At 31.1% G+C, this 57,671-nt stretch carries 57 protein-coding genes, 2 tRNA genes, 1 other RNA gene and 1 pseudogene (2 of these 61 running past the window's edge); 28 read left to right on the forward strand and 33 right to left on the reverse strand.

From position 1 onward, the window contains the following. Both def and ruvX read right to left on the reverse strand, forming a co-directional pair. Positions 1–186, reverse strand: partial view of a peptide deformylase gene (gene def / locus N534_RS0107510; protein ID WP_028891897.1) — the 5' end (the start) only. The gene continues 399 nt to the left of window position 1, outside the view; 186 of the gene's 585 nt are visible here — the first part of the coding sequence; its start codon is at positions 184–186; the stop codon falls past the left edge of the window. A 57-nt stretch (positions 187–243) separates the two neighbouring features. Next, a complete protein-coding gene (gene ruvX, locus N534_RS0107515) occupies positions 244–654 on the reverse strand; it encodes a Holliday junction resolvase RuvX (RefSeq protein WP_028891898.1) in 411 nt (136 codons plus the stop codon). Positions 655–774: 120 nt separating this feature from the next. Between ruvX and N534_RS0107520 the strand changes: the two genes are divergently transcribed. Genes N534_RS0107520 through N534_RS0107540 form a run of 5 tightly spaced genes read left to right on the forward strand, consistent with a single transcriptional unit; the run spans position 775 to position 5,451 of the window. Continuing rightward, on the forward strand, positions 775–1,590 hold the full coding sequence (locus tag N534_RS0107520; RefSeq protein WP_028891899.1) for a 2,3,4,5-tetrahydropyridine-2,6-dicarboxylate N-succinyltransferase: 816 nt from the start codon (positions 775–777) through the stop codon (positions 1,588–1,590). A 12-nt stretch (positions 1,591–1,602) separates the two neighbouring features. Next, positions 1,603–2,505, forward strand: coding sequence for an ATP-grasp fold amidoligase family protein (locus N534_RS0107525; protein WP_028891900.1), 903 nt, complete (start codon positions 1,603–1,605; stop codon positions 2,503–2,505). A gap of 10 nt (positions 2,506–2,515) precedes the next feature. Further along, positions 2,516–3,472 carry a Stealth CR1 domain-containing protein gene (locus N534_RS0107530; RefSeq protein WP_038005746.1) on the forward strand — a complete coding sequence of 319 codons (957 nt, stop codon included), beginning with the start codon at positions 2,516–2,518 and terminating at the stop codon, positions 3,470–3,472. Position 3,473: 1 nt separating this feature from the next. After that, positions 3,474–4,019 (forward strand): L-threonylcarbamoyladenylate synthase, encoded by a 546-nt coding sequence (locus tag N534_RS0107535; RefSeq protein WP_028891902.1) that lies wholly within the window; start codon positions 3,474–3,476, stop codon positions 4,017–4,019. Between the two features lie 4 nt (positions 4,020–4,023). Next, positions 4,024–5,451 (forward strand): CCA tRNA nucleotidyltransferase, encoded by a 1,428-nt coding sequence (locus tag N534_RS0107540; RefSeq protein WP_028891903.1) that lies wholly within the window; start codon positions 4,024–4,026, stop codon positions 5,449–5,451. 45 nt (positions 5,452–5,496) lie between these two features. Here N534_RS0107540 and N534_RS0107545 read toward each other — a convergent pair whose 3' ends face one another. The 4 genes from N534_RS0107545 to N534_RS0107560 form a co-directional block, all read right to left on the reverse strand. Beyond that, positions 5,497–7,323, reverse strand: coding sequence for an ABC transporter ATP-binding protein (locus N534_RS0107545; RefSeq protein ID WP_028891904.1), 1,827 nt, complete (start codon positions 7,321–7,323; stop codon positions 5,497–5,499). Next, positions 7,323–9,032, reverse strand: a complete 1,710-nt coding sequence (locus N534_RS0107550) for a phospho-sugar mutase (RefSeq protein ID WP_028891905.1) — start codon at positions 9,030–9,032, stop codon at positions 7,323–7,325. The genes N534_RS0107545 and N534_RS0107550 overlap by 1 nt, the downstream gene beginning before the upstream one ends. A gap of 33 nt (positions 9,033–9,065) precedes the next feature. Continuing rightward, positions 9,066–10,022, reverse strand: coding sequence for a glycosyltransferase family 2 protein (locus N534_RS0107555; protein ID WP_028891906.1), 957 nt, complete (start codon positions 10,020–10,022; stop codon positions 9,066–9,068). A 78-nt stretch (positions 10,023–10,100) separates the two neighbouring features. Beyond that, a complete protein-coding gene (locus N534_RS0107560; protein WP_028891907.1) occupies positions 10,101–10,628 on the reverse strand; it encodes a DUF4199 domain-containing protein in 528 nt (175 codons plus the stop codon). A gap of 175 nt (positions 10,629–10,803) precedes the next feature. Here N534_RS0107560 and ffs point away from each other — a divergent pair. Further along, positions 10,804–10,902, forward strand: an RNA gene (ffs, locus tag N534_RS15205) — signal recognition particle sRNA small type. 20 nt (positions 10,903–10,922) lie between these two features. On the opposite strand, the gene xerA is transcribed toward ffs, so the two are convergent. Further along, positions 10,923–11,846 (reverse strand): site-specific tyrosine recombinase/integron integrase, encoded by a 924-nt coding sequence (xerA, locus tag N534_RS0107565; protein ID WP_028891908.1) that lies wholly within the window; start codon positions 11,844–11,846, stop codon positions 10,923–10,925. 99 nt (positions 11,847–11,945) lie between these two features. On the opposite strand from xerA, the gene N534_RS0107570 reads away from it, so the two are divergent. The 3 genes from N534_RS0107570 to aroQ all read left to right on the forward strand — a co-directional run bounded on the left by N534_RS0107570 (position 11,946) and on the right by aroQ (position 13,717). Continuing rightward, positions 11,946–12,476, forward strand: a complete 531-nt coding sequence (locus N534_RS0107570) for a DUF3575 domain-containing protein (RefSeq protein ID WP_028891909.1) — start codon at positions 11,946–11,948, stop codon at positions 12,474–12,476. A 132-nt stretch (positions 12,477–12,608) separates the two neighbouring features. Then, complete coding sequence (locus tag N534_RS0107575; protein ID WP_028891910.1) at positions 12,609–13,205, forward strand: porin family protein; 597 nt, start codon at positions 12,609–12,611, stop codon at positions 13,203–13,205. A gap of 95 nt (positions 13,206–13,300) precedes the next feature. Beyond that, on the forward strand, positions 13,301–13,717 hold the full coding sequence (gene aroQ, locus N534_RS0107580) for a type II 3-dehydroquinate dehydratase (RefSeq protein WP_028891911.1): 417 nt from the start codon (positions 13,301–13,303) through the stop codon (positions 13,715–13,717). Here aroQ and N534_RS0107585 read toward each other — a convergent pair. After that, positions 13,694–14,881, reverse strand: a complete 1,188-nt coding sequence (locus tag N534_RS0107585) for a DUF4105 domain-containing protein (RefSeq protein ID WP_028891912.1) — start codon at positions 14,879–14,881, stop codon at positions 13,694–13,696. The two genes, aroQ and N534_RS0107585, sit on opposite strands and share 24 nt — an antisense overlap. A 69-nt stretch (positions 14,882–14,950) precedes the next feature. Next, a complete protein-coding gene (locus N534_RS0107590; protein WP_028891913.1) occupies positions 14,951–15,928 on the reverse strand; it encodes a YheT family hydrolase in 978 nt (325 codons plus the stop codon). 99 nt (positions 15,929–16,027) lie between these two features. Here N534_RS0107590 and N534_RS0107595 point away from each other — a divergent pair, with 99 nt between their 5' ends. Next, entirely contained in the window at positions 16,028–16,780 is a 753-nt protein-coding gene (locus N534_RS0107595; protein WP_197017704.1) for a phosphatidylcholine/phosphatidylserine synthase, read from the forward strand. A gap of 537 nt (positions 16,781–17,317) precedes the next feature. On the opposite strand, the pseudogene lptB reads toward N534_RS0107595, so the two are convergent. From lptB to N534_RS15320, 4 genes and pseudogenes are all read right to left on the reverse strand, one after another. After that, positions 17,318–18,052 (reverse strand): annotated as a pseudogene (gene lptB / locus N534_RS14575) (LPS export ABC transporter ATP-binding protein); the annotation flags it as partial. 71 nt (positions 18,053–18,123) lie between these two features. Continuing rightward, the gene (locus tag N534_RS0107605) at positions 18,124–18,471 is read right to left on the reverse strand and encodes a carboxymuconolactone decarboxylase family protein (protein WP_028891915.1); all 348 of its coding nucleotides are present in this window, start codon (positions 18,469–18,471) and stop codon (positions 18,124–18,126) included. Further along, positions 18,446–19,267 (reverse strand): twin-arginine translocase subunit TatC, encoded by an 822-nt coding sequence (gene tatC / locus N534_RS0107610; protein ID WP_028891916.1) that lies wholly within the window; start codon positions 19,265–19,267, stop codon positions 18,446–18,448. Before tatC ends, N534_RS0107605 begins: the two co-directional genes overlap by 26 nt. 17 nt (positions 19,268–19,284) lie before the next feature. After that, positions 19,285–19,461, reverse strand: coding sequence for a hypothetical protein (locus tag N534_RS15320; RefSeq protein ID WP_156025577.1), 177 nt, complete (start codon positions 19,459–19,461; stop codon positions 19,285–19,287). Positions 19,462–19,605: 144 nt separating this feature from the next. On the opposite strand from N534_RS15320, the gene N534_RS0107620 reads away from it, so the two are divergent. Genes N534_RS0107620 through N534_RS0107630 form a run of 3 tightly spaced genes read left to right on the forward strand, consistent with a single transcriptional unit; the run spans position 19,606 to position 22,836 of the window. Continuing rightward, positions 19,606–21,804: an ATP-dependent DNA helicase RecQ gene (locus N534_RS0107620; protein WP_028891917.1), complete on the forward strand. Its 2,199-nt coding sequence runs from the start codon at positions 19,606–19,608 to the stop codon at positions 21,802–21,804. 13 nt (positions 21,805–21,817) lie between these two features. Then, positions 21,818–22,243 carry a VOC family protein gene (locus N534_RS0107625; protein ID WP_028891918.1) on the forward strand — a complete coding sequence of 142 codons (426 nt, stop codon included), beginning with the start codon at positions 21,818–21,820 and terminating at the stop codon, positions 22,241–22,243. Continuing rightward, entirely contained in the window at positions 22,243–22,836 is a 594-nt protein-coding gene (locus N534_RS0107630; RefSeq protein ID WP_028891919.1) for a YdeI family protein, read from the forward strand. Before N534_RS0107625 ends, N534_RS0107630 begins: the two co-directional genes overlap by 1 nt. On the opposite strand, the gene N534_RS0107635 is transcribed toward N534_RS0107630, so the two are convergent. The 4 genes from N534_RS0107635 to N534_RS0107650 all read right to left on the reverse strand — a co-directional run bounded on the left by N534_RS0107635 (position 22,833) and on the right by N534_RS0107650 (position 26,534). Beyond that, complete coding sequence (locus N534_RS0107635; RefSeq protein WP_028891920.1) at positions 22,833–23,204, reverse strand: hypothetical protein; 372 nt, start codon at positions 23,202–23,204, stop codon at positions 22,833–22,835. The genes N534_RS0107630 and N534_RS0107635 overlap by 4 nt on opposite strands. A gap of 84 nt (positions 23,205–23,288) precedes the next feature. Then, positions 23,289–24,485, reverse strand: coding sequence for an alanine dehydrogenase (locus N534_RS0107640; protein ID WP_028891921.1), 1,197 nt, complete (start codon positions 24,483–24,485; stop codon positions 23,289–23,291). Positions 24,486–24,489: 4 nt separating this feature from the next. Continuing rightward, entirely contained in the window at positions 24,490–24,903 is a 414-nt protein-coding gene (tsaE, locus tag N534_RS0107645) for a tRNA (adenosine(37)-N6)-threonylcarbamoyltransferase complex ATPase subunit type 1 TsaE (RefSeq protein WP_028891922.1), read from the reverse strand. Positions 24,904–24,986: 83 nt separating this feature from the next. Beyond that, complete coding sequence (locus tag N534_RS0107650; protein ID WP_028891923.1) at positions 24,987–26,534, reverse strand: response regulator; 1,548 nt, start codon at positions 26,532–26,534, stop codon at positions 24,987–24,989. A 186-nt stretch (positions 26,535–26,720) separates the two neighbouring features. Here N534_RS0107650 and N534_RS0107655 point away from each other — a divergent pair, with 186 nt between their 5' ends. The 8 genes from N534_RS0107655 to fabG all read left to right on the forward strand — a co-directional run bounded on the left by N534_RS0107655 (position 26,721) and on the right by fabG (position 34,679). Then, positions 26,721–27,953 (forward strand): HD domain-containing protein, encoded by a 1,233-nt coding sequence (locus N534_RS0107655; RefSeq protein WP_028891924.1) that lies wholly within the window; start codon positions 26,721–26,723, stop codon positions 27,951–27,953. A gap of 65 nt (positions 27,954–28,018) precedes the next feature. Further along, positions 28,019–29,059 (forward strand): UDP-3-O-(3-hydroxymyristoyl)glucosamine N-acyltransferase, encoded by a 1,041-nt coding sequence (gene lpxD, locus N534_RS0107660; protein ID WP_028891925.1) that lies wholly within the window; start codon positions 28,019–28,021, stop codon positions 29,057–29,059. After that, entirely contained in the window at positions 29,052–30,443 is a 1,392-nt protein-coding gene (locus tag N534_RS0107665) for a bifunctional UDP-3-O-[3-hydroxymyristoyl] N-acetylglucosamine deacetylase/3-hydroxyacyl-ACP dehydratase (protein ID WP_028891926.1), read from the forward strand. Before lpxD ends, N534_RS0107665 begins: the two co-directional genes overlap by 8 nt. Before the next feature lies 1 nt (position 30,444). Next, a complete protein-coding gene (lpxA, locus tag N534_RS0107670) occupies positions 30,445–31,230 on the forward strand; it encodes an acyl-ACP--UDP-N-acetylglucosamine O-acyltransferase (protein WP_028891927.1) in 786 nt (261 codons plus the stop codon). Positions 31,231–31,276: 46 nt separating this feature from the next. Continuing rightward, positions 31,277–31,843 carry an elongation factor P gene (gene efp / locus N534_RS0107675; protein ID WP_028891928.1) on the forward strand — a complete coding sequence of 189 codons (567 nt, stop codon included), beginning with the start codon at positions 31,277–31,279 and terminating at the stop codon, positions 31,841–31,843. Positions 31,844–31,885: 42 nt separating this feature from the next. Continuing rightward, on the forward strand, positions 31,886–32,806 hold the full coding sequence (locus tag N534_RS0107680; protein WP_028891929.1) for a UDP-3-O-(3-hydroxymyristoyl)glucosamine N-acyltransferase: 921 nt from the start codon (positions 31,886–31,888) through the stop codon (positions 32,804–32,806). Positions 32,807–32,878: 72 nt separating this feature from the next. After that, entirely contained in the window at positions 32,879–33,751 is an 873-nt protein-coding gene (gene sucD, locus N534_RS0107685) for a succinate--CoA ligase subunit alpha (protein WP_028891930.1), read from the forward strand. A 181-nt stretch (positions 33,752–33,932) separates the two neighbouring features. Then, complete coding sequence (gene fabG, locus N534_RS0107690; protein WP_028891931.1) at positions 33,933–34,679, forward strand: 3-oxoacyl-[acyl-carrier-protein] reductase; 747 nt, start codon at positions 33,933–33,935, stop codon at positions 34,677–34,679. Positions 34,680–34,972: 293 nt separating this feature from the next. On the opposite strand, the gene N534_RS0107695 is transcribed toward fabG, so the two are convergent. The 6 genes from N534_RS0107695 to N534_RS0107720 form a co-directional block, all read right to left on the reverse strand. Next, positions 34,973–35,398, reverse strand: coding sequence for a helix-turn-helix transcriptional regulator (locus N534_RS0107695; protein WP_038005757.1), 426 nt, complete (start codon positions 35,396–35,398; stop codon positions 34,973–34,975). 643 nt (positions 35,399–36,041) lie between these two features. Continuing rightward, on the reverse strand, positions 36,042–39,710 hold the full coding sequence (gene purL / locus N534_RS0107700) for a phosphoribosylformylglycinamidine synthase (RefSeq protein ID WP_028891933.1): 3,669 nt from the start codon (positions 39,708–39,710) through the stop codon (positions 36,042–36,044). A gap of 111 nt (positions 39,711–39,821) precedes the next feature. Further along, on the reverse strand, positions 39,822–41,258 hold the full coding sequence (locus tag N534_RS0107705) for a S41 family peptidase (RefSeq protein ID WP_028891934.1): 1,437 nt from the start codon (positions 41,256–41,258) through the stop codon (positions 39,822–39,824). A gap of 81 nt (positions 41,259–41,339) precedes the next feature. Continuing rightward, positions 41,340–42,131, reverse strand: a complete 792-nt coding sequence (locus tag N534_RS0107710) for a carboxypeptidase-like regulatory domain-containing protein (protein WP_028891935.1) — start codon at positions 42,129–42,131, stop codon at positions 41,340–41,342. 127 nt (positions 42,132–42,258) lie between these two features. Further along, positions 42,259–42,345, reverse strand: a tRNA-Leu gene (locus tag N534_RS0107715). A 35-nt stretch (positions 42,346–42,380) separates the two neighbouring features. Further along, positions 42,381–42,456: transfer RNA gene (locus tag N534_RS0107720), tRNA-Lys, on the reverse strand. Positions 42,457–42,563: 107 nt separating this feature from the next. Here N534_RS0107720 and N534_RS0107725 point away from each other — a divergent pair. Next, positions 42,564–43,082: a shikimate kinase gene (locus N534_RS0107725; protein ID WP_028891936.1), complete on the forward strand. Its 519-nt coding sequence runs from the start codon at positions 42,564–42,566 to the stop codon at positions 43,080–43,082. Here the strand turns inward: N534_RS0107725 and N534_RS0107730 are convergent. Together N534_RS0107730 and N534_RS0107735 are read right to left on the reverse strand one after the other, a co-directional pair. Further along, positions 43,074–43,577 (reverse strand): phosphoribosyltransferase family protein, encoded by a 504-nt coding sequence (locus tag N534_RS0107730; protein WP_028891937.1) that lies wholly within the window; start codon positions 43,575–43,577, stop codon positions 43,074–43,076. The genes N534_RS0107725 and N534_RS0107730 overlap by 9 nt on opposite strands. Positions 43,578–43,603: 26 nt before the next feature. Continuing rightward, a complete protein-coding gene (locus tag N534_RS0107735; RefSeq protein ID WP_028891938.1) occupies positions 43,604–43,993 on the reverse strand; it encodes an RNA-binding S4 domain-containing protein in 390 nt (129 codons plus the stop codon). Between the two features lie 79 nt (positions 43,994–44,072). Between N534_RS0107735 and N534_RS0107740 the strand changes: the two genes are divergently transcribed. After that, positions 44,073–44,951: a hypothetical protein gene (locus N534_RS0107740; RefSeq protein ID WP_028891939.1), complete on the forward strand. Its 879-nt coding sequence runs from the start codon at positions 44,073–44,075 to the stop codon at positions 44,949–44,951. Between the two features lie 57 nt (positions 44,952–45,008). On the opposite strand, the gene N534_RS0107745 is transcribed toward N534_RS0107740, so the two are convergent. From N534_RS0107745 to smpB, 5 genes are all read right to left on the reverse strand, one after another. Continuing rightward, positions 45,009–45,626, reverse strand: a complete 618-nt coding sequence (locus N534_RS0107745) for a porin family protein (protein ID WP_028891940.1) — start codon at positions 45,624–45,626, stop codon at positions 45,009–45,011. Positions 45,627–45,735: 109 nt separating this feature from the next. Further along, positions 45,736–46,686: a transketolase family protein gene (locus N534_RS0107755; protein ID WP_028891941.1), complete on the reverse strand. Its 951-nt coding sequence runs from the start codon at positions 46,684–46,686 to the stop codon at positions 45,736–45,738. A 54-nt stretch (positions 46,687–46,740) separates the two neighbouring features. Continuing rightward, a complete protein-coding gene (locus N534_RS0107760) occupies positions 46,741–47,322 on the reverse strand; it encodes a Maf-like protein (RefSeq protein WP_028891942.1) in 582 nt (193 codons plus the stop codon). Next, entirely contained in the window at positions 47,309–48,205 is an 897-nt protein-coding gene (locus tag N534_RS0107765) for a hypothetical protein (protein ID WP_028891943.1), read from the reverse strand. Before N534_RS0107765 ends, N534_RS0107760 begins: the two co-directional genes overlap by 14 nt. 3 nt (positions 48,206–48,208) lie before the next feature. Further along, positions 48,209–48,664 (reverse strand): SsrA-binding protein SmpB, encoded by a 456-nt coding sequence (gene smpB / locus N534_RS0107770; RefSeq protein WP_028891944.1) that lies wholly within the window; start codon positions 48,662–48,664, stop codon positions 48,209–48,211. Between the two features lie 121 nt (positions 48,665–48,785). Between smpB and N534_RS0107775 the strand changes: the two genes are divergently transcribed. Then, a complete protein-coding gene (locus N534_RS0107775; RefSeq protein WP_028891945.1) occupies positions 48,786–49,421 on the forward strand; it encodes an OmpW family protein in 636 nt (211 codons plus the stop codon). Between the two features lie 133 nt (positions 49,422–49,554). Continuing rightward, positions 49,555–50,280: a DUF6503 family protein gene (locus N534_RS0107780; RefSeq protein WP_028891946.1), complete on the forward strand. Its 726-nt coding sequence runs from the start codon at positions 49,555–49,557 to the stop codon at positions 50,278–50,280. A gap of 64 nt (positions 50,281–50,344) precedes the next feature. Here the strand turns inward: N534_RS0107780 and N534_RS0107785 are convergent, their stop codons facing one another. Both N534_RS0107785 and clpB read right to left on the reverse strand, forming a co-directional pair. Beyond that, positions 50,345–50,773, reverse strand: a complete 429-nt coding sequence (locus N534_RS0107785) for an Hsp20/alpha crystallin family protein (protein ID WP_028891947.1) — start codon at positions 50,771–50,773, stop codon at positions 50,345–50,347. 127 nt (positions 50,774–50,900) lie between these two features. Beyond that, complete coding sequence (gene clpB / locus N534_RS0107790) at positions 50,901–53,513, reverse strand: ATP-dependent chaperone ClpB (protein WP_028891948.1); 2,613 nt, start codon at positions 53,511–53,513, stop codon at positions 50,901–50,903. Positions 53,514–53,674: 161 nt separating this feature from the next. On the opposite strand from clpB, the gene ytxJ reads away from it, so the two are divergent. After that, positions 53,675–54,061: a bacillithiol system redox-active protein YtxJ gene (ytxJ, locus tag N534_RS0107795; RefSeq protein WP_369791960.1), complete on the forward strand. Its 387-nt coding sequence runs from the start codon at positions 53,675–53,677 to the stop codon at positions 54,059–54,061. A gap of 70 nt (positions 54,062–54,131) precedes the next feature. Further along, entirely contained in the window at positions 54,132–55,688 is a 1,557-nt protein-coding gene (locus N534_RS0107800) for a DEAD/DEAH box helicase (protein WP_028891950.1), read from the forward strand. A gap of 91 nt (positions 55,689–55,779) precedes the next feature. On the opposite strand, the gene fahA is transcribed toward N534_RS0107800, so the two are convergent. After that, on the reverse strand, positions 55,780–57,057 hold the full coding sequence (gene fahA, locus N534_RS0107805) for a fumarylacetoacetase (protein WP_028891951.1): 1,278 nt from the start codon (positions 57,055–57,057) through the stop codon (positions 55,780–55,782). A gap of 168 nt (positions 57,058–57,225) precedes the next feature. Between fahA and glyA the strand changes: the two genes are divergently transcribed. After that, positions 57,226–57,671 carry the 5' portion of a serine hydroxymethyltransferase gene (gene glyA, locus N534_RS0107810; RefSeq protein WP_028891952.1) on the forward strand. Its footprint extends 829 nt past the window's final position, so the window shows 446 of its 1,275 coding nt (coding positions 1–446); it begins with the start codon at positions 57,226–57,228; its stop codon lies off the right edge, out of view.

The raw sequence follows: 57,671 nt of genomic DNA on the forward strand, positions 1-57,671 counted from the left end.
AGCATCGATTATAAACAAACGGATGTCTTTTCCTATTTGAGGAGCTGCTAAACCAAGTCCGTTAGCATTGTACATGGTTTCTCTCATATCGGCAATTAGTTTTTCTAACTGCGGATAATCGTTATCGATTTCTTTTCCTACTTTACGTAAAACGGGATCTCCGTATGCTACAATGGGTAAAATCATCTACTTTTTAATTTTTAAGGATTGCAAAAATACAAAGAAAGCTCTGTGTTAGAAAATTTATTTGTTATACAAATACGATTGTAAGATAATTGTAGCACTAATTTCGTCTACTAAGGCCTTGTTTTGACGTTGTTTTTTCTTTAAACCGCTATCAATCATTGTTTGAAAAGCCATTTTAGAAGTAAAACGCTCATCTACACGTTTTATAGGGATAGAAGGAATAGTTTTCTCAAGCTTTTGAAGAAAAGGAGTTATGAGCACTTCACTTTCACTATCAGAATTATCCATCTGCTTTGGTTTTCCAACTAAAAAAAGTTCAACATTTTCTTTTTGAGTATACTCTTTTAAAAATGTGATAAGTTCAGAGGTGTTTACAGTTGTTAAACCCGAAGCAATAATTTGAAGTTCATCGGTTACGGCAATTCCTGTTCTTTTTTTTCCAAAATCTATGGCTAATATTCTGCCCATTAAAAAAGTTTTTTGCAAAGGTAGCTAAATTAAACAAGGGAGGAATATCTGTTTAAAAAATGTATCTTCGCGGTATATTCTTGAAAGCAACTTTATTTTTGCTGAAAAATATTATTAAAAATGACAGAATTACAATCAATTATAGAAAAAGCGTGGGATAACCGCGATTTACTGAAGGAAGAAACTACGATTAATGCTATTAGAAAAGTAGTAGATTTATTAGACGCTGGAGATTTACGTGTTGCTGAGCCAACTGACAATGGATGGCAAGTAAATGAATGGGTAAAAAAGGCAGTAGTGTTATATTTTCCTATTCAAAAAATGGAAACTTTAGAAGCAGGTATTTTTGAATATCATGATAAAATTCCATTAAAGAGAGGTTACGAAGCGAAAGGAATTCGTGTGGTTCCTAATGCGGTAGCTCGTCACGGAGCCTATATTTCAGCAGGAACTATTTTAATGCCTAGTTATGTAAATATTGGAGCGTATGTTGATGAAGGAACGATGGTAGATACTTGGGCAACTGTAGGTTCTTGTGCGCAAATTGGTAAAAACGTACACTTATCTGGTGGAGTAGGAATTGGAGGGGTTTTAGAGCCTTTACAAGCAGCACCAGTAATTATTGAAGACGGAGCATTTATCGGCTCTCGTTGTATTGTTGTTGAAGGAGTTAGAGTAGAGAAAGAAGCGGTTTTAGGAGCGAATGTAGTATTAACAATGAGTACTAAAATCATTGATGTAACAGGTGATGAACCAGTTGAAATGAAAGGAGTTGTTCCTGCACGTTCTGTAGTAATTCCAGGAAGTTATACAAAGAAGTTTGCTGCAGGTGAATATCAAGTTCCTTGTGCTTTAATCATTGGTAAACGTAAAGAGAGTACGAATAAGAAAACTTCGTTGAATGATGCTCTTAGAGAGTATGATGTAGCGGTTTAATCTTTTTGATAAATGAACAGAACAGTTTTATGGCTTCTTAAAAAGATGACCTTTTTACCACAAAAATATTTTTTGCCATTTTCGTATGAGTATGCTACAGGAAAGAAATTAGATTTTGATAATCCAGTAGAATTCAATCAGAAAATTCAGTGGTATAAGAGGTTTTATCGACCACGTATTCTTAATATTTTAATAGATAAATATACCGTTAAAGAATATGTAAAAGATAAAATAGGTGAACGATACTTAATTAAAACATTAGGGGTTTACACTAAGGCAAGTCAATTAGATTTAACAGAGTTACCTGATAAATTTGTACTGAAGGCTGTTCATACAAATAGACATACCATTATAGTTGAAGATAAAAGTACATTAAATCTAAGTAGAGTTAAAAGAAAACTAGCAAGATGGTTACGTTCTAATCAATATTATCGTACAGGACAAGAATGGGGGTATAAAGATATAGAACCTAAAATCATTGCTGAAGAATTTTTGATAGAAGAAGGAAGAAGTTCGTTGACAGATTATAAATTTTTCTGTTTTAAAGGAGAGCCGAAGTACCTTGAAGTTCACATGAATAGAGGTGGGGGAGAAAGTTATAAACGAGAAATTTATGATTTAGATTTTAATAGACTTCCTGTAAATAAAGGTACAAAAAGTAATGTTTTTGAATCAACAATTCATAAACCTCAGAACTTTGAAGAAATGATAAACATTGCTAAAAAAATATCTGTAGGGTTTCCTTTTGTAAGAGTTGATTTATATTCAATTAAAGGGAAAACCTTATTTGGAGAACTTACTTTTTATCCAGGAGATGGAAGAAGTGAGTATTATCCTGATAAGTATAATAAGATCTTTGGAGACATGATACAGTTACCTAAATTAAATGGTAAAACAGCGATAACCGAAATTTAAATTTATAAATATGAGTTTTCCTATTGATGCTGTAATTACTTGGGTTGACGGTAAAGATGAACAACATCAACAAAAAATACTCCCTTATCTAAAAAATAAGGGAGTAACTACTAATAAAGAGTTTAGAACTCGTTTAGATCAAGTTGAAGAAATAAAATATTCGGTAAATTCAATACTAAAGTATGCTAAATTTATACGAAACATTTATATTGTAACAGACAATCAGGTTCCTAATTTCATAAAATATAAAGAAGAAGGAACTTATGATAATGTGTTTATAGTTGATCACAAAGATATTTTTAAAGAAGATAAAAAATACCTACCTGTATTTTCTAATCGACCTATAGAAACTAAACTATACAACATACCAGACTTAGCAGAACATTTTCTCTACTTTAATGATGATATGTTCTTACTAAAAGAAACAAAAATTACGGATTTTTTTATTGATGGTAAACCTCTAATAAGAGGTAAATGGTTAAAGTTTGAAGAAGAAAAACTTCATAAAAAAATATTTAGTTATTCTGAAGAGAGTAAAGCAAAACCTAAACATAAAAGAGCACAACAGAAAGCTGCAGAAGTAGCAGGTTTTGAAAAACGATTTTTTAGATTTCAACACATCCCAGCTCCATTAAGAAAATCGACATTTCAAACTTTTTTTAAAGAGAATAGAGAAGCGGAAATAGAAAACGTAAAATATAAGTTTAGAAGTGTAGCCCAATTTACTCCTCAAGGACTTGCAAATCACATTGAAATTAAAAATAAAACTTGTGTTTTAAAAGACGATTATCAATTGATTTATATTCATAAAGATAAATATTTTGTTTGGTCTAAGTATAAACTAAGAGTAAAAGTAAACAATCCAAATAAACTTTTTTTAAATTTACAGAGCCTAGATCAATGTCCTGAAGATAAATTAACTTTCTTTTTAAACTGGTTAGAAGATAAATATAGGTTAGATTATTAATATGAAGGAAGTTATAAGTTGTCTTAAACAAGAAAAAATAATCCTGTACCCTACTGATACTGTTTGGGGATTAGGTTGTGATGCTACTAATGAAGAAGCTGTCAAAAAAATCTACCAATTAAAAAATAGAGAAGAGTCTAAAAGCTTAATCATTTTAGTTAATTCAATTGAAATGTTGCAGGATTATGTTGAAAATATTCCTGAAAAGGCACTTCAAATTTTAAAAGAATCTAAAAAACCAACCACTATTATTTATAATAATCCAAAAGGATTAGCACCCAATACGATTGCATCTGACAATACAATTGCCATAAGAATTCCACAGGATGAGTTTTGTATTCAGTTAATTAAAGAATTTGGTAAGCCTATAGTTTCTACATCTGCAAACGTTAGTGGAGAGCCTACACCCAAGTCTTTTTCAGAAATAAGCGAAGCAATTTTAAAGAATGTAGATTATGTGGTAGATTTGCATCAAGAGAAAGTAGCAGAAAAATCTTCAACCATTTTAAAAATCGAAGGTGACGATGTTATTGTGATTAGAGAATAATTGTATGCAAAAACAATATTTTAAGGAAGCGATTTCCGCAGAAATATTTCAATATATATCCCAAGCAGCTAAAGAGTTACAACTAGAAAGCTATGTAATTGGCGGTTTTGTACGTGATTTTATTTTACAACGAGGTACAGCCAAAGATGTTGATGTAGTTGCTGTTGGAAGTGGAATAGAGTTAGCCCAAAAAGTAGCTGAATTACTACCTAATAAACCCAAAGTTCAGGTGTTTAAAACTTACGGAACAGCGATGTTACGTTTTAAAGATGTTGAAATTGAGTTTGTAGGGGCGCGTAAAGAATCGTACTCAGAGGAAAGTAGAAACCCTAAAGTTTCTGAAGGAACCTTACAAGACGATCAAAACAGGAGAGATTTTACGATAAATGCATTAGCATTGAGTTTAAATGAAGATGATTTCGGATTGTTATTAGATCCTTTTGGTGGTATAGCAGATTTAGAAGCAAAAACTATAAGAACACCTTTGAACCCTGATATTACGTATTCTGACGATCCTTTACGAATGATGCGTGCTATTCGATTTGCTACCCAATTGAATTTTACTATTGAAGAAAATTCGTTAAACGCAATTACAAAAAATGCTCCAAGAATAGATATTATTACTCGTGAGCGTATTGTAGTTGAATTGAATAAAATTTTAGAATCTCCAGTGCCTTCTATAGGTTTTTTATTGTTAGAAAAAACAGGTCTGTTAGAGAGGATTTTACCAGAATTAATCGCTTTAAAAGGAGTAGAAGAGGTAGAAGGGCAAAAACACAAAGATAATTTTTATCATACCTTAGAAGTAGTTGATAATATTGCTCAAAATACAGATGATGTTTGGCTTCGTTGGGCAGCGTTGTTACACGATATAGGTAAAGCGCCTACAAAACGTTATCATAAAAAAATAGGTTGGACTTTCCATTCACATGAATTTGTGGGATCAAAAATGGTATATAAACTATTCAAACGCTTAAAAATGCCATTGAACAATAAAATGAAGTTTGTTCAGAAAATGGTGTTGTTAAGTTCTCGTCCGATTGCTTTAGCAAGTGAAGTAACAGATTCTGCTGTACGTCGTTTAATTTTTGATGCTGGAGATGATATAGAATCACTGATGACGTTGTGTGAAGCAGACATAACGACTAAAAATCCGAAGAAATTTAAACGTTACCATAAGAATTTTGAGGTAGTTCGTGAAAAAATTAAAGAAGTAGAAGAACGCGATAGAGTTCGTAATTTCCAGCCACCAATTACAGGTGAGGAGATTATGAAAACATTTAACCTACAACCTTGTAGAGAAATAGGTCAAATAAAAGAAGCTATAAAAGAAGCAATATTAGATGGTAAAATACCTAATGAACATGAAGCTTCTTTTCAGTTTATGTTAGAAAAAGGAGAGCAATTAGGTTTAAAAATAAGTCAAGAATAAAAAAGTAGGGTAATAAAAAAGAGAAGCATTTGCTTCTCTTTTTTATTACCCTAAAGATTGCATTTCTACAAGCTTTTTATAAATACCACTTTTCAAAATCAACTCTTCATGTGTTCCTTGCTCAACAATTTTTCCTTTTAGCATTACTACAATCAAATCTGCTTTTTGAATGGTAGATAAACGATGTGCAATAACTATAGAGGTTCTATTTTGCATCATTTTTTCTAGAGCGTCTTGTACTAGTTTTTCAGACTCTGTATCTAAAGCCGATGTAGCTTCATCTAAAATCATAATTGGAGGGTTTTTAAGAACAGCACGAGCAATACTTAAACGCTGTTTTTGTCCTCCTGAAAGTTTGTTTCCGCCATCACCTATATTAGTATCATAACCATTAGGTAAATCTTTTATGAACTCATGTGCATTGGCAATTTTTGCAGCTTCTATAATTTCTTCGTCACTTTTACCTTCAATTCCTAAAGTAATATTGTTTTTTACAGTATCGTTAAACAAAATTGAATCTTGAGTAACAAGACCTTCTAATTGACGTAGCGAGTGTTTCTTAATGTTCTTTATATCAGTTCCATCTATTTCTATAGTTCCTTCGTTAACATCATAAAAACGAGTTAGTAAGTTAGCTATGGTAGATTTCCCACTTCCAGATTGTCCAACTAAAGCAACCATTTTACCTTTAGGTATGCTTAGAGAAAAATCTTTTAAAACATAGTTGTCTTCGTATTTAAAGGAAATGTTATTTATTGATATTTCGCTATCAAAAGTTGTCTTATCAATAGCATTTGGAACATCTTTTAAAGGGTTTTCTGTTTCTAGAACCTCTAAAATACGTTCTGCAGCTGCATTTCCTTTTTTAATACTATAACTTGCTTTAGAAATTTCTTTTGCAGGAGTTAAAATGTTATAAGCTAATCCCATATATACAATAAATTCCTCACCTCCAAGAGACCCCTCTGTTATAACAAGTTTACCGCCATACCATAATAAAATAGCAATAACTCCAATACCAAGAAATTCACTAGTAGGACTAGATAAATTTGTTCGGTTAACAAGGTTGTTTCTATAACGAAAAAATCGACTAGTTGATTTTTCAAATTTTTGTTGAAATTCATTCTCAGCAGTAAAGCCTTTAATTACTTTAAGCCCCCCTAAAGTTTCTTCCAGTAACGATAAAAAATATCCTTGCTCCTTTTGGACATTGTCAGATTGTCGTTTTAAACTTTTTCCGATTAAAGAAATTACATAGCCAGAAATAGGAATGAAAATAAAAACAAAAATAGTTAGCTTAAAACTGATAGCAATCATTGCTGTTATAGTAAAAATAATTGTTAGAGGCTCTCTAACAATCATTAATAATATCGATAAAAAGGAATATTGAACTTCTAATACATCGGTGCCAATTCTTGCCATTGTATCTCCTTTTCTTTTTTCTGAAAAGTAAGAAATAGGAAGTTCAAGAATTTTCTTGTATAAATCATTTCTTATATCTTTTAAAACTCCATTTCTTAGAAATGTAATAAAGTACATTGCTAAGTAGTTAAAGATGTTCTTAAAGAAAAAAGTTATAATAACTAAACCAACTACTACCATCAAAGCTTTTGATTTATCATCTCCAGCTATTTCAGTAATATGATAAGAAATAAACTCTTTGAAATAACCTATAATATTTGTTATTCCTTGAAAAGTAGGTTCTTTAGTTATTTTAGGAGCATCAGGTTTAAAAATAACCTCTAACATTGGCATTAGCACCAAAAATGAAAGAGTTGAAAAAAGAGCATATAAGATATTAAATAAGATATTTAAATAACCATACTTTTTGTATGGTATAGCGTATTTAATAATCTTTTTGAAATAGTCCATTATAAATTTAATTCTTTAATAATACGTTGAATTTTATTGTCAAGCTCTTTTTCTATTTCTTTAGCATTTGAAACATCACTTAATTTACTCTTAACACTAAAGTAGAATTTAATTTTTGGTTCAGTACCACTTGGGCGAGCAGCAATTTTGGTTCCGTCTTCTGTTTGGTAAATCAATACATTTGACTTAGGTATATCAATTGTAGTTTCCTCACCAGTGATTAAGTTTTTCCTTATTGAAAATTGATAATCGTATAAATATTTAACTTTAGAACCATCTATTTCAGTAAACGGATTATTACGTAAATCAACCATCATTTGTTTGATTTGCTGCGCTCCATCCATTCCTTTTTTTACTAAAGAAATTAAATGCTCTTTATAAAAATGATGACGTGTATATAAGTTTAATAATTCTTTATAGAAAGAACTATTATTAGCTTTTGCATCAGCAGCTATTTCACAAGCGAGTAGGGCAGAGGTAACCGCATCTTTGTCTCGTACAAAATCACCTACCATATAGCCAAAACTTTCTTCACCACCACCTATAAAATTAAGTTCAGGGTGATCTTTAATCATTTTAGCAATCCATTTAAAACCAGTTAATCCAACTTTGGTTTCCACTCCATATGAATCTGCAATTTCATTCACTAAATTGGTAGAAACAATAGTAGAGCCTACAAATTGATTCCCATTTAATTTTCCTTGTTTTTTCCAATCATTAATCAAGAAATCGGTCATCATACTCATGGTTTGATTTCCGTTTAACAAGGTCATATTTCCATCTATATCTCTAACAGCAATTCCAATTCTGTCTGAATCAGGGTCGGTTCCTAACACGATATCAGCATCAACTTTATTGGCTAAGTCAACTGCCATTTTAAGTGCTGCAGGTTCTTCTGGGTTCGGAGATTCAACCGTAGAGAAGTCACCATCAGGAATAGCTTGTTCTTCAACAATATGAACTTGAGTATAACCAGCACGTTTTAAAACCTCTGGAATTAATTTGATAGACGTTCCATGTAGTGAAGTGAATACTATTTTTAAATCTTCACGACCTTTGATATCAAAAGTTCCGTTAGCAAAAGAAGCTTTCCAAAAGGCTTCATCAATTTCACTTCCGATAGCAGCTATCAATTCTTCTTTTGCATTAAAATTGATTTCAGAAAAAGCTAATGAGTTTACTTCATTGATAATTTCTGTGTCTTGTGGAGGAACGATTTGTCCACCATCATTCCAATATACTTTATATCCGTTATATTCAGGAGGATTGTGAGAAGCGGTTAATACGATTCCAGCGTCACAGCTCAAGTAATTTACCGCAAAAGATAACTCTGGAGTAGGACGCATATCTTCAAACAAAAATACTTGAATGTTATTTGCAGATAATACATCAGCAACCACTTTAGCTAACCATTCACTGTCGTGGCGGCAATCGTAACCAATAGCTACTTTTAATGTTTTATCAGGATATGTTTTGTGTAAGTAATTACTTAATCCTTGAGTTGCTTTACCTAAGGTGTATTTATTAATTCGGTTGGTGCCTGCGCCAACAATTCCACGCATTCCTCCAGTTCCAAATTCTAGGTTTTTGTAAAAACGATCTGCTAAATCGTCAGCATTAGTATTAATTAATTGCTGAATTTCTTGTTGGGTTTCTGAATCGAAATAGTCAGAAAGCCATTGTTTAGCCTTGTTTAAAATCTCTTTCATGTATCAAATTAAAAAACGCACAAAGGTACGAGTTTAAAAATTCAGTTGTTCTTTAATTTTATAATGTTTTTGTTGTGGATTACTCTTAATTATTAGCTCGCCTAAGAAACCTGCTAAAAACATAAGAGTTCCTAAAATCATGGAAGTTAAGGCTATGTAAAACCAAGGATTACTTGTAACGAGTATTGCTTTTACTCCGACAGTAAGGTGGTATATTTTCATCACCCCAATAAAAAAGGCAGATAAGAATCCGAAAATAAACATTAAAGTTCCCCATAAACCAAAAAAGTGCATAGGGCGTTTACCGAATTTAGATAAAAATGAAATAGTAATTAAGTCTAAAAAACCGTTTACAAAACGATCCATTCCAAATTTGGTAACTCCATACTTACGAGCTTGGTGTTGTACTACCTTTTCATCAATACGATTAAATCCTTCGTTTTTTGCCAATACAGGAATATAGCGGTGCATTTCACCACTAACTTTAACTGCTTTGACAACTTCATTTTTATAAGCTTTTAAACCACAATTAAAATCGTGTAATTTTAGTCCTGATGTTTTACGAGCGGCCCAATTGAAGAGTTTAGATGGAATATTTTTAGTAATTACGTTATCGTAGCGTTTTCTCTTCCATCCAGAAATTAAATCGAAATTTTCTTCTGTAATGAGCTTATATAATTCTGGAATTTCATCTGGACTGTCTTGTAAATCAGCATCCATGGTAATAACCACTTGCCCTTTTGCTAGACCAAAACCAGCATCTAATGCTTGTGATTTTCCATAGTTTTTTTGAAAACGAATTCCTTTAACTGATTTGTTTTTAGCTGATAACTCTTCAATAACATTCCAAGAAGTATCTGTACTACCATCATCAATAAAAATGAGTTCGTATAAAAACTGATTGGATTGCATGACGTTTGCAATCCAATCGTGTAACTCGTGTAAAGACTCTTCTTCGTTAAGAAGAGGTATTACTACCGATATATCCATATATTTTATTCAATGTTTAAAAAGGTAAAGTTACGAAGTATTACTTTTATGTAAAACTTTAACTTGTTTAAACTATTTTTAATATTGGTCTTCTTCTGTTTTTTTCATGATAGCACCAGTTATTGCTGATACGACAAAACCAAGAAAAACATAAAATAAAAAACCTAATGCGTCTCCAATAAGAGTTCCTTGAAATTTAGATTGCATAGCTAATTGAGTATCAACTTGCTCATCTGTTAAACCAGCATCTAGTAATTTTTGAGTTTGGAATTCGTTTAATTGGTTATAGAAATCTGGTTCAATAAGACCAGTGAAAATATGACTATAGATAATACTTATTAAAGCACCAATAGCAACAACACCTACACCTATTTTTAAAGCTTGTCCCCAAGTTAAAAAAGAATTATTATCTTTTTTGTATTTTTTTATAGCTAAAATAGGAAGAGCAATAATACATGCAGCTAATACAATCATGTTAATTATTCCTCCCACAGTATCGAAGGTCATACCCAAAGCGTAAATTATAAGGTTAGTTAAAACTATAGCTCCTCCGTAAATTAATCCATAGTTTAAGATAGTGCTTTTGCTGTTTGCTTGATTTTCCATTGTGTAATTTTAGTTAGTGATACAAATATATTCTTTTTTAATGTTACGTTTATTTTATCCTGTAAAAAGGAAAAATATAAATAACAAACTATTAGTATTCAAAAACTTAGAAATGTTACAGTTTTTTTATTGAAATTTTGTTGTTTTTTACGAAAAAATGGTTGTAAATTTGCATCGGCAAGTCCTACACAACCAGCTCCCTTTGAATCCCCCAGGGCGGGAACGCAGCAAGGGTATTAGGTCGTAGCGGTGTGATGTAGGTAGCTTGCCTTTTTTTGTACCCGATAGTTTCGTTTATATTTCCTCTTCATTTAAATTAAAACCACTTCTAGGGTGGTGTAATTCAACAACTTCTTTAAGGTAGCTATTATCTAAATGTACGTAAATTTCTGTAGTAGTAATACTTTCATGTCCTAATAACTGTTGAATAACACGTAAATCTGCTCCGTTTTTTAGTAAATAAGTAGCAAAAGAGTGTCGTAATGTATGAGGGCCAATACTTTTTTTGAGATTAATTTTTTGAGCTAATTCTTTTAAAATAATAAAAATCATTTGGCGAGTTAACTTTTTACCTCTACGATTAAGAAAAACAGTGTCTTCATCTTCCTTTTTAGGAGTAATTTGGGACCTGATTTCATTAATGTAAAAGTTCAGCCTATGAATAGTGGTAATATGAATAGGAACAAAACGATATTTATTTCCTTTTCCAAGAACTTGAATATAACCTTCATCAAAAAATAAATCAGAGAGTTGTAAGTTAATTAATTCGCTTACACGAAGACCACAACTGTAAATAGTTTCTATGATTGTTTTATTACGTTCTCCTTGTGGATGGCTTAAATCAATTGCAGCAATTAACTTATCTATATCTTCTTTTTCTAACGTATCAGGTAGTTTTCTCGTAATATTTGGGCTTTCAATTAAATCGGTTGGATTGTCTTTTCGATAGTCTTCAAAAACTAAATAATCAAAAAAACTACGAAGTCCAGAAATTAATCTAGCTTGACTACGAGCATTGATACTTTTACTAGTTTCATAAATAAATTGTTGAATAGTTTCTGCAGTTATATGAATTGGTGAAGGAGTGTTTTCTAGATTTTCAACAAATAAAAAAAGTTTATTTATATCTCTATTATAGCTATCTATCGAGTTCTTAGAAAGGCCCCTTTCGATTTTTAAATAACTAGTGTAATTGTATATCATTGACTCCCAGTTCATTGTTTGAAAATATGTTTTTTTTGTGAAAAAAAAGTTAAAAAAATAAAAAATAAAATTATTTTCGCTGCACAAACTTATAATTAATAAAATTAAAAATTCATGAAAAAATTATTATTAGTAATTGCTATGGTAGCTACTGGTTTTACTGCAAACGCACAAAAGAATGTTATTAAGGCAAACCCTATTGGATTAGCATTTGGAACAGCTGAATTATCTTACGAAAGAGCTGTTTCTGATAAAGGTTCTTTTGAAGTAGGATTATCTTATGCTGGTGCTGATGTAACTTCTGGTTCAGAAAAAGTTAGTGCAAGTGCTATTGGAGTTGAAGGTAAATATAAATTTTACTTTTCTTCTGATAAAGATGCTCCAAGAGGTTGGTATGCTGCGCCTTTTGTAAATTATTTATCTGCTTCAGCAGAAAATAATTCAGGAGAAGATGTAGGTTTTTCTGCTTTTTCTGGTGGTGCTTTAGCTGGATACCAATGGGTATTTGGTGGAGGAGATTCAGGTTTTGCTTTAGATTTAAATTTTGGAGCACAATATGTTTCTGCTTCTGCAACAGGAGGAACTACTGTTAGTATTGATGGATTTTTACCAAGGTTAGGAGTTTCTTTAGGATACGCTTGGTAATATTATTACTCTATAATTTAATAATAAAAAAAGGAAGCAAGTTTGCTTCCTTTTTTTATTATTTTAACGTTGAAAAAATAAAAAAATAGTTTACTTTCGTGACACAAACTTAAAATTATAAATTTAAAAATTATGAAAAAATTATTATTAGTAATTGCTATGGTTGCTGCAGGTTTTAGTGCTAATGCACAAGATGTAAAATTTGGTGTTAAAGCAGGTTTAAACTTAGCTAGTTTAAATGGTAATAAGGATTTTACTGAAAATTTTGATTCTAGAACTTCTTTTCATCTTGGAGCAATGGCTGAAATCTCTATTTCAGATAAGTTTTCTTTTCAACCTGAATTGTTATACTCTGCTCAAGGAGGATCAAATGATGATTTTGCAGGTTCAGGAGCTGATGTAACTTTCAAGATGGATTATATTGCTGTTCCTTTAATGGCTAAATATTATGTTGTAGAAGGATTTAGTTTAGAAGCTGGTCCTCAACTAGCTTTTAGAACAACTTCTGAAATGAAGGCAGAGGCAAATGGTCAAGAGTCTACAGAGAGCTTAAAAGATGAGACTAATGGTTTTGATTTCGGGTTAAACTTTGGTTTAGGATATAAATTAAGTAATGGTTTAAATTTTGGTGCTCGTTATAACTTAGGTTTGACTGATATAGCTAAGGATAATGAAGAAGATGCTATTAAAAATGGAGTGTTCCAATTATCTGTAGGATACTTTTTTTAATTGAAAGATATCTCATAAAGTATAAAGGAAGCAATTTTGCTTCCTTTTTTTATACAAGAAAGTTAAAAAAGCTATTTTTACCATAAATACTAGAGATGAAAAAAATAATCATAATTAACGGACCGAACTTAAATTTATTAGGAAAGAGAGAGCCTACTATTTATGGTTCAAATTCTTTTGAAGATTTTTTTAATGAGTTGAAAGATAAAAATAAGACAGTTGTATTAGAATATTTTCAATCGAATATTGAAGGAGAAATAATAGATAAATTGCATGAAGTTGGTTTTGATTATCATGGTATTATTCTAAATGCAGCAGCCTATACACATACTTCTGTAGGTATTGGTGATGCTGTAAAAGCGATTGATACTCCTGTTGTTGAAGTTCATATTTCTAATATACATGCTCGTGAAGAGTTTCGTCATGTAAGCTATATTGCTTCAAATGCGAAAGGAGTTCTTTTCGGGTTTGGTTTACAAGGGTATGAATTAGCACTTCAAAGTTTTTTGTAAATACCAGTAACGAATTCCTAGTAATATAAACAAAGGAGTTATAGGGTAGGTATATAACTGTATTTTGGTTAACCAAACAACAGGAATTAAAACTAAAAAAATCAATAAAATTTTCACATAAATGTGAATCCATTTAGGAGGGTTTTCTTTCAGTAAAAAGAAAGCTACCATTAAATTAGGAGCAAACGCCCATAAAAAGTTGAAGTTGTTTGGAGCAGTTGAATGATTAGTAAAGAACCATAAAAAAACAATTAACAATCCTAAAGTTCCTGTTATAAAAAATAAAATAAAGTCAAGCCATTTACTTCTTTTTGAGTTTTTTATGTCTTTGTAAGTAATAAATAATCCTAATAAAGAAAAAAGTAATATTGCCAAAAACGGACTAAAAGCATCACTTTTTGCTTCTTTTTCTTCAAAATCGAGTAAAATGTTGGTTTTTTTAACTAAATCTTCTTCTTTATTTCCTTTGATAATTTTTGAAGCTTTTAAAGCCTCAAAAATATAATCAGGTAGGTATAAATACTCTGAAGGACTAGCTATTTTATCTAGTTTACTTCCTAGCGCAATATTAATGCCTAAACTTCCCCATGTATTAGGATTAATTTCTTTGTTCATTAACTGCCTTAGTGATAAATTTTCCGAAACAAAATCATCTTTAAAAACTAAATTATCACCAGTAATTTTTTGAATAATATCACGGGGTCTGGTAGCACAATTGTCAAAAAAAGGATCATAAAAGTAACTTGCGTTTTGAGGAAGTGCATTGTTTTCTAGAAACTTAAAAAACTCATTTTTTTGTTGTTGAGTTAAGTTTAAAACCTGTTCTTTAACCCAACGACTATCTTGTTGTGCGCTTTTTAAGGATAAATAAAATGGGTAGCGAGCCAATTTATATTTCATAAATCCTTTTGTGAAATTGATATAAAAATTAGGGTCTTCAAAATCGAAAATACCGTAGTTGTAGATTAAATCAAGTTGTAAAACAGGGTCTTTTACACGAACCGCTGTATGACCAAATTTTTCATATAAAGCTTCTCCAGGCCCCGAAGTAATAACACTAATTTGAGAGAATTTAGATAAAGTTAGGGTATTCGTGTTTTGAGAAAATCCTAAATTAATACTTAATAAAGTAAGTAAAATAAACGCAATTTTTTTTATCATCATAAAAAGCTAAACTACATGAGTGTTTTACAAATATCATAAAACCGATTCATATAGTTATAAATTTTTAGGTTAATGTTTTATTCCAATAGTTTCTTCAATAAATTGAGTAATAGATTTTTCTAACCAATCATTCTCAGTATGGGTAAAAGATGATATAAAACCAACATGTCCACCGTAATTAGGGGTTAATAAATAAAAATTGTTCATATTTTTAGCTTCTTTAAAGGGATAACATTCTTTAGATAAAAAACTATCGTTTAAAGCATTTATAAGCAATGTTGGAACTTTTATTTCAGAAATAAAAGGTTTTGAGCTTGCTTTTTGCCAATAATCTTCAGAGCTTTCAAATCCAAAAACAGGTACTGTGTATTGTTTTTCTAAATGACGGAACTTACTTGCTTTAAGTAATAACTCTTTGTTAAGCTTAAAATCAGGAAATTTTTCTGCCTTTTTTAAAAGTTTTAATTTCATTGTTCGCAAAAACTCATTCAGATATATTTTGTTTTTTAGTTTGTTTAATTCAGCTTGTGAAGAGGTTAAATCAACAGGGACAGAAACAGCTACACCTCCTTTTACTTCTGAAGGAATATCAATAAATTCGCCTAAATATTTTAACGTTAAGTTTCCTCCTAAACTAAATCCGACGATTATAATTTTATCATAACTGTAATTTTTACTAAGATATTTGATGACAAAATCAACATCATCAGTTTTACCGCTATGGTATGTTCCTAAAAGTAAATTGTCTTCTCCACTACAGCCTCTTAAATTCATACAAACAGTATCAAATCCTTTTTTATTAAGGTAGTTAGAAGTGGTAATCATATAGTTTGATTGTGAACTTCCTTCTAATCCGTGAATTAATAAGACTAAGGATTTTGAACCTACGAAAGAAAAATCTAAATCTATAAAATCAGCATCCCAAGTTGTTACTCTTGTTCTGTCATACACTATTGTGTTTTTCATGAACAAAGGACGATATATTGTGTTAAAATGCCCGTTTTTAAAAGGTAGGCTAGGTGAAAATATGTTTGAAATAATTGGCATAATACTGCGTTATAGCTTTTAAAACAAATATGACAAAAAATAGCTAAAACATAAAACTCATTAAATGATTTCTTATTTTAGCTGTAAATTATGAATACTATGAATATCAAAAAATATATTCCAAATTTATTAACTTTAGGAAACTTGTTATGTGGTACAATTGCTACTGTTTTTGCTATTAAAGGAGACTTTTTTGCAACGGCAATTTTAGTAATGACAGGAATTCTTTTTGACTTTTTTGATGGGTTTGCAGCACGTATGTTAAACATACAAGGTGAACTAGGAAAACAATTAGATAGTTTAGCAGATATGGTAACGAGTGGTGTAGTACCAGGAATTGTAATGATGCAAATGTTGGTGAATGCGTTTGATGTTGATGCAGTTGGATACTTTGGAGTTGATACATACGGGGCTACGGGTAGTAACTTACCATACTTAGGATTGATATTAACACTAGGAGCAGGTTATCGTTTGGCTAAGTTTAATATAGACGAACGTCAATCAGATAGTTTTATAGGAGTGCCAACACCTGCAATGAGTTTGTTTGTGATTTCATTACCATTAATAGCTCAGTTTGATAAAGAATCATTTTTTATAGGTTTAATAGAAAATCAATATTTTTTATTGATTATAACCGCATTATTTACATATTTAATGAATGCTGAAATTCCGTTATTTTCTCTAAAGTTTAAGAATTTCTCTTTTAAAGATAATGTGATAAAATATGTGTTCTTAGTGTTGTCAGTAGTGTTAATTATTACGTTAAAGATAGTTGCAGTGCCAATGATTATTCTTTCGTATGTAGTTTTGTCTTTCGTAAATAATTCAGATAAAAAACTTTCATCAAAATAATATTAAAGAACTTCAAAATAGAGGAGTGAAATCATAAAAAAACACGTTGATATCAACGTGTTTTTTATTTTAATTACTTTTTTCAGGATCATAAATATCCATTATAAAATGATAATTGTCTAAGGATAGTTTATCTTCTGCAAAAGGTTTACTTATAAGTTTGTTTTTTGAATAGTCTCCGTCTTTGAAGATATCCCAATTTTCATTATTTCTATTAGTCAATATAACTTTATTAGTGTCTATTTCAAAATTACACCAATCGTTATAGTTGGCTATTTTTCCGTAACTGTAATCAGAAACTTTAATATTTCCTTTTACCTCTATATTTTTAATATCAATACAGATGTTGCAGAAATCAACAAAGTTTGTTTTATCTGAAGGTATTACAAGGAAAGAACTGGTATTTCCTTTTCTTCTATATAGTTTGAATCCTTCTTTTAAGTTATGATTATGATAAACTTCTGAAAAAGAGGCTAAAATATCATCTTCTTTAGCGTTTTCAATTATAAAATGATTTTGAGTAATGGCATGATTATTCTCAAAATTCTTCTTCTTTAACTCAAAATCTTTTCCAAGATATACTTTACGAACTGTTTCATCTTCAGCTAACTCTTCAGGTGTCCCTTCTTTTAGGATACCTCCATTATACATTAAATACGTTCTATCAGTAATGGCTAAAGTTGCTTGTACATCGTGATCTGTAATTAAAATTCCGATGTTTTTGTTCTTTAATTGAGCAACAATTCCTTGAATATCTTCTACGGCTATAGGATCTACACCTGCAAAAGGCTCATCCAATAAAATAAATTTAGGATCAGAAGCTAAACAACGAGCTATTTCAGTTCTACGGCGTTCTCCACCTGATAATAAATCACCACGATTTTTACGAACATGACCTAAGCTAAACTCATCAATTAACTCTTCTAAGCGTTGTTTTCTTTCAGCTTTGGTTCTGTTTGTAAATTCTAAAACAGACATGATGTTATCTTCAACAGATAATTTTCTAAAAACAGAAGCTTCTTGTGCTAAATAACCAATACCTTTTTGAGCACGCTTGTACATTGCATCGGTAGTTATTTCTTCGTCATCTAAATATATATGACCGTCATTAGGCTTAATCATTCCAACAATCATATAAAAAGAAGTCGTTTTTCCTGCTCCGTTAGGGCCTAGTAGCCCGATAATTTCACCTTGCTCTACTTCTAAAGAAATACCCTTTACAACTTTTCTATTACCGTAAATTTTTTGTATGTTATCTGCTCTTAATTTCATTTCTTATAGTTGAAAGTGTAAATGTAACAAAACAGTTTCTTAAAACATTCTTAAACAATTACACGATAAAGTTAGGCTTCGTTTTCTAAAGCTTCCCAAAACTCTACAGCTCTTCGTAGGTGAGGAATAACAATGGTTCCGCCTACTAAAGTAGCAATACTCATTGTTTCCATCATTTCTTCTTTGGTAACACCATTTTTATAAGCAGTTTCTAAATGGTAGGCAATACAATCGTCGCAGCGTAATACAGCAGAAGCAACCAATCCCAATAACTCTTTGGTCTTTACTGATAAATGACCTTCTGCATAAGCATTCGTATCTAAATTAAAAATACGTTTGATTACTTTATTATCTGATGCTAAAATTTTCTCGTTCATTTTTGAACGGTACTCGTTAAACTCTTGGACTTTTTGAGACATATTTTTGTTGTTTTTTTATTACAAACTTTGAGATATAAATGCTAATCTCGTATAAAATCATGATAGGAACCGATACTATTATTTGGCTAGCAACATCAGGAGGTGTTATAATGGCAGATAAAATCAGCACAACAACCAATGCATGTTTACGGTATTTTCGTAAAAACTCAGGAGTGATTAATCCTATTTTAGAAAGGAAATAAATTACTACTGGTAACTCAAAAAATACAGCAACCCCTATAAGAGTATTAGTTATTAAACCTATATAAGCATCAACTTTAAAGTTATTTTGGATAGCATCTGATATTTCAAAATTGTAAAAGAAATAAACTGACATTGGTAAAATAACGTAATAGCTAAATAAAACTCCTAAAAAGAATAAGAAAGAAGAAGTAAAAATAAATCCTTTAGATTTTTTTCTTTCATTTTCATGAAGACCAGGAGCTATAAAACGCCATATTTCCCACAGAACATAAGGAAAAGCAACTACAAAACCTAAAATTAATGAAGACCAAATTCCTGTCATTAATTGTTGAGTAGGGTTTAAAGCTTGTAGTGTTTGATTAAAACTGATATCACAAAAACTACTATCTATTCCTATAGTAGTGAATGTTTTACAGAAAAATTTATAAGTAGCGAAATCAGGCTTTAAATGAGCCAATAAAATTTCATTAAATACAAAGTTGATATTTGCAAAAATGACGATTGCTACCACAAAAATAGCAGTAAAACTTCTAACCAAATGCCATCTTAATTCTTCAAGATGGTCTAAAAAAGACATTTCTTTTTCTGCCATATTAGAAAACTTCGTATTTAATTAATATTGTAGGTGAACTTTGTTAGTATAGCTGTTGTTATCTTTAAACTTAATGATAAAGTTACAATACTTGTAAAAGAGCTATCTAATAATTTTGCTAAATTAGCAATAGTATTACTCTTTAAAAGTATAGTTTCTTTTGAGATTGAGAGAGTAGCATTTGCGTCTTTCAAGTTAAAAAAGTTTTAAGAATTTTTTAGAGTGTAAAAGTAGGAATATTTAAGAATAAAATCTTTTTAATAAAAAGAAAGTTTCGACTGTTTATTGTTAGGATTTTTTGTAAATTAGTTCTCGTTTTTAATTTTTGATATTAGAAGATGAATAAAGAGCAGACGGATTTATATGGATCATTAAAAAAGATCTTCGGGTTTAATAAGTTCAAAGGGCTACAGGAAGCTGTAGTAAACAGTGTGTTAGAAAATCATAACACATTTGTAATCATGCCTACAGGAGGAGGTAAGTCGCTGTGTTACCAATTACCAGCACTAATGAAAGAAGGTACAGCTATTGTGATTTCACCTTTAATTGCATTGATGAAGAATCAGGTAGATGCTATTAGAGGGATTTCTGAAAATCATGGAATAGCTCATGTATTAAACTCTTCATTAAACAAATCTGAGATTGCTCAAGTAAAATCGGATATAGAGTCAGGCATTACCAAATTATTATATGTAGCTCCAGAATCACTCATTAAAGAGGAGTATGTAGATTTTTTAAGGGATCAAAAGATATCTTTTGTAGCGATTGATGAAGCACACTGTATTTCAGAGTGGGGGCACGATTTTAGACCTGAATACCGAAACTTACGTAGTATTATTAAGCAAATTGATAATGTACCAATTATTGGTTTAACAGCTACGGCTACAGAGAAAGTTCAGGAAGATATATTAAAAACGTTGGGAATGACGGATGCAAATGTCTTCAAAGCATCCTTTAATAGAGCAAATTTATTTTACGAAGTACGTCCTAAAACTAAAGAAGTAGAAAAAGACATCATTCGTTTTATAAAACAACGACTTGGAAAATCTGGAATTATTTACTGTTTAAGCAGGAAAAAGGTTGAAGAAATAGCTCAGGTACTACAAGTAAATGGTATTAATGCAGTTCCGTATCATGCGGGTTTAGATGCCAAAACGAGAGTAAAGCATCAGGATATGTTTTTAATGGAAGATTGTGATGTAGTTGTTGCTACTATTGCTTTTGGAATGGGGATCGATAAACCAGATGTACGCTACGTTATCCACCATGATATTCCTAAAAGTTTAGAAAGTTATTACCAAGAAACAGGTAGGGCTGGTCGTGATGGAGGTGAAGGTTATTGTTTAACTTTTTACTCATATAAAGATATTGAAAAGCTTGAAAAGTTTATGGCAAATAAGCCAGTAGCTGAACAAGAAGTAGGTCATGCATTATTACAAGAAGTAGTGGGGTATGCTGAGACTTCAATGAATAGGCGTAAATATTTGTTACATTATTTCGGTGAAGAGTTTGATGAAGTCAATGGAGAAGGTGCTGATATGGATGACAATATGCGTAATCCAAAGAAAAAACACGAAGCTAAAGACGAAGTGGTAACGTTGTTATCAGTTATTAAGAATACTAGTGAAATGTACAAGCCTAAAGAAATAGTAAATACTATTATAGGTAAAGAAAATGCACTACTTAAGTCTCACAAAACAAACGAACAGCCATTTTTCGGAGTAGGAAAAGCTAAAGATAATCATTATTGGATGGCTTTAATTCGCCAAGTATTAGTAGCGGATCTTATTAAAAAAGAGATTGAACAATACGGGGTTTTAAAAATTACAAAAGAAGGTAAACAGTTTATGAAGAATCCTACTTCTTTTATGATGACTGAAAACCATGTATACGAAACTGCTGATGATGGTACTATTATAACAAATGAAAAGTCAAATGCAGGTGGAGTTGATGATAAGTTGGTAGCAATGCTGAAAGACTTGAGAAAAACTGTAGGTAAGCGATTAGGTGTTCCTCCTTTTGCAGTTTTTCAAGATCCATCTTTAGATGATATGGCTTTAAAATATCCAATAGATTTAGATGAGCTATCAAAAGTTCACGGTGTTGGAGAAGGTAAAGCTAAAAAGTATGGTAAAGATTTTGTCGCTTTGATATCTAAATACGTTAAGGAAAATGATATAATGCGTCCTGATGACTTAATTGTTAAGAGTACAGGAGTAAACTCAGGTTTAAAATTATATATTATTCAAAATACAGATAGAAAGCTTCCTTTAGAAGATATAGCGAGCTCAAAAGGTTTAGAAATGTCTGAGTTGATAAAAGAAATGGAAGCTATTGTATTTTCTGGTACTAAGTTGAATATCGATTATGCAATTGATGATTTATTAGATGAAGATCAACAAGAAGAAATCCATGAATATTTTATGGAAGCCGAAACCGATAAAATTCAAGATGCTTTAGACGAGTTTGATGGTGATTATGATGATGAAGAATTACGTTTAATGCGCATAAAATTTACAAGTGATATAGCTAACTAAAAAAATAAATAATATGCAAGCAAGTACGTATTTACATTTTAATGGAAACTGCAAAGAAGCAATGACTTTTTATGCAGATGTATTAGGTGGAGAAGTAACCATGTTAATGCAGTTTAAAGATGCGCCAGAAGAAGTGTGCAAAAATGTACCTGCTGAGGCCATGGAATTAACAATGCATTGCATGTTAGAAGCAGGAAATATCACTCTTATGTCTTCTGATTATTTGAATGAACACGAGGCTTTTACCCAAGGTAATAATTTTGCGGTTAGTATAAATACTGAAGATGAGGATGAAGCTGTAGCCATTTTTAACGGACTTTCTGAAGGAGCTTTTGTAATGATGCCGTTTGAAGAAGCTTTTTGGGGAGGTAAATTTGGGATGTTACGAGATAAATATGGTGTAAACTGGATGGTTTCATTAGAAGAGCCAATAGCTTAATGAATCCTAAAGTAACAATATATATCAACGATAAAAATACATGGACGCAAGAGTTAAAACTCTTGCGTTCTGTTTTATTAGAAGTAGGTTTTGAAGAGACTGTTAAATGGGGGGCTCCTGTTTATGCTCATAAAGGAAAGAATATTGTAGGGCTTTCAGCTTTTAAAAATTATTGTGGATTGTGGTTTTTTCAAGGAAGTTTTTTAATTGATGAACAGAAAAAATTAGTGAATTCACAAGAAGGAAAAACACAAGCGATGCGTCAGTGGAGGTTTTATACAATAGAAGACATTCAGCCTGATTTAGTAAAAAAATATGCTATAGAAGCAATTAAAAACTCTGAAGAAGGAAAAGAGTTAAAGGTAAAAAGGAATACAAAACCTATATTAATACCTGAGAAACTTCAACTAGAATTTGATAAGAATGATAGATTGAAAGAAACTTTCAATGATTTTTCTTTAAGTAAACAAAGAGAATTTTCTGATTATATAACTGAAGCTAAAAGAGAAACTACCAAACAAAAACGAACAGAAAAAATTATTTCAATGATTTTAAACGGAGTAGGATTGTATGATAAATACAAAAACTGTTAGTTAATTGTAATTTTATCGATAGTAGATGTAGAGTCGCAGCGAATCACATATAAATCAATATGTTTTAAGCTATCTTTTCCAGTAATAAAATACTCAGCACATGGTTTTAAACGAGGTTTACTTTTTCCAAAATCAACATCACCATGAGTTAAAATGGTTGAAATTACGGTAGTATCAACTTTAGAAGTAGCTAATATTTGTTGAGCTTGTTCAGAAAATAAGCGCTTTTTTATTCTGATAGTTTTTAAGGTACGAGCATCCATTCCGTAGTCAAAAGAAACATCCTTTCCTTTCCAAATAAAAAGAACTACTAAACTACCTAAGGCAATACCTATTAAATAATAACCAAAACGTTTTAACCACTGCATACTTTAAAATTGAAAAGCAAAAGTAATAACTTATATTATTCTTTTGGTAACATTTTTACTTTATTATATCTAGTCTTTGAAACTTTAGAAAAAGAGTAAGTTAATATCTCTATAAGGTAAATCAAACCAATCAGCCACTGTTTTATTCGTTAAAATTCCGTGATAAAAATACATACCGTTACGTAAGCTTTTGTCAAAACGAGCAGCATTTTCAAAACCTCCTTCTTCAGCAATTTCTAATAAATATGGAGTGAAAATATTGCTAATAGATACTGATGCTGTTCTTGAGTACCTTGAAGGAATATTAGGTACACAATAGTGAATTACACCATGGTTAGCAAAAGTAGGTTTACTATGTGTCGTAATTTTAGAAGTTTCGAAACATCCACCTCTATCAATGCTAACATCAACAATTACAGCACCGTCTTTCATTTGTTCTATCATTTCTTCAGTAACAACTACTGGAGACCGGTCTTTACCTCTAATAGCACCAATAGCAATATCACAACGCATTAATGCTTTTTGAAGAGTTTTTGGTTGTATTGTTGAAGTATAAATAGGTGAATTAACACAGCTTTGAAGTTTTCTAAGTTTAGTTATAGAATTATCAAAAACTTTAACTCTAGCACCTAAGCCAATAGCAGATCTAGCAGCAAACTCACCAACGGTACCAGCTCCTAAAATAACCACATCAGTAGGAGGTACACCTCCTATATTACCTAATAGTAAACCATTACCGCCATTAGATGTGGTTAAAAGTTCAGCGGCAATATGCATAGAAGCTATTCCTGCTATTTCACTTAATGATTTTACAATAGGATAAACGCCATGTTCATCTTTAATATAGTCAAAAGCGATAGCTGTGATTCGTTTTTTAGCTAAAGCTTCAAAGTATTTTTTATCTTGTGTTTTAAGTTGTAATGCAGAAATTAATACCGTTTGCGGATTTAACATCTGAATTTCATCTAAAGAAGGCGGTTCAACTTTTAAAACAATATTACAAGCAAAAGCCTCTTTAACATCGTAAGAAATTTTTGCACCAGCATCAGAATATTCTTTATCACTGTAGTTTGCACCATCTCCAGCACCAGTTTCAACAACAATTCGATGTCCGTGGGCTACCAAAGCAGCCACTGCATCAGGGGTTAAACTAATTCGTTTTTCTTCAAAATGGGTTTCTTTTGGTAAACCGATAAACAATTCGCCTTTTTGCTTTTTAATTTCAAGCATTTCGGTTTGTGGCATTAACTGCTCTTTGGTAAAAGGTGAAATAGACCCCATGTAATTAGTTGGTTTTTAATTGAATGTTTCGTTGCCCGTTTTCTAATAAGTTAATTGAGATGGAAACAGTATCTAAAGGTAGTAAATTTTTAATATTTTCTGGCCATTCTACTAAGCACCAATTATTACTGTAAAAATAATCTTCAATCCCCATGTCGTAGGCTTCTTCTTCATCTTCAATACGGTAAAAATCGAAATGATAAACCGTTTCATTGGTGTTGGTTTTATATTCGTTAACTAGAGAAAAAGTAGGAGAACTGGCTATATCTTCAACTCCTAAAATTTTACATAATTCTTTGATTAATGTAGTTTTTCCAACACCCATTTCTCCATAAAACAAAAGTATTTTATGCGGAGCTGTAGCAACGATTTCTTCAGCAACAGCTGTTAATTCGTTTAATGAATAGTTTTTGTTCATAAAAGCAAAAATAAAGAAGAAAACTAGTTAATAAAACTTATTGACTAGTAGAATTTACATATTAGTTAATTTTCTTTTTTTTATTACTTCGGGTTGTAAACAGCGCACGGAATAATCATTTCTTCTAACGAAATTCCACCATGCTGATAGGTGTTTTTATAATACTTTACAAAGTGATTGTAATTATTAGGATAAGCAAAAAACAAATCTTCTTTGGTGAAAATAAATGGACTATTAATAGCTACAGTTGGCAAAAAAATATCCTTCGGATTTTTAATTGCATACACATCTTTATCTTCATAACTCAAGCTTCTACCTGTTTTATAACGCAGGTTTGAACTGATGTTTTTGTCACCTATAACTTTGGTAGGATGTTTACAGTTTATTGTACCGTGGTCGGTAGTAATAATTAGTTTTTGCCCTAATTTTTGAGCTTTCTGAATGATGTCATATAACGGAGAGTTTTTAAACCAACTTACTGTTAAAGAGCGGTATGCTTTATCATCACCAGCCAATTCTTTAATTACTTCCATTTCGGTTTTAGCATGTGAAAGCATATCAACGAAGTTAAAAACAACAGCAGTTAAATCGTTTTGCTTTGTTCCATTGTAATTATCGGCTAAATCTTTTCCGCTTTTTAACGAAACAATTTTATAATATTCATGCTTAATATCTAAACCTAAACGTTTAATTTGATCGTTTAAAAACTCGGCTTCAAATAAGTTTTTACCACCTTCATCAGTGTCATTTTTCCAAAGTTTAGGAAATCTTTTTTCCATTTCAGAAGGCATTAGTCCAGAAAATATTGCATTACGTGCATACTGCGTAGCAGTTGGTAAAATGCTGTAATAAGAGTTCTCTTCTTCCTTTTTGTAGTAATTGTTAATAAAAGGCTCTAAAACTCGGTATTGATCATAGCGAAGATTATCTATTACCACCCATAGAACTCCTCGTTCTTTAGATAAATTAGGAACGACATAATCCTTAAATAAAGTATGAGAAAACGTAGGTTTATCGTTGCTAGTTAGCCAATTTTGATATTTCTTTTTAATGAATTTAAAAAACTGAGAATTAGCTTCCGATTTTTGAGATTCTAAAATTTCTAACATTCCAGTATCATTAATATCTTCTAATTCTAGCTCCCAGTGAACTAATTTTTTATACAACTCAATCCATTCCTCATAGGAGTTAACCATAGCTAAATCCATTGAAATTTTTCGGAATTCTTGTTGGTAATTCGAAGTAGTTTTTTCTGAAACTAAACGAGAATGATCCAGATTCTTTTTTAAACTCAATAATATTTGATTCGGATTTACTGGCTTAATTAAATAATCAGCAATTTTAGATCCAATAGCTTCTTCCATAAGGTATTCTTCCTCACTTTTAGTAATCATTACTATAGGAAGGTTAGGGTTTTTCTGTTTTATTTCAGACAACGTTTCTAAACCTGTAATACCTGGCATATTTTCATCTAAAAAAACAATATCAAAATTATTTTCATCAACCATGTCAATAGCATCAGCTCCGTTAGTACAAGTAGTTACTTTGTAGTCTTTTTTTTCTAAAAATAATATGTGTGGTTTTAATAAATCTATTTCATCATCAACCCAAAGAATATGTATGTTTTTCATCATAATTTTTCATCAAATTTTTACTAAAACAAAATTGTTGTTATAGTAGAACTATACAGTAAATAACGTTTAAAAGGAGTTTTGTTGCGTTTTTAAAAGCTAAAAATACGTTAATTAAACGCTTGTTAATTTGGTTTTGTTGATAAATTATGATTTTTTTGTTTAAAATTCAAGGAATTATACATTTTGAAGAAATCGACAACCAATAAATTAAAGATAATTAACGATCCGATATACGGATTTATCTCTATACCCAACTCACTAATTTTTGACATTATTGAGCATCCATATTTTCAAAGATTACGCAGAGTAACTCAAATGGGGTTGTCAAATTTGGTATATCCAGGGGCTAACCATACACGTTTTCATCATGCGATTGGTTGTATGCACTTAATGCAAAAAGCAGTTCGAGTATTGCGTGTAAAAAATGTAGAAATTTCTGAAGATGAAGCCAATGCTTTATACATTGCCATTTTATTGCATGACATTGGTCACGGAGCTTTTTCTCATGCTTTAGAGCATAGCATTGTAAACGAAATTACTCACGAAGAGATTTCTTTAAAGTTTATGAAAGCTATTAATGAGGAGTTTGACGGAAAATTAAGTTTAGCTATTGAAGTTTTTGAAGGAAAACATCCTCGTAAATTTTTATATCAATTAATATCAAGCCAATTAGATATTGATCGATTAGATTATTTAAAAAGAGATAGCTTTTACACTGGTGTAGCTGAAGGAAATATTTCTTCCGATCGCTTAATAGCAATGATGAATGTGGTAGACAATGAATTGGTAATAGAACAAAAAGGAATTTATTCTGTTGAAAAATTCATTATTGCGCGTCGTTTAATGTATTGGCAGGTTTATTTACATAAAACAGGATTAGTAGCAGAGAGTCTATTAGTTAGCATATTAAAACGAGCAAAGGAGTTAGCTATAAAAGGAGTAGAGTTACCAGCAAGTTCAGCATTAAAATACTTTTTGTACAATGAAATAACTAGTGAAAACTTCACAGGTAAAACCTTACAGATATTTTCGGAATTAGATGACTATGATATTTTTTCAGCTATTAAAGAGTGGAAAAATCATGAAGATTTCGTGTTGTCTACCTTAGCCAAGAAAATTATAGATAGAAATCTTTTAAGAATTGAAATTCAAGAGAAACCTTTTTCAGAAGAATATATTGAAAAAAGAAGAAAAAAACTTCAAAAGCTAGTAAATCTAACTGATGAAGAGTTAGAGTATTTTGTTTTTTCAAATAAAATTAAACATCAAGCTTATAATTCAGATAAACCTATAAAAATTTACACAAAAAAAGGTAAGTTAAAAGATATTGCAAAAGCATCTGATCAGCTAAATCTTAAAGCTTTAACTAAGCCTGTTATAAAACATTATTTGTGTTATCCTAAAAAAATAACTTAGACTAATTATTAGAAACAAATACTAATGAAGAGGTAATTGAACAAAAATAATTACTTTTGCACTTAATGAAATTTACAGCAAAACAAATAGCCGATATTTTAGAGGGTGAGATTGTAGGAAACCCAGAAGCTGAAGTATCTAAACTTTCCAAGATAGAAGAAGGTACCTTGGGGTCATTAACCTTTTTATCTAATCCGAAATATAATTCATATATATATTCAACAAAAGCGTCTGTAGCTATTGTTAATAAAAGTTTTGTTCCTGAAAAGGAAATAGAAACTACCTTGATTAAGGTTGAAAATGCGTATAAATCATTTTCAAAGTTATTAGAGTTTTATAATGAAGTGAAAAATAATAAAGTAGGAAGAGAAAATCCTCACTTTATGGCGGATTCTGTAACCATTGGAGACAACGAATATATTGGAGCTTATGCTTACATAGGCGAAAACGTAGTGCTAGGCAATAACGTGAAGATTTATCCTAATTCTTATATTGGTGATAATGTAGTTATTGGAGATAATACGGTTGTTTTTGCTGGGGTAAAGATTTATTCTGAAACTATAATAGGAAAGAATTGTAAGATTCACTCAGGAACTGTAATAGGCGCAGATGGTTTTGGTTTTGCACCAGATGAAAATGGAGAGTATAAAGCAATTCCACAAATTGGAAACGTTATCATAGAAGACAACGTTGATGTTGGTTCAAATTCAACTATAGATAGAGCTACTTTAGGTTCTACGATTATTCGTAAAGGAGTAAAGTTAGATAACCATATTCAAATAGCTCACAATGTTGAAATAGGAAAAAATACCGTAATAGCTTCTCAAACAGGAATTGCAGGATCTACCAAAATAGGAGAAAATTGTATGATTGGAGGTCAAGTAGGTATTGTTGGACACATCACAATTGGAAATAATGTAAAAATCCAAGCACAAGCAGGAATAGGAAAAAGTTTAAAAGATGGCGAAGTTGTTCAGGGATCTCCTGCCTTCGGATATTCTGACTATAGTAAATCGTATGTACACTTTAAAAACTTACCAAAGTTAGCATCTACAATACATAAAATAGAAAAAGAGTTGAATGCTCAAAAAGTAAACAATGAGTAAGAAACAAAAAACAATACAAAACGAAATAACATTATCAGGCGTAGGATTACACACAGGTAATGAAGTTACAATGGTTTTTAAACCAGCACCAGAAAATCACGGATTTGCTTTTAAGCGTGTTGATTTAGAAGGTGAGCCAGTTATTGAAGCAAAAGCTGAGTACGTAACAAATACACAAAGAGGTACTAACCTTGAAAAAAACGGAGTTCAAATTCAAACATCTGAACACGTATTAGCAGCTGCAGTAGGTTTAGATATAGATAATTTACTTATTGAAGTTAACGCTTCAGAGCCACCAATTATGGATGGTTCTTCAAAGTTTTTTATTGAAGCTTTAGAAGAAGCTGGAATAATAGAGCAAGAGGCAGAAGTAGAAGAATATGTTGTAAAAGAAATTATATCATATAAAGATGAAGTAACTGGTAGCGAAATTATTTTAATGCCAGCTGATGAATACCAAATTACTACAATGGTAGATTTTGGGACTAAAATTTTAGGAACTCAAAATGCTACTTTAGATAAAATTTCTGATTTTAAAGAAGAAATTTCAGCAGCAAGAACATTCAGTTTTTTACATGAAATTGAAATGTTACTAGAAAATGATTTAATTAAAGGAGGTGATTTAAATAATGCTATTGTTTATGTTGATAAAGAATTGTCAGACAGTACAATGCAAAAGCTTAAAAAAGCCTTTAATAAAGAAAATATTACCGTAAAACCTAATGGGGTATTAGATAACTTAACACTACATTGGGCTAATGAAGCTGCACGTCATAAGTTATTAGATGTTATTGGTGACTTAGCCTTAACAGGAACTCGTATTAGAGGTAAAGTAATTGCTAATAAACCTGGGCACTCAGTAAACACTACATTTGCTAAAAAGTTGGCTAAAATCATTAAGCAGGAAAAGAGAAACAATGTTCCTACTTATGATCTAAACCAGCCACCATTAATGGATATTCATAAAATTATGGATATCTTACCTCATAGACCACCGTTTTTATTAATTGATAGAATTATCGAATTATCTGATAAACACGTTGTAGGGATGAAAAATGTTACGATGAATGAAGATTTCTTTGTAGGACATTTTCCAGGAGCACCTGTAATGCCAGGAGTTTTACAAGTAGAGGCAATGGCACAATGTGGAGGAGTTTTAGTATTAAACACGGTTCCAGATCCTGAAAATTACTTGACATATTTCATGAAAATGGACAATGTAAAGTTTAAACAAAAAGTATTACCAGGAGATACATTAATATTTAAGAGTGAGTTAATTACACCTATAAGAAGAGGTATTGCTCATATGCAAGCATATGCTTATGCTAATGGTAAGCTGGTTTGTGAAGCAGAATTAATGGCTCAAATTTCAAAAGTAAAATAATATGAATCAACCACTTGCGTACGTACACCCTCAAGCAAAAATAGCTCGTAATGTAGTTATTGAACCTTTTACAACCATTCATGCAAATGTAGAAATTGGTTCAGGAACCTGGATTGGTTCTAACGTTACAATTATGGAAGGTGCGCGCATCGGTAAAAACTGTCGAATTTTTCCAGGAGCAGTAATCTCTGCAATTCCTCAGGATTTAAAATTTAATGATGAAGAAACCACTGTAGAAATTGGGGATAACGTTACTATTAGAGAGTGTGTTACCATTAACAGAGGTACTTCAGACAGAATGAAAACAGTTATTGGTGATAATTGCTTAATTATGGCATATTGCCACATAGCTCACGATTGTAAAGTGGGAGATAATTGTATTTTTTCAAATAATTCAACTTTAGCAGGTCACGTTACTATTGGCGATAATGTGGTTTTAGCAGGTATGGTAGCTGTACACCAGTTTGCCTCTGTAGGAAATCATGCTTTTGTTACTGGAGGATCTTTAGTTCGTAAAGATGTACCTCCTTTTGTTAAAGCAGCTAGAGAGCCGTTATCATATGTGGGTATTAATTCTGTTGGATTACGTAGAAGAGGTTTTACAACCGAAAAGATTAGAGAAATTCAAGATGTATATCGAATCTTATTCCAGAAAAACTACAATAATTCACAAGCGATAGATATTCTTGAAGCTGAAATGGAAGCTACTTCGGAGCGAGATGAAATCATTCAGTTTATCAAAGATTCGCATCGTGGAATAATGAAAGGATATTTTAAAGCAAATTAATTAGAAAAATTGCACTCGATAGAGCAATTATAAAGATCAAAAATAAATGGCAACAACATCAGATATTAAAAAAGGATTGTGTATAAAGTTTAATCACGATATCTACAAAGTTATAGAGTTTTTACATGTAAAACCTGGTAAAGGTCCAGCTTTTGTACGTACAAAATTAAAAAGTGTTACTACTGGAAAAATTTTAGACAACACATTTTCTGCAGGACATAAAATTGAAGACGTTCGTGTTGAAACTCATAAATTTCAGTACTTATATCCAGAAGGAGATACTTATCACTTTATGAATACTGAAGATTATAATCAAATTACACTTCAAAAATCAGTATTAGATGCTCCAGATTTAATGAAAGAAGGAGAAGTTGTTACGGTTTTAATTAATACTGAAGATAATATGCCATTATCTGTAGAAATGCCATCACATGTTATTTTAGAAATAACACATACAGAGCCAGGTGTTAAAGGTAATACAGCAACAAACGCTACAAAACCTGCAACTGTTGAAACTGGTGCTAGGATTAATGTTCCTTTATTTATTAATGAAGGAGACAAAATAAAAATCGATACAGAGAAAGGCGCATATACAGAGCGTATAAAAGAATAAATTTAATATTCCCGCTCTTTTAGCGGGAATTTCTTTTTAAAGATGAAATTCAAACAGCCTCAAACTTTAGAGCAAATAGCTACTTTATTAAATGTAGAATTTGTAGGAGAAAACGATTTTCCTATTACAGGAATTAATGAGATTCATGTAGTAGAAAAAGGAGACATCGTTTTTGTAGATCACCCTAAATATTACGATAAAGCATTAAATTCTGCAGCAACTACTATTTTAATTAATAAAAAAGTAGATTGTCCTGAAGGAAAATCATTATTAATCTCAGATGATCCTTTTAGAGATTTCAATAAAATAACAAAGTATTTTAATCCTTTTATTGCTTCAAAAAGTAGTATTGCTGAATCAGCCATTATAGGCGAAGGTACAATTATACAACCAAATGTTTTTATTGGTGAAAATGTAACGATTGGTAAAAATTGTTTAATTCATGCCAATGTAGCAATTAATAACAACTGTGTAATAGGCGATAATGTTACAATTCATGCCAATACAGTTTTAGGAGGAGACGCTTTCTACTACAAAAATCGACCAGAAGGATTTGATAAATTAATTTCAGGAGGTAGAGTAGTACTTGAAGATAATGTAGATTTAGGAGCTTCTTGTACAATTGATAGAGGAGTAACAGGAGATACATTAATAGGTGCAGGATCAAAAATTGATAATCAAGTTCATATTGGTCACGATACTGTAATAGGTAAAAAGTGTTTAATAGCAGCTCAAACAGGTATAGCTGGTTGTACTGTTATTGAAGATGAAGTAACAATTTGGGGTCAAGTAGGTATTATTAGTGGACTAACTATTGAAAAAGGTACCGTTTTAATGGCGCAAACAGGAGTTACAAAATCCTTAAAAAAAGGAGTATACTTCGGAACACCACAGCGTGAATACCGTCAAACTCTTAGAGAAGTCATCTATTTAAAGAATGCAACAAATAAAGAAAAAAAGTAACCTAAAATTAATTGTGAAAACACAATTAAAAAGTTATTTTTGTCTGTCTTAAAAAATAAAAAAAGCAAACCAATGAGTGTTTTAGTAAATAAAGATTCAAAAATTATAGTTCAAGGTTTTACAGGAAGCGAAGGAACTTTCCACGCTAGCCAAATGATCGATTACGGAACAAACGTAGTTGGAGGTGTAACACCAGGTAAAGGAGGTCAAGAGCATTTAGGAAAGCCAGTTTTTAATACAGTTGATGAGGCTGTACAAAAAGCAGGAGCAGATACTTCTATTATTTTTGTACCACCAGCATTTGCTGCTGATGCTATTATGGAAGCTGCTGAAGCAGGAATTAAAGTAATCATTTGTATTACAGAAGGAATTCCTACTGCTGATATGGTAAAAGTAAAAGCTTATATTGATCAATTAGATTGTACTTTAGTAGGACCTAACTGTCCAGGAGTAATTACTCCAGAAGAAGCTAAAGTTGGAATTATGCCAGGATTTATCTTTAAAAAAGGTAAAGTAGGTATTGTTTCTAAATCAGGAACTTTAACTTATGAAGCTGCTGATCAAGTTGTAAAACAAGGTTACGGAATTACTACAGCTATTGGTATTGGTGGAGATCCAATTATTGGAACTACTACTAAAGAAGCTGTTGAGTTATTAATGAATGACGATGAAACTGAAGCAATCGTAATGATTGGTGAAATTGGAGGTAACTTAGAAGCTGAAGCTGCTCGTTGGATTAAAGCTGACGGTAACCGTAAGCCAGTAGTTGGTTTTATTGCAGGTCAAACTGCTCCAGCTGGTAGAACAATGGGGCATGCAGGTGCTATCGTTGGTGGTGCTGATGATACAGCCCAAGCAAAAATGAAAATTTTAGCAGAAAATGGAGTACACGTTGTAGAGTCTCCTGCTAAAATTGGAGAAATGGTAGCTAAAGTTTTAGCATAACAAACTACATACATATTAGAATAAATTCCCGTTTTTAACGGGAATTTATTTTTATATTTGAATCCAATAAACTACCCAGATGCAAATATTCTGGGGATTAAAAGAATTATGTAAGAATTTAGAGGCAAGCTTCGGGGAATAAAACCCTTGGCTATCGCCCTGCGATTAAAACAACTAATAAATGAAACTTTTAGAAAATAAAACTGCAATTGTTACAGGTGCTACTAGAGGAATTGGTAGAGGAATTGCCTTAGAGTTCGCAAAACAAGGATGTAACGTTGCATTTACTTATAGCTCTTCTGTTGAAGCAGCAACTGCTTTAGAAAATGAGTTGAAAGCATTAGGAGTAAAAGCAAAAGGATACCAATCAAATGCAGCCGAATTTGATGCAGCACAAGAATTGGCAAAAAACGTATTAGAAGAATTCGGAACTATTGATGTATTAGTAAACAATGCAGGTATTACAAAAGACAATTTGTTAATGCGTATTTCTGAAGAAGATTTTGATAAAGTAATTGAAGTAAATTTAAAATCTGTTTTCAATTTAACCAAAGCAGTAATTCGTCCGATGATGAAGCAACGTGCTGGATCAATTATTAACATGAGTTCTGTTGTTGGATTAAAAGGAAATGCTGGTCAAGCAAATTATGCAGCATCAAAAGCAGGAATTTTAGGATTTTCAAAATCAGTAGCGTTAGAATTAGGTTCTCGTAATATTCGTAGTAATGTAGTTGCTCCAGGTTTTATTGAAACTGAGATGACTGCAAAATTAGATGAAAAAGTAGTTGAAGGTTGGAGAAACGAAATTCCTTTAAAAAGAGGAGGTACTCCACAAGATATTGCTAATGCATGTGTTTTCTTAGCATCAGATATGAGTTCATATATTACTGGTCAAACATTATCAGTTGATGGAGGAATGTTAACATAAAAATTAGCTTACATATAAAAGCAAAAAAGCCTGTATTATTTTTATAATACAGGCTTCTTCTATTTTAAGGGGTTGTGTTTGCTTGTTAAGGGGTGCAAGCACGAGGGGTTTGTCTGGGGGACAAATTTCTAAACTCACAACTTAAAGGGGACATAAGTTTTAGGGGAGAGTTTAGTTTTTAATGATTCACAAAATTCAAACGATTTGTTGGGGGTTACAAATACTGAGGGGTTATTTGAATTTTACAATTCATTAAATTCTTTGGGGATTTTTTTAAGGAATCATTTATAGTATCATCTTTTTTTGTAATCTTCAAAGGTTCCATCATCATATAGAACCAAAATATTCTTTATTTCTCTAAAAGCAGCCGATTCTTTTGGCTTTATAGTACTCTCTAAGAATTTCGTATTTGGTTTTTTTTCAGGTTCTTGGTCAAATACTGTATTTTCAGCGAACAGAGAAGGAGTCTCATTTTTTTCTATTTTTATCTCTTTCTCTTGGTTTTGTGTATTTGGAGGAAAACTACCTTTACCATATACTAACCAATTTAGATCAACTTCTTCAAAAGCCGTTTCAACTTTTATAATAAAATCTAGACTTGGTTTATTTCTTCCTGATAGTAGGTGAGAAATGCTAGATCTTGGAACATCAATTTTATCTGCAAAGCTTGACGCCGATAAATTGTAATAATCTAATATCTTTTTTAATCTTTCTATCATTTGTTTACCGATGTAAACATTAGGGGTTGTTTACGATTGTAAATATATATCATTTTATAATTGTAAACAAGAAAAAATTAATATTTTTTCAAAATAATTTCAAACAAGACTATTAAATACTTTAATAAGTAACAGATAACTTATTGTAATACAGTGTTTTAAGTATATAATATAAAGAAAATTTATTCTTTTGATAAATATGTTTATTTACATATGTAATCAAGTTGTTTGATTAGACTATTAAGTTTATAAATGTAAAAACCTCTCTTTTTTAATAAACATAATGTACTTAAATAACTATTTATCCTTATTTAACAGGCATAAGCGTCAAATAAACGGCTTTAATATAAATAATAATGATACTACAGTGGTTTATGTTTAAATAAATATGAATCAGGATATAAACTTTATAATGCTTGTATAAGTACTTTAAATTACTTAAGGTTTAATTATATGCCTTTAAAATACTTATAGAGACATATTACTTACTTGGAATATAAGTTGAATAAGAAGAATATTACAAATGTTATCGCAATTTAATAGTTAACAAATGTAAAATATATATTTTTAGAGTTTACTTTTGTAAAAAAAAAGCACCCTGTTTACAGAGTGCTTTTTTATTGTTGAGAAAGTAGTATTCTACTTATTTTTTATTCTCTATCCATTTTCTTGCATTTACAAAAGCTTCTAACCAAGGAGAAACTTCATCTTGTCTGTCTTGTGGATAATAAGCCCAGTTCCATTGGAAAGTAGAACGCTCAATATGTGGCATTGTAACTAAATGACGACCAGTCTTATCACATAGCATTGCTGTGTTATAATCTGAACCGTTTGGATTATTAGGATATCCTTCATAACCATACTTAGCAACAATATTATAATTGTTTTCAGTTTCTGGTAAATTGAATTTACCTTCTCCATGAGAAATCCAAACTCCTAATTCAGTTCCCACTAAACTAGATAACATTACTGAATTATTTTCTTGAACTTTTACAGATGTAAACGAACTTTCGTGTTTCTTAGATTCATTATGAAGCATTTTACCATGTTCGTTATGTTCTGGATTAATTAATTCTAACTCCATAAACAACTGACATCCGTTACAAATACCTACTGAAAGCGTATCTTCTCTTTTAAAGAAATTTTTCAAAGCTGTATTTGCTTTTTCATTATATAAGAATGCTCCAGCCCATCCTTTAGCAGACCCTAAAACATCTGAATTAGAAAAACCTCCAACTGCTCCAATGAATTGAATATCTTCTAAAGTTTCACGACCAGAAATTAAATCAGTCATGTGAACATCTTTCACGTCAAAACCAGCCAAATACATAGCATTTGCCATTTCGCGTTCTGAGTTTGAACCCTTTTCACGAATAATTGCAGCTTTTGGTCTGTTTGTTACAGTACCCACAGTATCAGTTAGTTTACCTGTAAAATGAGTTGGAAATGTATATTGTAATGGTTGATTCTTATAATTATCAAAACGATCTTTAGCTAAACCATTAGCTGTTTGTTTTTGATCTAATAAATAAGAAGTCTTATACCATGTATCTCTTAGCTCAGCAACAGATAAAGCAAAAATATCAGTTCCGTTTTTAATATTTAATCTGTCAGATTCAGTAACAGAACCTATTTTGAAAAATTCAATATTATTATCAGCTAAAGTTTGCTCTACAGAAGAATCTACCGATTGAAAAACAATTCCTGAGTTTTCAGCAAATAATAATTTAATACTGTCAGTTTCTTTTAAAGCAGATAAATCTAGGTTTGCACCCACATTTACATCAGCAAAACACAATTCTAATAAAGTAGTAATTAATCCTCCAGATGCAACATCGTGACCTGCGACAATTTTTCCTTCTTTTATTAAATTCTGTAAAACATTAAATGCTGATTTAAAGAATTCATTATTAGTAATAGTAGGAGCAGAGTTACCTAATTTGTTTACTATTTGCGCAAACGAACTTCCTCCTAATTTAAATTCATCTTGCGATAAATTAATATAATAGATATCTCCCTTGTTTGGTTGTAAAACAGGTTCTATAACTTTATTGATATCGTTACAGTTAGCTGCAGCTGAAATAACTACAGTACCAGGAGAAATTACTTCTTCATTCGGATATTTCTGTTTCATTGATAAAGAATCTTTTCCTGTAGGAACATTGATTCCTAAATCGATAGAAAAATCAGAAACAGCTTTTACTGCTTTGTATAAACGAGCATCTTCACCTTCATTTTTACAAGGCCACATCCAGTTTGCTGATAATGAAACTGATTGTAAACCATCTTTTAAAGGAGCCCATACAATATTAGTTAATGCTTCAGCAATTGAGTTTTTACTTCCTGCTTCTGGATCAATTAATCCAGAAATAGGAGAGTGTCCTATTGTAGTAGCAATACCTTCTTTACCTTTATAATCCAACGCCATCACACCTACATTGTTCAATGGAATTTGTAAAGAACCAACACATTGTTGCTTCGCTACTTTTCCTCCAACACAACGGTCAACTTTATTTGTTAACCAATCTTTACAGGCAACAGCTTCTAATTGTAGTACTTGCTCTAAATATTGGGTAAAGTTTTCTTTTGAATAATTTACGTCAGCGTAGTTTCTATCAATTGTTTTATCAGTCATGATTGTTTTTGGAGAACTACCAAACATATCTTCTAAAGCTAAATCCATAGGTTTGTTACCGTTGGTTTTAGATTCAAAAGTAAAACGATGGTCACCAGTAACATCACCAACAGTGTACATTGGTGAACGTTCACGTTCAGCAATCTTATTAAGGGTATCAATATGCTTTTCAGCAATCACTAATCCCATACGCTCTTGAGATTCATTACCAATAATCTCTTTATCAGATAGCGTAGGGTCACCCACTGGTAATTTATCTAAATCGATGTTTCCACCCGTATCTTCCACTAATTCTGATAAACAGTTTAAGTGTCCACCAGCTCCATGATCGTGAATAGAAACAATATAGTTTTCATCACTTTCTACCATACCACGAACGGCATTGGCAGCACGCTTTTGCATTTCAGGGTTAGAACGCTGAATTGCATTTAATTCAATTCCTGAAGAAAATTCTCCAGTATCAGCAGAAGAAACCGCAGCTCCTCCCATACCAATACGGTAATTTTCACCTCCAAGAATTACTATTTTATCTCCTTCTTGTGGAGTACCTTTTAAAGCTTGTTCTTTTTTACCATATCCAATTCCTCCAGCTTGCATAATTACTTTGTCGAAACCAAGTTTGCGAGCATCTTCTTCATGTTCAAAAGTTAAGACAGAACCACAAATTAATGGTTGTCCGAACTTATTACCAAAATCAGACGCTCCGTTAGAAGCTTTGATTAAGATATCCATTGGAGTTTGATATAACCATTTACGTTCATCCATTCCTTTTTCCCAAGGACGATTCTCCTCTAAACGAGAGTAAGAAGTCATATAAACAGCAGTACCTGCTAATGGTAAAGACCCTTTTCCTCCAGCTAATCTATCGCGAATTTCACCTCCTGATCCTGTTGCTGCTCCATTAAAAGGCTCTACAGTAGTAGGGAAGTTGTGTGTTTCAGCTTTTAATGAAATAACAGATTCAAACTCTTTTGTTTCGTAAAAATCTGGTTTATCTGCACTTTTTGGAGCAAATTGCTCCACTTTTGGTCCTTTTACAAAAGCAACATTGTCTTTATATGCAGAAACAATATCGTTTGGATTCTGCTTTGACGTTTCTTTAATTAACTTGAATAATGAAGTAGGCATTTCTTCTCCATCAATAACAAAAGTTCCATTAAAAATTTTATGACGACAGTGTTCTGAGTTTACTTGAGAAAATCCAAATACTTCAGAGTCGGTTAATTTTCTTCCAATTTTAGTAGCAACTTCTTCTAAATAAGTAACTTCTTCATTGCTTAAGGCCAAACCTTCTTGCTCATTGTAAGCTGAGATGTCTTCAATTTCTAAGATAGGTTCTGGTTGAATATCAATAGTAAACGTGTTTTGATGTAAACCATTAAGTTTTTGAGAAATCATCGGATCAAAATCAGAAAAATCATCAGCTACTGCTTCAAATTCTTCAATTCTAATAATTCCAGAAATTCCCATGTTTTGTGTTATTTCAACAGCATTGGTACTCCACGGAGTAATCATTGCTGCTCTAGGCCCAACAAAAAAGGCGTCGAGAGACGCCGCATTTATTTTCGGTTGGTTGCCAAATAACCAAGTTAACTTCGAAATTGTTTCAGATGTTAATTCTTCTGTTGTTTGAACAGCAAATACTTTACTGTTTACGTTTCCAAAGAAATGAATCATTATATTATAGTTGTGTTTGTGTGTGTTTTTAAAGGTGTAAATTTAATTCTTTTGAATGAAATAGAAGCATAAAAAAAGCAGCAAAATTTTGCTGCTTTTTATAAGGTAATTTTACTTATTAAAGTAATGACTATCAATATACATTTCTTGTTCAAACTTGTTTGTTGATACATTTATATCAATACGTTCAAAACTTTTTACTTCGTATGTAGATTTTGCAGATAAACCTCTTATGTCATCCAAGGCTGTTTTAAGTACAATTTCATTTTCATCACCAAAAGGTAAGATGTTATCCCAATGTTTCCATTCTTCGATTAAGATATTAGGCTCAAATCCATTACCATAATCATTTTGACCAAGCTTATTATAGATTTGAAAAACAATTGGTTGCATAGCCATTTTATGAGAAGAATTAGCTGTGTTTACATTAGTATAGTCACTAGTTGGTGAGTCATATAATGTTATTGACCCTTCATTTTTTCCAACAGTTTTAGTTCCTACTACTTTTACATCAATAAAAGGGCGTAATCCATTTATAATCATTTCACTAGCGGATGCAGTACTACCAGATGCTAAAACATATAATTTATTAATACCTGATAATCTATTAATTGTTTCTTCACTAGTCTTTTTTCCATCTGCACCATAAACATTTAATGTATTATCAAAATAATAAGGATCATTATATTGAGAGTGTTTGCTGTTGAATTTTAATTCAGCAAACTTATCAGTACCTGCTTCAGCATGTATCATACTTGCTAAGTATGCAGATGTTTGTACAGAACCACCACCATTAATTCTTAAATCTAACACTAATTCTTGAACACCAGCAGATTTTAATTCAGCAAAAGCAGCATTTAACTCATCGTTATAAGAAGACCTGAAGCCATTGTATACTATGTATCCAACTTTCTTACCATTTATATTATCAAAAACTTTAGTTAAATGTACAGGGTTGTCTGATACTACTGCTTGTGAAATCGTTTTGTTTTCTTTAAAAGTTTGACCGTCTTTTTCTGTAAATGAAAACTCTGAAGTTTCTTGATAATAACCATCCAAAACACTATTATAATTGCTTAAAGTCATTACAGTTCCATTAATGGCGTTTATTATATCTCCTCTTTTAAATCCAGCTAGATCTGCAGGAGAGTTTTTAGAAACGTGTTGAATATACATTATTACATAATCGGTTGTACCAACTCTAACCAAACTTGGTCTAAAACCAAAAGTTTTAGAAGTACCTTGGAATTGTTGTTGTTGAGCAACATAATCTTCAATAAACCAAGAGAAATCATCCTTTGCATGTTTTAAACTTTCAAATAATGAGCTAGGAGTACTGTAAGAGTTAAGGTAGGTATAATAATCATTTTTATTATCATCTTTACTATCTGCTAAATTAGGAACATCTTCTTGCCAGTTATACCATGAGTTCATAGCTTTCCAAACAAAATCATTAGCGAGATTGTCAAGAACGGGCGGATTTATATCTTCCTTACTACAGCTTAAAAGTATAACAAATAGAAAAGATAATAATATGGTTTTTCTCATTTTAAATGTAATTATTTATTAGTTATTAAACAATATAACAGATAAATTATGGAAATCCCTACTTTTTTAACATAAAAGATCTTATTTAGGTATTCTGTCTCGTTCTATTTTACCATTTTTAACAGCCTTGTAGTTTTCATAACAGTTTAAAACGGCTTCGATAAGTTGTAAATCACTAGCTTTTTTTATGAAATATTCAGAATAGTTACAATCAGAAAGTAGCTTGTTTAACTCAGTTCTGTCCATTTCTAAATATTCCATCATTACTTCTCTGTCAAATTTGCCTGCAAGCATTTTACGTAAATCATCTTCTTGTTTAAGCTTTTTTAACTTTTTTAGTTGTTTAGGCTTACTTCCAAAGTGGTTATATACTAAATCAACAGGGTTTAATAATTTAGCTATAGGAGAGGATATTTTTTGAGGCTTTCCTACTTCATAGGTTTGTGGTAATCCGTTAATATGTATTCTTGTAAAACGATCTTTAGGTACTTGCTTTACATCAACTTCTAAAACACCAATGAGTTCTGTAGATTTAATAACTACCTCTTTAACCTCTTCAGGTTTTTCTTCTAAAGAAATTACAACTTCATTACCTTTTAAAAGGTCGTTTGTTACTTTTAGTTTTATAGAGGAATACCCCAAATAAGATACCAAAACAGTATCATTTGCTTTTGCAACAAGACTAAAGCTTCCTTGCTCGTTGGTAATTGTACCTACTACAGTATTTAAGTTTAGTATATGGGCGGCACTTAAAGGTTTTTTAGATTCAGAATCTATAATTTGTCCTTTAAGGTTATTATCTTGAGTGGTTTGAGCTATTGTTATTAATGACGAAACAAGAAGTAACAATAAAATGGTGTATTGTTTTTGCATAATGCAATAATAAGAATAAATAGATTTTGTTTAGTTAATTATCTGTGAAATTGATAAGAGAAGTGAGAATTACATTAATAAAATAAAAAAGCACAAACTTCTTCAAAAGTTTATGCTTTTTATTGTTTGGTGCACATAAGAAGATTCGAACTTCCACATTCCTAAGAATACTGCCCCCTCAAGGCAGCGCGTCTACCAATTCCGCCATATGTGCTTAAACTAAAAAAGTTAAGCTTTCGCTTAACTTTTTGGTGACCGGGCTGGGGCTCGAACCCAGGACCCTCTCCTTAAAAGGGAGATGCTCTACCAACTGAGCTACCCGGTCATTGCTTCCTTGTGAAAGCGGTTGCAAATATACAACTGTTCTTTAAATGAAAAAAGCTTTTTTGTAATATTTTTTACAGATATTTGTAACTGCTTAATTACTAGTTTATGAAAATTGTATTATTGGGATATATGGCTAGCGGGAAATCGACAGTTGGTAGGATTTTAGCCGAAAAAATGCAGATTTCTTTTATAGATTTAGATGCGTATATCGAGGAAAAAGAGAAAATGTCGGTATCTGATGTTTTTAAAGAGAAAGGAGAAATTTATTTTCGTAAACAAGAACATATTTATCTAAAAGCTCTTTTAGATAAAAAAGAAGATTTTGTATTATCTTTAGGTGGAGGTACACCATGTTATGCAGGAAACATGAATGTACTATTAAGTTATGATGATGTGACTTCTGTCTATTTAAAAACTTCTATAAATACTATTATGGAAAGATTAGTGAATGAAAAAAGCCAACGCCCATTGGTAGCTCGCTTACATAAAGATGAATTGGCTGAGTTTATAGCCAAACACTTATTTGAAAGAAGCTATTATTACAATCAAGCTACTCATAAATTAGTAGTTGATAATAAAGATGTGAGAGAAACTGTAGAAGATCTTCAGTTTCTATTAACTTAAATAAGCAATAGTTTCATTTGATTTAAACTCAACAACTACATGTTCTTTAATAGAGGTAGATAAAGAAATACCTTTAAAGTCTGCTTTTACTGGATATTTTTTGTGATTTCTATTTACTAACACGGCGGTTTTAAATCTTTTTAAAGGAACTTCTAAAAAGTGTTTAACTCCATAAATTAAAGTAGTACCTGAGTTTAAAACATCATCAACTAATACTAATGCTTTATTTTTGTATTCGTCACTAGTTATAGAAGTTGTAATAGGGGTTGTAGGTTTTTTCTTATTGATAGAAACTTTACAAAGGGTAACTTGTAAAGGTGAGATTTTATTTACGGCATCAGCAATTTTTTCAGCAAGAAAAAAACCGTTATCAGCAATACCCGCAATAATAATTTCATTTTCATCACTATTACTTTCGTAGATTTGAAAAGCCATTCTACGTATTTTTTGCTCTATTTGCGTATTATTTAAGATGATATTGTTGGTGTTGGTCATTTTTTCTTTTAGTTTAAACAAAGGAATTACAAATTAACATCATTTTCTGCAGAATCATCGTAATAATCTTCAATATCACGACGATCTTTTTTGGTTGGACGTCCAGTTCCTTTTTTACGATAATAATCTTTAGAGTACTTTAATAACTCAGTTTTTTCAAACTCTTCTTTAGGAGTTAAGTCTTTTCGATATAAATCAACCAATTTAGCACCCACACGGTTAGGAGGGATGTCTAAAATCTTTATTTTATAATTAATTTGATTTTTCCGAATAGTAATCTCTTCATTTCCAAAAACTTCTTTAGAGGGTTTTAAATTGGTTCCGTCAATCTTTACATGCCCTTTTTTACAAGCATCTGTGGAAATACTACGGGTTTTAAATAATCGGATACACCACAAATATTTGTCAATTCTCATATAAAAAGTTAATTTTTGTCGTTTCGTTTTTTACAAAGGTATAAAAATGGTAAATTGCGCGTTAAAATTTCAAAATTAAATGATAAAATTAAAACATTTATTTTACGTTGCCGTAGTGGGTACACTCTTATATGCTTGTGGTAGTGATAGTAATTCTATAATTGATAATTTTGATCATGAAGCTCAAGCAGTTAAAGATCAAGACTCTATAGTTAAATTCTTGAAAACTCATTATTATAAGGAGGTTGTAGACTCAATAAAACCATTGATAGATGGTGAAACAGCTTTGATTGATGATGTAAGATTAAAAAGTAGAGTGATAAATGAATATGATATTGATTACACTTACTATTACTTTGTAAAAGAAGAAGGAATTTCTGCGAAAGGAAACCCTTCTGTAGTTGATTCAGTTCTTACAACCTATAGATTAAGTTCTTTAGATTCTTCAAACAAGTTAACTAAAGTGCAAGATTTAACTAGAGCAACATGGTTTGATCCTTCATCAATTGTTCTTGGTGGTGTTAGAGGTTGGGTTTATGGATTTACTCATTTTGTTGGAGGAGAAAATGCAACTGGTAATGGTCCTATAACATATAATGGTACAGGGAAAGGTTTTTTCTTATTGCCTTCAGGATTAAGCTATAGAAACGGAGGGAATTTACCTAATAAGAGTTTATTGTATATTATTGATTTATATGATATTGTTGAAGACACAGACCATGATCAAGATGGAGTCCCTTCAATTTATGAAGATGTAGATGGAGATGGTAAGCCTTGGAATGATGATACAGATAAAAATGGAGCTTTTAATTTTTTAGATTCAGATGATGATGGCGATGGTGTTTTTACCAAAGACGAAGATAAAAATGGTGACGGAGACCCAAGAAATGATTTTAATGATCCGAATAAACCAAATGTACCCGATTATTTAAATAGAGACATTAGAGTTAAATATTAAAACATAAAAAAAACCGAAGTTAAAAACTTCGGTTTTTTTTATATCTGATTGATTGTTTTAGAATCTGTAAGAAAGACCTAAAATAATTTGGTTTACACGAGTGTCAAAATTTACGTTTTCAAAATTAGAATCAGCGAATGTAGCTTCTGTGTCAGATAAAGCTCTTTCCCAACGAACATCTAAGCCTAATTTACCAAGTTCTATACCAGCTCCAAATTGCACTCCAACTGAGAACCCGTCAGAATTAACTTGTTTTAATTCTTCTATATCAAAATCAGAATCTAAAATATATTGAAAAGAAGGTCCTCCAAAAACATGTGCTACTTTTAAAAATTTATATCCTACTAAAACAGGGATATCGATCTTTTGAAAATCGTATGTGGTTGCTTGTGCTGTTGAAGTAGAATTATATTTATAAGAAACTTCATTACTTAATTGAGTATATACTAATTCAGGTCTTAAGTATAAATCTGTAACAGGTAAGTTTATACGTAACCAAGCACCTGCATGGAATCCTGTTTTACTTTTTGCATTATCAAAAACTACATCATTTTTTACATCAGAGAAAGAATCTGAGTTGTAGTTGATACCAGCTTTGATACCTCCTTGGATTTGACTTTGTGCTAATTGAACTACTCCTATAAAAAGGAAAATCATTAAAACTGCTTTTTTCATTTGTTTTAAATTTATTTATTAATAATTGGTGTTATACTTAAGTTTAGTACAAAAAAAATACATCACTTTAAACCTAAAAAGTGATGTATTTATTGTAAGTGTATTAAGTTTATTTTCTTGAAATAACTTTCTCCACTGCTTTAACAATGGCTTCATCATTTAAACCATACTTTTTCATTAATTCTGCTGGTGTTGCAGATTCTCCGAAGCTGTCATTTACAGCTACAAATTCTTGTGGAGTAGGATTGTTAGTAGCTAAACAACGAGCAATACTTTCACCTAAACCTCCATATTTATTATGCTCTTCAGCAGTAACAACACACCCTGTTTTAGCAACCGACTTTAAAATAGCTTCTTCATCTAAAGGTTTAATGGTGTGTATATTGATTACCTCTGCAGAAATTCCTTTTTCTTCTAATTGTTCAGCGGCTTGTAATGCTTCCCAAACTAAATGTCCAGTTGCTACAATCGTTACATCAGTACCTTCGGTAAGTTGAATCGCTTTACCAATTTCAAAAGGTTGATCAGTCATAAACACAGGGACACTAGGTCTTCCAAAACGTAAATATACAGGTCCTTCATGTTCAGCAATAGCTATAGTTGCTGCTTTGGTTTGACTATAATCACAAGTGTTAATTACTGTCATACCAGGTAACATTTTCATTAACCCTAAATCTTCTAATATTTGATGTGTTGCTCCATCTTCACCTAAGGTTAATCCTGCATGAGAAGCACAAATTTTTACATTTTTATCAGAATATGCGATTGATTGACGAATTTGATCGTACACTCGACCTGTAGAAAAGTTAGCAAATGTACCTGTAAAAGGAATTTTTCCACCAATTGTTAATCCAGCTGCAATTCCCATCATATTAGCTTCAGCAATTCCAACTTGAAAGAAACGTTCTGGGTGATTTTTAGCAAACACATTCATTTTTAAAGAGCCTGTTAAATCTGCACAAAGAGCAACAACATTAGGGTTTGTTTTTCCTAATTCGGTTAAACCATCACCAAACCCAGATCGGGTATCTTTTTTTTCAGTATAAGTATATTTTTTCATCAGTTTGTGTTGTGTAAATACGTGTCAAAAATAATCTTTTATAAAAAGGTAGCCTTATAATTTTGATAATTCTTTGTAAAGTTTATGAACAGGAAATCCCATAACATTGAAATAACTTCCTTCAATCTTTGTAATTCCTATTTTGCCAATCCATTCTTGAATTCCATAGGCTCCAGCTTTGTCAAAAGGTTTATAAGTCTTTATATAATAATTGATTTCTTCATCAAGTAGTTCTTTAAATGTAACAATAGTAATGTCATTAATGATATATTGAAAGGTTTTACTTGTAAGACATATTGAAGTGATTACTTCGTGAGTTGTACCAGACAGCTCTTTTAGCATGTTAAAAGCTTCGTTATAGTTTTTAGGTTTTCCTAAAGCCTTGTTATTTAGCCAAACAATAGTATCTGAAGTAATTAATAAGTCATTTTCCTTTAATTCGGTTGAAAAAGGAGAAGCTTTTAGAGCAGCTAGATAATCTGTAATTTGTGAATGTTTTAATTCCTTTGGATATCTCTCTTCTATATCTTTAGTTTTTATAGAAAAAGGTATATCTAAGCTTTTTATTAATTCTTGTCTTCTAGGTGAATTAGAAGCTAAAATTACGTTGTATTTTGATAGTTTAGTAGATAACATGTTTAAAGTGATAAGCTATTAAAGGGATGCTTAATAATGCTAGAAAAAAATTAAAATAACTAATTTTAATGAGTTGCTGATAGTTTTTTACTTCAGAAGCTTTCATTAAATGATATATGAAATACAAATCAGGAAGAACACCTAATAGCATTAAAGTTGAGAAAATAAATTTACTATCAGAAAAGGTTATTGCTATAGAAAAAATAAAAAAACAACCGATAATGGAAAGTAGTAAAGCTATATCTCTAGCTCTCTTTCTTCCTAATAAAATTGGAAGTGTTTTTTGTTTGTTTTGATTGTCTTCATTTACATTAATTAAATCAATAATTATTTCAAAAACAATATTACTGAAAAAAGAAATTATTATATAAGCTATTGTAATTAGTTGAAGATTAAAAAATAAAGTCCATTGTTCTTGAGTTAAGTAAAGAGGACAATCAAACCATAATAAAGTTAATAAAGCAAAAGGTTTAAGAAAAGCAGTAACAATATTGCTTATAAACGTCTTTTTTATATTACTTTTTATGTAAAAATGAACAACTATAGGACAAATAATAAATAAGATTCCATTAAGAGGTCTTTCTATTTTAAAAGATAAAAGAATGCCTACAAAAACTCCAATAAAAGTAAGTAAAAATGAAAGCTTCTTTATTTTTTTAAGGTTTACTTTTGTTTTTTTATATTGATTTCGAGTAATAAAACTCGTAATATATCCAGACGCTAGTAAAAGAGCACTAGCAATTGATAAAAGCCCTAAATCAAAAAAAGAAAGCGTTGTTTTAAAGCCATAACCATATAAAAAACAGAACTTAAATAAAAATAAAATAAAAACGAAGTATATGATTTTCTTCCACTGAATAATATTTAAGAAACTATTATTCATTAATTAAAAAGCCTTTTTAATTCTGGCTAAATCACGTTTAGTGTCACGGTCTTTAATGGTGTTTCTTTTATCGTGAGTTTTCTTTCCTTTGGCAAGAGCTATTTCTAATTTAGCCCATCCATTTTCATTTATAAACAAGCGTAAAGGAACAATTGTATTACCTTTTGATTCTACTTCTTTTTCAAGCTTTTTTAGTTCACGTTTGTTTAGTAATAAACGACGTTCGCTTTTTGGTTTGTGGTTGTAATGATGCCCAAAAGCATATTCTTCAATATACATGTTAACCACAAAAAGTTCTCCTTTGTCATTAAATTCACAAAAACTTTCAGTAATTCTAGCTTTACTTTGTCGTATCGATTTTATCTCAGTACCAGTAAGTTGTATTCCGGCTGTATACTTGTCGAGTATCTCGTATTCAAAACGAGCTTTTTTATTCTGTATGTTAATCTTTTTTTGCATAAACGAAACACAAATATAACCATAATTTTAAGTTGTTAAATAAAATTATTAAGCTATGATTTAAGTCATGTTTTAAGGAAGACTACAGGGGTAATTTTGCTTAAAATTTAAACTTATAATCATGAAAAAAATTATATTAAGTGCTGTATTTGGAATTTTATTTTTTAGCAATGCAGCTGCACAAGAAACTACAAAAGCAGATGATTTTAAAAAATGGCAAGCTCGTTTTAGATGGGTTAGTGTAATGCCAAATGAATCAGCTACAATAGGAACTATTGGTGGAGATGTTGAAATTAGTAAAAGTTTTATTCCTGAATTAGATTTCACTTATTATTTTACTGAAAATATTGCTGCAGAATTAATTTTAGGTACAACAAATCACGATGTAAAAGCGGTAGGAACAGCTTTAGGAGATGTTAATTTAGGTGATGTTTGGTTATTGCCTCCAACGCTAACATTACAGTATCACTTTAATTTAAGTGATTTTAAACCTTATGTAGGTGCTGGTGTAAATTATACTATTTTTTACAACGCTGATCCAGGTGCTGTGGTAGATGTAGATTATAAAAATGGATTTGGATATGCGTTACAATTAGGTTTTGACTATGATTTAGACGATACTTGGTTTTTAAACGTAGATGCTAAGTATATCGGGTTAAGCACTGATGTAACTGTAGATGCAGGTATTGCAACTGTTCCTGCTGAAGTAGACATCAATCCATTATTAATAGGTTTTGGTGTAGGAGTAAGATTCTAAACCAAGTAGAAAGCGAGCATTTTAAGAGCTGCAATTTTGCAGCTCTTTTTTGTTATTAACAGAATTTTAAAATGAATGTAATTGAATTCCTATAAATTTGCATGCAACACTATTTTTAAAGAATCAAAATATTATGAAATACTTATATGTTTCACTGTTGATATTATTAGTTTCATGTAAACCAAAATTTACAGCACAAGAAATAATAGATCAATCATTGGCATATTCTATGTCAAATAAGATAGGCGATGCAACTATTTCTTTTGCTTTTAGAAATAATAACTATAAAGCTATACGAAACAATGGAACTTTCGAGTTAACAAGAATTGTAAAAACCGATACTACAACTGTAAAAGATGTATTGTTTAATGACGGATTTAAACGTTTTATTAATGATAGCTTAGTTAAGCTTTCAGAGGAAGAAGTAAATAAGTATAGTAATTCGGTAAATTCTGTTCATTACTTTTCTGTATTACCATTTGGGTTGAACGATAAAGCAGTTCGAAAGAAGTTGTTAGATCCAGTAACTATTAATGGAAAAGAATATTACAAAGTTAGAGTTACTTTTACTGAAGAAGGCGGGGGAGAAGATTTTGACGACGTATTTATTTACTGGTTTTCAAAAGATAATTTTCAGTTAGATTATTTAGCCTATAAATATCATACGAATGGAGGAGGAGTTCGTTTTAGAGATGTAAAAGAAGAAAAGTTAGTAAATGGAATCCGTTTTGTAGATTATAATAATTATAAACCTTTAGATAAGGATATAGATTTTTATAGCATAGATAAGTTATATGAAGAAGGAAAGTTAAAGAAGCTTTCTGAAATTGTTTTAGAGAACATAAAGGTATCTAAATAATTAGAGGTAAAATAAAAAAGCAGCGTTAAAACGCTGCTTTTTTTGTTTGAGAAAGTTAATTAATTTACTCAACCTTAATTAGTTTAGGAGTTTTTGACTTTAAAGCTTCTAATTTAGGAATACTAATTTTCAGCTCACCATTTTTATAGGTAGCCTTAATTTTTTCATAATCTACTATACCTTTAGGTAAAGTAAAACTTCTTTTAAAAGACATATAACTATATTCTTTTCGTGTATAGTTATCGTTAGTTTCTTCTTTGTCTTCTTTTTTTTCTGAAGAAATGGTTAAGATGTCATTTTCAATATTTATTTGAAAATCATCTTTATTCATTCCTGGGGCAGCTACATCAACTATAAATTCATTTTCATTATTTTTAATGTTTACAGCTGGTAAAGTAGTATTTGTGTCAGAGAAATTAGTAGAAGACCAGTCTCTAAAAAAATCATTAAAAACATTAGGTAATACAGGAAAATCGGTGTTCTTTAATAACATAACTTTACAATTTTAGTTAAACATTGTTTTTAAAGAAATAAATCAAAAAAAATACCAATTTAAAAAAGTGTCATTTTTTCACTTAAGAGATGAAAAAATGACACTTTATGTTTTGATTTTTAATTACTTATAGTTGTTCGTTTTCAATCAAGTCAGATTGATTTCTAAAAACTAACTGATCATCAAAAGCATCTAATAAGATAATACTATCAGTAGTTACTTTTCCTGATAAAATCTCTTTAGATAATTGATTTAAAACCTCTTTCTGAATAACACGTTTTACTGGACGTGCACCAAACTCTGGTTGATAACCTTTTTTGGCTAAATAATCAATAGCTTGATTTGTAGCATCAAAAGTTATGTTTTGTTTTGCAATCATCTTTTTAACACTGTTTAATTGTAGTTTTACAATCTCTTTAATGTTTTCTTCTGAAAGCGGAGTAAACATAATAATATCATCAATTCTATTTAAAAACTCTGGTCTTACCGATTGTTTTAACAACCCTAATACTTCTGTTTTCGCTAAGTCCATAGTTGTATGGATGTCTCCTTTCATATTATCAAACTTCTCTTGAATAATATGACTTCCCATGTTAGAGGTCATGATGATGATGGTGTTTTTAAAATCTGCAACACGACCTTTATTATCGGTTAATCTACCTTCGTCTAATACTTGTAGTAAGATATTAAAGGTATCAGGATGCGCTTTTTCAATCTCATCTAACAATACAACCGAATACGGTTTTCTCCTAACTGCTTCAGTTAATTGCCCACCTTCATCATAACCAACATATCCAGGAGGTGCTCCAACTAATCTACTTACCGAATGACGTTCTTGGTATTCACTCATGTCAATACGAGTCATAGCATTTTCATCATCAAATAAATATTCAGCAAGTGCTTTTGCTAACTCTGTTTTACCAACTCCTGTGGTTCCTAAGAACAAGAAAGAACCAATAGGTTTGTTGGGGTTTTGTAATCCAGATCTTGAACGACGTACCGCATCAGAAACTGCTTCTATTGCTTCTTCTTGACCAACTACACGTCTGTGGAGTTCATCTTCAAGTTTTAATAATTTCTCGCGTTCTGACTGTAACATTTTAGTAACAGGAACTCCAGTCCATTTAGCAACTACTTCGGCAATATCGTCATAAGTTACCTCTTCTTTAATTAAAGAATTTTCTTGTTGGCTTGCTAAAACTTCTTGTTGTTTGTCAAGTTCTTCTTGCGCATCTTTTATTTTTCCATAACGTAATTCAGCTACTTTACCATAATCGCCATTACGTTCAGCTTTTTCAGCTTCAAGTTTATAGTTTTCAATATCAGTTTTTAAACCTTGAATAGTATCTACTACACTTTTTTCTGATTGCCATTTTGCATTTATTTCATTACGCTCTTCTTTTAAATTGGCTAAATCAGCATTTAACGACTTCAACTTAGGTTCATCATTTTCACGTTTAATTGCTTCAATTTCAATTTCTAATTGCATTACTTTACGATCCAGTACATCTAATTCTTCTGGTTTAGAATTGATTTCCATACGTAACTTTGAAGCAGCTTCATCCATTAAATCTATCGCCTTATCTGGTAGAAAACGATTGGTAATGTAACGTTGTGATAATTCTACCGCTCCAATAATAGCTTCATCTTTAATACGAACCTTGTGATGTGCTTCATATTTATCTTTAATACCACGTAAAATTGAAATAGCACTCTCTGTATCTGGCTCATCTACCATCACTTTTTGAAAACGACGCTCTAACGCTTTGTCTTTTTCAAAATATTTTTGATACTCGTCTAGGGTAGTAGCACCAATAGCTCTTAACTCTCCACGTGCTAAAGCTGGTTTTAAAATGTTAGCAGCATCCATTGCTCCTTGACCACCACCAGCACCTACTAAAGTGTGGATTTCGTCAATGAAAAGAACAATGCTTCCTTCAGATTTAGAAACTTCTTTTACTACCGACTTTAAACGTTCTTCAAATTCACCTTTGTATTTTGCGCCAGCGATTAAAGCTCCCATATCCAAAGAAAAAATTTGTTTATCCTTTAGGTTTTCAGGAACATCCCCACGGATAATACGATGTGCTAATCCTTCTGCAATTGCAGTTTTACCTGTACCAGGTTCACCAACTAAAATAGGATTGTTCTTAGTTCTGCGTGATAAAATTTGTAACAAACGTCTAATTTCTTCATCACGACCAATAACTGGGTCTAATTTCCCGTCTTGTGCTAACTGATTTAAGTTTTTAGCATACTTATTTAAAGAATTATAAGTTTCTTCCGCACTTTGAGAAGTAACACGGTTACCTTTACGTAATTCTTCAATAGAGGCAGTTAAACTCTTTTCAGTAACACCTTGATCTTTTAGAGCTTGAGCTATTTGACTTTTTGATTTGAAAATAGCTAAGATTAAGTGCTCAATAGAAACATAATCATCGTTCATTTTTTTGGCAATGATAGCAGCTTCGTTAAGTGTTTTATTAGCTTCACGAGAAAGCATTAAATCAGCTCCAGTAACTTTAGAAAAACTTTCTAGTTGCTTATCTAAAACTTGTTGTATAACATCAATATTAATGTTAAGTTTCTTTAAAATGAAAGGAAGCACATTTTCATCGACTAAAAATAGAGCTTTAAAAATGTGTTCGTTTTCTATAAGGTTGTTACCATAGCTTTGCGCTAATTGTTGCGCTTGCTGTACGGTTTCTTGTGATTTTATTGTATAATTGTTAAAATTCATATTGTTTATTTTTTTTCTCTGTAAAAGTCAAAATCAATACCATGTTAATTTTTGAATGTAAAAACGACATTTTGTCTCAAAAACATAGATAAATACTGACTTTTTGACTGGTAAAAAATAGAGATAGTTAAAGTTGATATTAAATTAAGAAATATATGGGAATGTTGGATAGTTTTTTGGGAAATAAAAAAATAGATAAATCAGTTAAGGAGTCGTTTCTAAAATGGATTCCATTAATAACTATTGAGCAACTAGAAACAATTAAAAATCAAGCTAAAAATGAACCTGTGGCTATTTTTAAACATTCTACAAGGTGTGGTATTAGTAGTATGGTTATTAAACGTTTTGAAAATAGTTTTGATGAAGATTTGAAAGATTTAAAAGTGTATTATTTAGACTTGTTGAATTATAGAGATATTTCGAATGAAATTGCATCTCAATTTGATGTAGTGCACCAATCTCCTCAATTATTGGTAATTAAAAAAGGAGAGGTAGTAGCACACGCTTCTCATTATGATATTTCTAAAGTAGATTTGAAAAAAATCTAAAAAAACTCTTGATTTTAGTGGGATTTCCTTAAATACCTCGTATTTTTGCATATTTCAAAATTATAGAGATTTGAGTAACGAAACAGCAACTTCACAACCAAAGAAAGGAAAAAATTTATACGATTACCAAAAAGAAGCATTACACAAAATTTTTAAAAGTTTTGAAGATGCTCCAGAGAATTACCATTTGTTATATCAACTTCCAACAGGAGGTGGTAAAACAGTTATTTTCTCTGAAATTACACGTCAATATTTAAAACATCATCAAAAGAAAGTATTGATAATGACTCACCGAATTGAGTTATGTAAGCAAACAGCAAAAGTACTTACAGAGTTTGGCGTTGAAAATAAAATTATTGATAGTAAAGCTAGTTTAGATGACCAAGATCAATACGATTGCTTTGTTGCTATGGTAGAAACATTAAACAATCGTTTAAACGACGATATGTTAGATATTTCTGATGTAGGCTTGGTAATTATTGATGAGGCACACTACAATTCATTTACTAAATTATTCAAGTTTTTTGAAAAATCTTTCATTTTAGGGGTTACTGCTACTCCTTTAAGTTCCAATATCAAACTTCCGATGAAAGATAATTATGATGAGTTGATAGTAGGGGAGAGTATAGGTTCTTTGATAGAAAATGAATACTTAGCAAAAGCAAGTGTCTTTTCTTACAATGTTGGGTTAACTTCTTTAGAAGTAGGAGCTAACGGAGATTATACCGTAAAATCATCTGAAGATTTATATACCAATACAGACATGCTTTCTAAGTTATTACAAGCTTATGAAGAGCGTGCTAAAGGAACTAAAACATTGATTTTTAATAATGGTATTAATACTTCTTTACATGTGTTTGACACGTTTAAAAGAGCAGGGTATCCTATTGCACACTTAGATAATACGAACACTAAGAAAGAACGAGATTTAATATTAAAATGGTTTCATAAAACACCAAACGCAATCATTACTTCCGTAAGTATATTAACCACTGGATTTGATGAACCATCAGTAAAGTCTATCATTTTAAACAGAGCTACAAAATCATTAACTCTATATTATCAAATGATTGGTCGTGGTTCACGTATTTTACCTGGTAAATCTGATTTTAATGTAATTGACCTAGGAAATAACTTTCATCGTTTCGGTCCGTGGGGAGCAGATTTAGATTGGCAAAAAATGTTTAGGGCGCCTAACTTCTATTTAGATAATTTATTGTCTGATGAAGAAATAGAAAGCGATTTTAGGTATGAACTTCCAGCTGATGTAAAAGCAGAGTTTGCTAATTCCGAAGATTTATATTTTGATGTTAAAAAAGTGTATAGAGATACAATACAAGGAGGTGAGTCTTCTAAACGAGTACTTGAAAAATCTATAGAACACCATGCTAAAATGTGTGTTGAAAACAGTGAAGATGTTTTTGATGCTTTAATATTAGCTAAAATGTTAGCAGGAGATATTGATGACAGAATTTATAGATATTCAAAATGTATTTCTAAAAGTACCCATAACTTTATTGATTGGTTACAAGATGATTACCGAAAAAAACTAAACACATATTTACGTAGTAACTTTGATGAAGTGTACGAACAAATTCATGGACATCCACCACCAGAAGAAGAGTAAAATATACATCACTTACTTTTGTAAGTAATAAAAATAAAAAAATCCGATTCACATGAATCGGATTTTTTTATTTTTATTATGGTTTGGATTATTATTTAGCAGGTAAAACTTTACCAGAACACTCTCCAAAACCAATACGAACTTTTTCATTTTTACAGTAACCGCGCATAATAACTGTATCGTTATCATTGATAAATTTACGCTCGCTACCATCGTTCATTTTAATAGGGTTTTGACCTCTCCAAGTTAATTCTAACATCGATCCAAAACTATCTTGTGTTGGTCCAGAAATAGTACCACTTCCCATCATGTCTCCAGCATTTACAGGACATCCATTAACTGTATGATGAGTAAGTTGTTGCACCATTGTCCAGTACATATATTTAAAGTTAGAGTTACATACTACAGTTTCTTCTTTACCTTCTGGTTGAATAGCCATTTGTAAATTGATATCGTAGCTGTCTTTTCCTTCTTTTTTTAAGTAAGGTAATGGTTCAAATACTTGTTTAGGGTTGTCTACTCTAAAAGGCTCTAAAGCATCTAAAGTTACAATCCAAGGAGAAATAGTAGAAGCAAAGTTTTTACCTAAGAAAGGCCCTAAAGGAACGTACTCCCAAGCTTGAATATCACGAGCAGACCAGTCATTAAACAACACCAATCCGAAGATGTATTCTTCAGCTTCTTCAATAGGAATTCTGTCTCCTAAATCGTTCGCAACAGTAGTAATAAACGCCATTTCTAATTCAAAATCTAATAATTTTGAAGGTCCGAAATTAGGTGTAGTTTCACCTTCGTTAGGACGTTGCTGTCCAACAGGACGGTGAATAGGTGTTCCTGATGGTACTATTGAAGAACTTCTTCCGTGATAACCGATAGGAATTTGTAACCAGTTAGGCAATAAAGCGTTTTCAGGATCTCTAAATAAGCTTCCTACATTAGTGGCATGTTCTTTACTTGCGTAAAAATCGGTATAATCTCCTACAGAAACAGGAAGTTGCATTTCAACTTCATCCATTCTAAAGATTATCTTGTCTTTGTGTTCAGCGTTATCTCGTAGCTTACTATTTTTTACATCAAAAATATCAGCGATTCTATTACGAACTAAACGCCAAGTTTTACGTCCGTCAGCAATAAAATCATTTAAGGTATCTTGTAAAAAAATGTCATCTGTTAATGGGATTCCGTTAAAGTATCCTAATTGATGTAAAGCACCTAAATCAATAGCGTAATCACCAATTCTAGTACCAATAGTTATAATATCGTCTTTAGTTAGAAAAACCCCAAAAGGTATGTTTTGAATAGGGAAATCTGAGTCTTCAGCCACAGTTAACCAAGATTTTCTATTCGGATTATTAGCAGTTATTTCCATTTATCGTTTTTGTTATATTTTCATCAAACCTACATATTTTTTTCAATTTACCCCAAAAAGATGAGTAAAAAAAATGTGAAAGTATATTTAGAAACAGTTCTTGTAAAATCTGTAAAAATTGAAGAATAAAATTAGTACTTTTGGCTACTTTATGTAACAACACACAACATGCAAAAAGATCATCAAATATTTGATTTAATTCAAGAAGAAAAAGAACGTCAGCTAAACGGATTAGAGTTGATTGCTTCTGAAAATTTTGTAAGCGACCAAGTAATGGAAGCTCAAGGATCGGTTTTAACAAATAAATATGCTGAAGGATACCCACAAAAGCGTTATTACGGTGGATGTGAGGTAGTAGATATCGTAGAGCAAATTGCTATTGATAGAGCTAAAGAACTTTTCGGTGCTGAGTACGTAAACGTACAGCCACACTCTGGAAGTCAGGCTAACACAGCTGTTTTTGCTGCATGTTTAAAGCCAGGTGATACTATTTTAGGTTTCGATTTATCTCATGGAGGTCACTTAACTCACGGTTCGCCAGTAAACTTTTCTGGTAAATTATACAATCCAGTATTTTACGGAGTAGATAAAGAAACTGGATATATTGATTATAA

Origin of the sequence: Tenacibaculum sp. 47A_GOM-205m (genome assembly GCF_000518405.1) — a bacterium.
GTDB classification, from domain to species: Bacteria; Bacteroidota; Bacteroidia; order Flavobacteriales; family Flavobacteriaceae; genus Polaribacter; species Polaribacter lutimaris.

Excerpts from the sequence above, each read along its gene's own strand:
- N534_RS0107730 (WP_028891937.1), bottom strand. The coding sequence starts at position 43,577 with ATGACCAACACCAACAATATCATCTTAAATAATACGCAAATAGAGCAA.
- N534_RS0107590 (WP_028891913.1), bottom strand. The coding sequence starts at position 15,928 with ATGCCAATTATTTCAAACATATTTTCACCTAGCCTACCTTTTAAAAAC.
- N534_RS0107635 (WP_028891920.1), bottom strand. The coding sequence starts at position 23,204 with ATGCAGTGGTTAAAACGTTTTGGTTATTATTTAATAGGTATTGCCTTA.
- smpB (WP_028891944.1), bottom strand. The coding sequence starts at position 48,664 with ATGCAAAAAAAGATTAACATACAGAATAAAAAAGCTCGTTTTGAATAC.
- N534_RS0107680 (WP_028891929.1), top strand. The coding sequence starts at position 31,886 with ATGAAATTCAAACAGCCTCAAACTTTAGAGCAAATAGCTACTTTATTA.
- N534_RS0107765 (WP_028891943.1), bottom strand. The coding sequence starts at position 48,205 with ATGAATAATAGTTTCTTAAATATTATTCAGTGGAAGAAAATCATATAC.
- N534_RS0107560 (WP_028891907.1), bottom strand. The coding sequence starts at position 10,628 with ATGGAAAATCAAGCAAACAGCAAAAGCACTATCTTAAACTATGGATTA.
- N534_RS0107585 (WP_028891912.1), bottom strand. The coding sequence starts at position 14,881 with ATGATGATAAAAAAAATTGCGTTTATTTTACTTACTTTATTAAGTATT.
- N534_RS0107695 (WP_038005757.1), bottom strand. The coding sequence starts at position 35,398 with ATGATAGAAAGATTAAAAAAGATATTAGATTATTACAATTTATCGGCG.
- N534_RS0107760 (WP_028891942.1), bottom strand. The coding sequence starts at position 47,322 with ATGTTATCTACTAAACTATCAAAATACAACGTAATTTTAGCTTCTAAT.
- N534_RS0107540 (WP_028891903.1), top strand. The coding sequence starts at position 4,024 with ATGCAAAAACAATATTTTAAGGAAGCGATTTCCGCAGAAATATTTCAA.
- ytxJ (WP_369791960.1), top strand. The coding sequence starts at position 53,675 with ATGTTGGATAGTTTTTTGGGAAATAAAAAAATAGATAAATCAGTTAAG.
- purL (WP_028891933.1), bottom strand. The coding sequence starts at position 39,710 with ATGATTCATTTCTTTGGAAACGTAAACAGTAAAGTATTTGCTGTTCAA.
- N534_RS0107570 (WP_028891909.1), top strand. The coding sequence starts at position 11,946 with ATGAAAAAATTATTATTAGTAATTGCTATGGTAGCTACTGGTTTTACT.
- fabG (WP_028891931.1), top strand. The coding sequence starts at position 33,933 with ATGAAACTTTTAGAAAATAAAACTGCAATTGTTACAGGTGCTACTAGA.
- xerA (WP_028891908.1), bottom strand. The coding sequence starts at position 11,846 with ATGAACTGGGAGTCAATGATATACAATTACACTAGTTATTTAAAAATC.
- tsaE (WP_028891922.1), bottom strand. The coding sequence starts at position 24,903 with ATGAACAAAAACTATTCATTAAACGAATTAACAGCTGTTGCTGAAGAA.
- N534_RS0107605 (WP_028891915.1), bottom strand. The coding sequence starts at position 18,471 with ATGTCTCAAAAAGTCCAAGAGTTTAACGAGTACCGTTCAAAAATGAAC.
- N534_RS0107705 (WP_028891934.1), bottom strand. The coding sequence starts at position 41,258 with ATGAGAAAAACCATATTATTATCTTTTCTATTTGTTATACTTTTAAGC.
- ruvX (WP_028891898.1), bottom strand. The coding sequence starts at position 654 with ATGGGCAGAATATTAGCCATAGATTTTGGAAAAAAAAGAACAGGAATT.
- N534_RS0107735 (WP_028891938.1), bottom strand. The coding sequence starts at position 43,993 with ATGAGAATTGACAAATATTTGTGGTGTATCCGATTATTTAAAACCCGT.
- N534_RS0107665 (WP_028891926.1), top strand. The coding sequence starts at position 29,052 with ATGAGTAAGAAACAAAAAACAATACAAAACGAAATAACATTATCAGGC.
- N534_RS0107780 (WP_028891946.1), top strand. The coding sequence starts at position 49,555 with ATGAAATACTTATATGTTTCACTGTTGATATTATTAGTTTCATGTAAA.
- N534_RS0107755 (WP_028891941.1), bottom strand. The coding sequence starts at position 46,686 with ATGAAAAAATATACTTATACTGAAAAAAAAGATACCCGATCTGGGTTT.
- N534_RS0107595 (WP_197017704.1), top strand. The coding sequence starts at position 16,028 with ATGAATATCAAAAAATATATTCCAAATTTATTAACTTTAGGAAACTTG.
- N534_RS0107725 (WP_028891936.1), top strand. The coding sequence starts at position 42,564 with ATGAAAATTGTATTATTGGGATATATGGCTAGCGGGAAATCGACAGTT.
- N534_RS0107630 (WP_028891919.1), top strand. The coding sequence starts at position 22,243 with ATGAATCCTAAAGTAACAATATATATCAACGATAAAAATACATGGACG.
- sucD (WP_028891930.1), top strand. The coding sequence starts at position 32,879 with ATGAGTGTTTTAGTAAATAAAGATTCAAAAATTATAGTTCAAGGTTTT.
- N534_RS0107555 (WP_028891906.1), bottom strand. The coding sequence starts at position 10,022 with ATGGATATATCGGTAGTAATACCTCTTCTTAACGAAGAAGAGTCTTTA.
- N534_RS0107710 (WP_028891935.1), bottom strand. The coding sequence starts at position 42,131 with ATGCAAAAACAATACACCATTTTATTGTTACTTCTTGTTTCGTCATTA.
- N534_RS0107640 (WP_028891921.1), bottom strand. The coding sequence starts at position 24,485 with ATGGGGTCTATTTCACCTTTTACCAAAGAGCAGTTAATGCCACAAACC.
- N534_RS0107525 (WP_028891900.1), top strand. The coding sequence starts at position 1,603 with ATGAACAGAACAGTTTTATGGCTTCTTAAAAAGATGACCTTTTTACCA.
- tatC (WP_028891916.1), bottom strand. The coding sequence starts at position 19,267 with ATGGCAGAAAAAGAAATGTCTTTTTTAGACCATCTTGAAGAATTAAGA.
- N534_RS0107745 (WP_028891940.1), bottom strand. The coding sequence starts at position 45,626 with ATGAAAAAAGCAGTTTTAATGATTTTCCTTTTTATAGGAGTAGTTCAA.
- clpB (WP_028891948.1), bottom strand. The coding sequence starts at position 53,513 with ATGAATTTTAACAATTATACAATAAAATCACAAGAAACCGTACAGCAA.
- lpxD (WP_028891925.1), top strand. The coding sequence starts at position 28,019 with ATGAAATTTACAGCAAAACAAATAGCCGATATTTTAGAGGGTGAGATT.
- N534_RS0107625 (WP_028891918.1), top strand. The coding sequence starts at position 21,818 with ATGCAAGCAAGTACGTATTTACATTTTAATGGAAACTGCAAAGAAGCA.
- aroQ (WP_028891911.1), top strand. The coding sequence starts at position 13,301 with ATGAAAAAAATAATCATAATTAACGGACCGAACTTAAATTTATTAGGA.
- N534_RS0107535 (WP_028891902.1), top strand. The coding sequence starts at position 3,474 with ATGAAGGAAGTTATAAGTTGTCTTAAACAAGAAAAAATAATCCTGTAC.
- fahA (WP_028891951.1), bottom strand. The coding sequence starts at position 57,057 with ATGGAAATAACTGCTAATAATCCGAATAGAAAATCTTGGTTAACTGTG.
- N534_RS0107550 (WP_028891905.1), bottom strand. The coding sequence starts at position 9,032 with ATGAAAGAGATTTTAAACAAGGCTAAACAATGGCTTTCTGACTATTTC.
- N534_RS0107775 (WP_028891945.1), top strand. The coding sequence starts at position 48,786 with ATGAAAAAAATTATATTAAGTGCTGTATTTGGAATTTTATTTTTTAGC.
- N534_RS0107520 (WP_028891899.1), top strand. The coding sequence starts at position 775 with ATGACAGAATTACAATCAATTATAGAAAAAGCGTGGGATAACCGCGAT.
- N534_RS0107785 (WP_028891947.1), bottom strand. The coding sequence starts at position 50,773 with ATGTTATTAAAGAACACCGATTTTCCTGTATTACCTAATGTTTTTAAT.
- N534_RS0107650 (WP_028891923.1), bottom strand. The coding sequence starts at position 26,534 with ATGAAAAACATACATATTCTTTGGGTTGATGATGAAATAGATTTATTA.
- N534_RS0107530 (WP_038005746.1), top strand. The coding sequence starts at position 2,516 with ATGAGTTTTCCTATTGATGCTGTAATTACTTGGGTTGACGGTAAAGAT.
- lpxA (WP_028891927.1), top strand. The coding sequence starts at position 30,445 with ATGAATCAACCACTTGCGTACGTACACCCTCAAGCAAAAATAGCTCGT.
- N534_RS0107740 (WP_028891939.1), top strand. The coding sequence starts at position 44,073 with ATGATAAAATTAAAACATTTATTTTACGTTGCCGTAGTGGGTACACTC.
- efp (WP_028891928.1), top strand. The coding sequence starts at position 31,277 with ATGGCAACAACATCAGATATTAAAAAAGGATTGTGTATAAAGTTTAAT.
- N534_RS0107620 (WP_028891917.1), top strand. The coding sequence starts at position 19,606 with ATGAATAAAGAGCAGACGGATTTATATGGATCATTAAAAAAGATCTTC.
- N534_RS0107575 (WP_028891910.1), top strand. The coding sequence starts at position 12,609 with ATGAAAAAATTATTATTAGTAATTGCTATGGTTGCTGCAGGTTTTAGT.
- N534_RS0107545 (WP_028891904.1), bottom strand. The coding sequence starts at position 7,323 with ATGGACTATTTCAAAAAGATTATTAAATACGCTATACCATACAAAAAG.